A 57,671-nucleotide genomic window follows, 5' to 3' on the forward strand; every position below is an offset into this window, starting at 1 on the left:
GAAGGAAACGCATTTTATCGTCTTATTAAAACAATGCTATTAATTGGGAAAGCACCAAATGTGAAGTGGAAAGTTGATTTCACACCAATTGATTTTGCTAGTAAATCAATTGTATCGTATTTACAAGATGCGCAAATTGTAGGAGAGACGTTACATATTTGTCATCCACATCAAATTGAGTTTGAACAATTTATACAGCTAATTGGAGAGTGTGGATACAATCTTGAAATGGTTCCACTTTCAGAATATGTAAATACCGGACTTGCATTAGCGAAGGGAAATGAAGTAATAGCAGAGTTAATTGCTTCTCAAGTTGCAGGAGATGGAGCGCAGCAATCTGAAATTGTAATGGGTACGCGTAGAACGAATGAATGGATTAAGAAAAAAGAATTGATAGTACCAGCAATTAATAAAGAATTTATTCAGCAGTTATTAGCTCATGGTGAAAAAGTTGGTTATTTTCCAAAAATAATGAAATGATTATGCATGCTTTTGTTTGTTCAATAAAATAAATCATGCTACAATGAAAACGAATTAAGGACCGGGGAGCCAATTGGCTGAGAGGATGTAAGTAAACATCGACCCTCAACCTGATCTGGATAATGCCAGCGTAGGGAGTTACTTAAAGTGATGTAGCATATGTTATTCTGTAATAACTTGCATACAAGGCTTTCCTACGCAGTAGGAAAGCCTTTTCTTATTTTTGAAATTTAATTTTATAAGGGGGATTTTATTATGTCACAACAAGTTACAATGTCATTTTCAGTAGTACCACAAGCGAAAACGAAAGATGTATATTCTGTTGTCGATAAAGCAATTGAAGTTGTGCAACAATCGGGAGTTCGTTATGAAGTAGGGGCAATGGAAACAACTTTGGAAGGAGAATTAGATGTACTTCTTGATGTCGTTAAACGTGCGCAACAAGCTTGCGTCGACGCTGGAGCAGAAGAAGTGATTACTTCTATTAAAATCCATTATCGTCCAAGCACTGGTGTAACGATAGATGAAAAGGTTTGGAAGTACCGTGATGAATATGCAAAACCAGAAGCAATCTAAACTTATTACAACTATTTGGCTTATCCTTCTCATTGCGATATGGGAAGGATCTGTTTCATTATTTAAAATCGAACCGTGGATTTTACCAAAGCCTTCTGCCATTGTTCAAGAATTAATTGGGATGAAAGATTTACTATTACCAAATACGATGCAAACACTGCAGGAAGTTATAATTGGACTATTCTTTGCAATTTTATTGGGGACGAGCATCGCAATTATTATGGACGTTATACCGTTATTTCGTATTTTAATAAATCCATTGCTCGTTATTTCGCAAACAATTCCAATTGTTGTACTTGCACCGCTATTTATTATTTGGTTTGGATATGGGATGTTACCGAAAGTAATGGTCGTAATACTCGTTTGTTTCTTCCCAATTGCGCTTAGTATTTTAGAAGGTTTTCAAACAGTAGATAAAAACATGCTGAAACTGTTACAAACAATGAAGGCGACAAAATGGCAAGTTTACCAGAAAGTAAAATTTCCAGCAGTGCTTCCATACTTTTTCTCAGGTTTAAAAATTGCAGTTACATATAGCGTAATGGGGGCAATTATCGGAGAATGGCTCGGTGCAAGTGAAGGATTAGGCGTTATGCTTACGAGGGCTACAAAATCCTTTTTGACTGCCCGAGTATTTGGTGTTGCAGCAATCATCGTTATAGTGACATTATTCCTGTATTTTATCGTAGAGTTTATGGCAAGAATAACAGCACCATGGATATATAGAAAGGACGGCAGAAAATGAAAAAAGGTTTGAAAGTTATGTTAGCTGCCTTAGTAGCGGTAGGTGTGGCTGGATGTAATCCGGCGAAGAAAGAAGAAAGTGCAAGTAAAGATCAAAAAGTAAAAGTAGTATTAGATTGGTTTCCAAATACGAATCATACTGGCTTGTATGTAGCGCAAACGAAAGATTATTACAAAAAGCAAGGATTAGATGTAGAAATTATTCAACCAGGTGACAATGTAACAGCAGAGCAAATGATAGCATCAGGAAAAGCAGACTTCGCAATAAGCGCACAAGAAAATGTAACGTTAGCTCGTGTAGAAGGAATTCCTGTTGTATCTGTAGGAGCGATTATTCAGCATAACACTTCAGCGTTTGCATCGCTTAAGAAAGACAATATGACGTCCCCGAAAGATTTTGAAGGTAAACGTTACGGCGGCTGGGGAGGACCAGCAGAAGAAGCGACATTAAAGACGATTATGGATAAACATCAAGCTGATTTTAATAAAGTTGAAAAAATCATCTTAGGACAAACCGATTTCTTTAAATCAATTGGCCGTGATGCAGACTTTGAATGGATTTATTACGGATGGGATGGTATTGAAGCGAAGCGTCAAGGAAAAGAGTTAAATACGATTATGGTGAAGGACTTAGATCCAGCGCTTGATTTCTATAGTCCTGTTATTATTACGAGTGAAAAACATACGAAGCAAGATAAAGACTTTGTGAAAAAGTTTATGAGTGCAACGACAGAAGGTTATAATTTTGCAATTAAGGAACCGAAAGAGGCTGCTGATATTTTAATTAAAGCTGTTCCAGATGTGAATAAAGATTTAGTTCAAGAAAGCCAAAAATGGTTAAGTACGAAGTATCAAGATGATGCTAAAGCATGGGGAGTACAGAAGGAAGAAATTTGGACGAATTACATGAATTTCTTATATGACAACAAAGTTATTAAAAAGAAAATCGATGTAAAAGATGCTTTTACAAATGAATTCCTTCCAAGTGAAAAATGAGCGGATTACAAATAAAAAATATAGTGAAATCTTTCGACGGAAAGAATGTATTAGAGAATATTAGTGCCTCTATACAAGAGGGAGAGTTTGTTTCCTTTGTAGGACCGAGTGGTTGCGGGAAAAGCACATTATTAAACATGATTGCAAATGTTGAAAAACCAACAAGCGGGAACGTAACGTATAAAGATAAGCAAGTACAAGAGCAAGATGTTGTTAGTTATATGCCACAACAAGATTTATTACTACCGTGGCGATCAGCTTTGCAAAATATCGTTCTTCCGTTAGAAATTGAAGGAAAGCCGAAAAAGCAAAGGCTGACAGAAGGAATGGAAGCATTAAAGCAGTTCGAACTAGATGAATATGCAGACCATTATCCAGATGAATTGTCTGGTGGTATGCGTCAAAGAATTAGTTTTCTGCGCACATATTTATGTGAAAAGCCAATTATGCTGCTTGATGAGCCTTTTGGAAAGTTAGATGCATTTACAAAAATGGAAGTACATAGCTGGCTTTTAAACTCTTGGCATCAAGAGAAGCAAACAATCATTATGGTTACACATGACTTAGATGAGGCAATCTTGCTTTCAGATCGCGTATTTATTTTATCTCAAAGACCAGCGTCAATAGTTGGTGAGGTACAAGTGAAATTACCTAGACCGAGAACGATGGATATGTTAACATCACTCGAATTAAAAAAGGATAAAGAAGAGATTTTAAGTGTGTTAGCTCCTTATATGAAAAAATAGAAAAAGCTGATGTTTTAATTTTAGACGAACGGACTAATCATTTGGATGTAGAAACTAAGATGGCTTTACAGGAAGCGTTACAACAATACAAAGGAACGGTTTTAATTGTCTCACATGAACCTTCTTTCTATGAATCGTGGATAACAAAAGTATGAAATATAGAAGAATGGAATACTCAACAATATGAATAAAGAAAAGGCATTAGCTTTTATGAGCTAATGCCTTTTCTTTGTGATTAACATGATTTTCGAGAACTCTTACATGAGAATTGTATGAAGAAGCACTCTTATGGTGCGCTTATAAGCGTGCTTTTTCTTTTGTTATATTTATAATAATACGAAAGCCTTTCCCTAACAGGTGACTATCTTTCTTTATATATATAGATAGTTCAAAGTGGAATGAAAATAATTCCTATATGTAAAGAATAATATGGATATTATAGGAAGACAATAGAAATTAAAGGAAATTCATGTAAAATTCAAATGAACTTCATATAAACTTCATATTATAAAATGAATGTATAAACTTAATATAATTATAATAAGTTATTATTATAATTTGATTTTCCGTAAAATTAAAAGTTTGAATTTAGGAGGTATTACTCAAACCTAAATTCAAACTTTAGTGAAGTAATTAATGGATATTACGTCTAGTTTTCGCTAATGACGGCATTTAAAAGTTCGGCAGGATTACCTGTTCCTGCACCGCCAATTGTAATAGACCCACCAGGAGGAATTTCACCATTCCATCCTGCGTTCGTAATTACATAATGATTATTTGTTTTACTACTAATTTTAGAATCCCAAACTTGTGTTAAATTGCCGCTATAATCAAATTCTAATTTCCAATTTTTAATAGGAGTCGTTCCATTATTTTTAATTATAATCGAGAAGTTATAACCACTGCCCCAATTCGAAGTGACTGAAAATGTAGCAGTACCATTTCCATCAGGAGGTGTTGTATTAGCTTCATCTGTTTTGACAGTAAAAGCGGTAGGTTGTGATTTATTTCCAGCAGCATCTTTGGCAATTACTGAAAATGTGTATTCCGTATTAGGTTTTAAGTTTTTAATTGTAATGCTATTTGTTGTTGTACTCCATTTCTCTTCTCCAGCAGTAATTTCATATTCCGTAACTCCTACGTTATCAGTAGATGCAGTCCAGTTTAATTGAACTGAGTTTGAATTTTTATTCGTAACTACAATGTTTTTAACATTCGTTGGTGGCTCAGTATCTTTTTGACTAATAGGTCCACCAAGTAATTCTTTTACTAGCGTATCAAGTAATTTTGGACCACTACAACTATATTTTGGACTTGTGCGGCAATCTCCGCTTAGTTCCCAAAACATTGCTCCACTTAAACCTTTCGTCTTTATATAGTCTGTTTTGTATTTCATAGATTCATTGTCATCGTAGCTAATAAATGTGCCTGTAGTTGCATTATATAAATAAGGTACTTTAGCTGTGTCATTCCAGTAGCGTACAAAACCATTTTTATTAACGTAATTGGCTGCTAAATCACCGTAATCATACACACCCGTGTCACCGGTAGAATAATCATCCCAAGTACCTTTAGAAGCAAGTTTCCCATCACTACCTGGTTTGCAAGGTTGATATTGTCCGTTATTTTCTTTGCCACAACTTTTCCAGCCACGTCCGTAAAAGGGTACGCCTAATACTAGTTTATCGACTGGAACACCTTCATTTGTATAAACATTTATAGCACCATCTACGTAAAAATTCGTATTTGCTGCTGGGTCATTTGGATCCTTATATAGAGCTGCATTATGATTAGAAGTAGCTTCCCATCCGCCGTGGAAATCATATGTCATAATATTAATCCAATCGAGTATTTGAGAAATTCTCTTTAGCTCTGTATGATCAGCGTAGCGTTGGCTTGCGCCTGAAGCGATTGTTAGTAAATATTGTTTGCCATCTTCAGCACCTGCTTTATTCAAAGCATTTCGGACGTCTTGAAGAAGGAGAGTGAAATTTTGCTTATCTTCAGGACGGTAACTACCACCAGGAATCGTTTCAACGCCCGGATATTCCCAGTCTAAATCTACGCCATCAAACCCATATGCGCGAAGAAAAGCTACTGTAGAGTCAGCAAATACTTTTCTTGTTTTTTCATCAGCGGCCATATCAGAAAAGCGGTTAGACCAAGTCCAGCCACCAACGGAAATAATTGTTTTTAAGTGAGGATATTTAGCTTTTAATCGTTTTAGTTCACCGAAATTTCCGCAACGGGCATATTTATCGCAATCTTCCCAAGTTGTCCCTGAGCCAGGATACGATTTGGTAACATCAGCCCATGGTTCCCCGAGTACGAGAGTACCATTAGGAACCTCTTTATTTTGCAATGGTACACCAGATTCTTTACAGTTCCACGTTTGTTTATTTGGATTATCAGGATGAGTAGAAGGGTTTCCATGTTTTCCATTCCAACAAATATCCGCGAAAGCATAGTTAAGGTGAGTAAGTTTTGATGCATCAATGTCAGCAACTTGATAATTACGTCCGTAAACGCCCCACGAAGGAAAGTACCCAACAATTTTTTGACTTTGCTTTGGTGAATCTGCTAATGCGAGATTTGGAGTAATAAAATTTGTGAGAAAAAGAGGTAAGAAAAGTAGTAGGGATAGTAATAGCAGTGTGAATTTTTGAGACCTCATAGCCATTTCTCCTTTCAAAATAAAAGATATATTTAAAGGCATACGCCAATAAATCAAAATGAATCTAGACGTGTGAAACGTCTAGATAAAATGATCAGACATCACGAAGTCTATACAAGGGAGCTGGGGGTGATTAAATCGTAACAAATGTAAGATTTAGTGTAAACGCTTTATTAAGTTGAAAAAGACTTTCTCAATACAAAAAGGCTTGAATACAAACTATATATGAAAACGAAAAATCGGTATGGGAGGAAAAAGCTCATTATAAATAAATTTGAGAAAAAATTGTATGGAGCCAATTATTAAAGACGTAGAAAGATAAGGAAATATCATGTAAAATAATAGTAAAAATATGTAAAGGAGGGAATAGTGTGGATGTGTTTTTGAACATTGCTGAAGAGAAAATTCGACAAGCAATACGGAATGGTGATCTTGATTATATTCCGGGAAAAGGAAAACCACTACAATTAGAAGATCTTTCAATGGTACCTCCAGAACTTAGAATGAGTTATAAAATTTTAAAAAATGCGGGAATGATTCCACCAGAAATGGAACTACAAAAAGATATATTAAAAATAGAAGATCTAATTGCTTGCTGTTATGATGAAGAAGAGAGAAAGAAATTACGAGAAGAGTTAACAGCAAAAACTCTGCGTTTTCAGCAGGTAATGGAAAAGAGAAAGATTAAAGATAGTTCAGCTTTTCGTATGTATCAAGACAAAGTATTTCGTAAATTACGTTAAGAGGGATAAGATGAATACATTTAAAACGATAGAAGAATTAGCGACCTATATCGAAGAACAACAATTGGTACTTCTGTTTATTAAAACGGAAAATTGTGGTGTTTGTGATGTTATGCTAAGAAAAGTAAATTGCGTATTAGAGAATTATGATTACGTAGAGAAAATAGAGATATTACTACAAGACATGCAAGAGATTGCGGGGCGATATGGAGTATTTACAGGGCCAACAATTTTATTATTTCATAATGGAAAAGAAATTCTTCGTGAATCACGCTTCATTTCACTTGAAAATCTAGAGAGAACCATTCAATTATTCGAGGAATAAGGGAGGCTTTTAAATGGAATTTATTATTGTCATACTATTATTTGTTGTAGTTGGAACAATCGTAACAGCAGTTCGATCGAACAAGAAGAAGGTAAATCTTACAAAACAAAATAACATTCATAATTCATCTAACAGCTCATCACCATTATTTTTCTTTGCTGGATCTGATAATGATAGCTCGCATGATGGCGGCTCACATGATTGTGGAGGATCTTTTGGGGGAGATAGCGGAGGAAGCTGCGGTGGCGGTGGTGATTGATAAAAATGCGCCTTATATTAGGCGTATTTCTTTTTAAACAAACGTTTGATTAGTCGGCTTACATATGCATAAACACAGTTAAACAAACGTTTGTTTAATATTTTTAACATACTAAGGGGAATGGAAATGAAAAGGGAACCGAAAGTGAAAAATAAGGGGAAAGTAGTGTTATTTTTATTAGCTGCGGGAGGCGTATTTCTTGTTAAATTAGCATTTAAATTTGGAACCATACATATGATTCGAACTTGGTTTGAAAGTACGTTTTCTTAAATAAGGAATATAGCCTCTTGCGATAGAGGTTTTTGATTTGTTATTATTAGACTGAACGGTCGGTTTAAAGAGGTGTGAATATGAGAAGAAGCGCAGAAGAGATAAAGAAAGAAATTGCATATAAAGCAGAAAGTCTATTTTCACAGAAGGGCTACGCAGCTACATCTATGGAAGAGATTTGTGAAATTACAGAGCGAAGTAAAGGAAGTATTTATTATCACTTTAAAAGTAAAGAAGAATTATTTTTATTTGTAGTGAAACAGCATACGTATGATTGGATTGAAAAATGGAATGAAAAAGAGAAGTTGTATAGCACTAGTACTGAAAAACTATATGGTCTCGCAGAATATCATGTAGAGGACATACAGCAACCAATTTCAAATGCAATAGAGGAATTCTCTATGAGCCAAGTTGTAAGTAAAGAGATTCTGGATGAACTGTTAGCTTTAACTAGAGAATCATATGTTATGTTTGAGAAATTAATTGAAGTAGGTATACAGTCTGGAGAGTTCCGTGAAGATAATACTCGTGATCTTATGTATATTGTAAACGGATTATTATCAGGACTTGGAGTGCTTTACTACGAATTAGATTATAAAGAGCTGAAACGTATTTATAAAAAGGCAATAGATGTATTGTTAAAAGGAATGGCAGCTGAATAATAGGTCAGTTGCTTTTCTTACAAAATAAATTAGACCGAACGGTCGGTTTGTGAAAGGGGAATGAAAATGAACGCTTTATTTAAAAACCGAGTATTTATGCTCGTTATGGCGTCTGATATTTTACAACAATTTGCAATTTGGATCAGAAATATGGCTCTTTTGTATTTTATAATGGAGCGAACGAATAATGATCCAGTTTCTGTTTCGTTGTTATCAGTTATGGAATATGCACCTATTTTTATTTTCTCGTTTATCGGTGGTGCGCTAGCTGATCGCTGGAATCCGAAAAGAACAATGGTCGCTGGAGATGTATTAAGTGTACTGTCTATTATAGGAATTGTCTTGTTGTTAAAAATGGATTATTGGCAGGCTATATTTTTTGCAACACTCATTTCCGCGATTGTAGGTCAGTTTTCTCAGCCCTCATCTTCGCGTATATTTAAGCGCTATGTAAAAGAAGAAGAGGTAGCAAATGCGATTGCATTTAACCAAACATTACAGTCATTATTTCTGATTTTTGGACCAGTGGTAGGATCGCTTGTGTATACACAACTTGGTTTATTTATGTCACTATATAGCTTAATCATTTTATTTTTGTTATCAGCTATCGCCCTTTCATTCTTACCAAAATGGGTTGAAAAAGAGCAGGTGGCGAGAGACTCATTAAAAAATGATATAAAAGAAGGTTGGAAGTATGTTCTTCATACGAAAAATTTACGTATGATTACGATCACTTTTACAATTATGGGTTTAGCTGTTGGATTAACGAATCCATTAGAAGTATTCCTTGTAATTGAACGTTTAGGCATGGAAAAAGAAGCTGTTCAATATTTAGCGGCAGCTGACGGAATAGGTATGTTACTCGGTGGTATTGTTGCTGCAGTTTTCGCTTCAAAAGTGAATCCGAAAAAGATGTTTGTATTCGGTATGGGTATATTAGCGATGTCATTTTTAGTAGAAGGGCTATCTACATCATTTTGGATTACTAGTTTCATGAGATTTGGAACAGGTATTTGTTTAGCTTGTGTTAATATCGTTATCGGTACACTTATGATTCAACTTGTACCAGAAAATATGGTTGGAAGAGTAAATGGGACGATTTTACCACTGTTTATGGGGGCAATGCTAATTGGAACTTCACTAGCTGGAGGATTAAAGGAACTAACTTCACTAGTTACTGTGTTTTGTATAGCAATGGCACTTATTTTATTAGCGATAGGGCCAGTTCTACGCATGCAAATAAAAAAAGAAGATGTTGCTAATAAAGAGGCACTAACAAATTCGTTAGTTTCGAAATAACTATTGTAAGGGAGCAAAATTGCTCTCTTTTTCTTTGAGGAACTTTTGACAACTATATGAGCCAATTATATACTGATGTTGTAAAAATAATTTTACAGATTAGGAGCAATGGTGTGAAAAATCAAATCCATGAATTACGCACTGAAAATAATATTTCACAAGGCGCATTAGCTGATAAATGTAAGGTTTCTAGACAAACGATAAATGCAATTGAGAATAATAAATATGATCCAAGTTTAGCGTTAGCATTCCGTTTAGCTGAAGTATTAGGGACAACTGTTGATAAATTATTTTTGTACAAGCAGTAGAGTCGTTCGTTATAAGGCGCACCTTTAAAAATAAAAAAGATCCTCTTCTTATGAGAAGAGGATCTTTTCTTATAGCGTTTTAGTCTTTGGACTAGGTGGTGTAACGGATGTATTATTTTCTGGAACTCTAGTTAGTAAGAATCCTCCGATAATAAACAGAACAATAATACTAAGAACACCAGCGTTTGTTTTTCCTGTTAATTGCGTTGTAACACCGACTAATACCGGACCCATAATTGCGGCGAACTTACCAAATATATTATAAAATCCGAAGAATTCATTAGCAGATTCTTTTGGTACTAGTTTTGCAAAGTATGAACGACTTAGTGCTTGAATACCACCTTGAGATGTAGCAACTAGCATTGCTAAAATCCAAAAATCAAGTGTCGTTTTTAAGAAATAAGCATATGTGCAAATAATGATATAAATAATGATACCGACATATAACATTTTTTTGCCAGTAAATGTTTCAGATAATTTTCCGTATAGTAAAGCAAATGGACAAGCGACAATTTGTGTTACAAATAATATGATTAATAGATTCGTTGCACTAATACCGAGATCGGTTCCGTAAGCGGTAGACATAGTAATAATTGTATCGACTCCGTCAATATAGAAAAAGTAAGCGATTAGAAACATAAATACAGTTTTATATTCTTTAATATTTTTAAAAGTATCAGCAAGACGTTTGAAGCTCATTCTAATAGGTCTTGGATGACGCTCAATATAGTGTGTTTGCTCTACGTTTTTTAGCATTGGAATTGTAAATAACCCCCACCAAAGAGCTGTTATCGCAAAGGAAATTTGACTAGCAATGCCGACCGATAAGGGAATAGTTCCTTTTTGAGAAAGAATAATAAGAGCGATACAACCGATAAAAGGAATTGTACTCCCGATATAACCTAATGCAAATCCTCTTGTAGAAATTCGGTCCATTCTATCTTCAGAAGTGACGTCCACTAAAAATGCATCATAGAAAATGTTTGCTCCAGCAAAGCCGATTAAGGCGAGCATATAGCACCCTAGCAATAAGTACCACTGAGAGGTTGGAACAATTGCTAACATACTTGTAAATACGATACCAAGTCCAAAGAAGAATGTGAAAAATCGTTTTTTAAATCCTTTATAATCAGCAACTGTGCCGAGAATAGGGGCAAGTATAGAAATTAAAAGTGTTGCGAATGAGTTTGCATATCCCCAATATGCTGTTGAAGTTGCCCCAGATAGTCCAGCTTCTTTTGCAGCTGCTTTAAAGTAAATTGGAAATAATGCAGTTGTAATGACGAGCGAGTATACAGAGTTCGCCCAATCGTATAATATCCAGCTTTTTTCTTGTCTGGACATTTTTTTCATATAATGTTCCCCCTTAAATTTGTTTTACTAACAGTGTACAAAAATAAAAATTATAAAAAGAGAAACAGTGATGAATTTTACATAACTTTTACATATATACACAGTTCTTTACAATTGGAGTAAATCCTCTACAATTGCTCCGTCTGTTTCACCTAAGTGTAAACCTAGTAGTCTAGCGATAGTTGGACCTTCATCAATAAGTCTCATATATGGGATTGTCACACCAATTTTTATGCCTTTTCCGGCAGCGATAAAAATTGTTTCATAGTTAGGTTTTGTTGGAGAGTATCCATGCGTACCAAATGTATATTTTTTACTAGGCGTAACATCTTTTTCGGTAATTTCTTTTATGAAATCTCCTGTATAGTTTTCAGTGAAATAATACCCTTCTCGTGCTTCTAACATGAATAAACAATTACCGTCTGCACCGCAGTCTTTCGCAGCTTCATCATGAAGTATAAATTCAATTCCGTTTTGTTTATTTTGAAGTAGGTCTTCAAGGAGTAGTTGTACCTCCCGAATTGTATCCGTATCATTTTTGTCCTTTACATATACATAGGCAGAGCCGTCGCAACTTTGGCAATAGGCTTTCCAGTCTACTAATTTTCCTTTTTTATTAAGAGATATAAGTCCTCTTTGATGGAATAGCACATTTAATTGGATGGATTTGTTTTCACTTAAAGCGCTATGATCACCAAGGGCAATAATTGTACTTTCTTCGTATAGGTCACTTTCTTTTAGTGCTTGAATAATTTTCCCTAGACGTTCGTCATGTCTCTGGATAGCAGCTATTGTTTCGTTAGATTTAAAGCCGTGATAGTGTCTTTGGGTGTCTAGATCGGTGAAATGTACAAACATGACATTAGGCTTTTTCGTCTGGATTGTATGCACAGCAGAGGCGAGGACGAAATCATCCAGCTCTGGTTGTGATAAACCATTTCTTATATGGCCGAAACGACGATTTAAATCTAATTGGTATAGTGGGCTACCGCTAAATAAGGAAACTAACACTTGATTTTGCCAAGGTCTATTGGGGAAAATTTCTGGTAAATTGTAATCGATGTTCGCTCTTCCGGTAACAGGCCATAGAAGGGCGGCTGTCGTTAAATTTGCTTTGCGCGCTTCATCATACAATGTTGTTCCTTTTATTGATTTTCGGTACCAATGCCAATCAGGTGATTCACGCCCTGGTTGAAGTAACGTATTGCTAACAACACCGTGCTTGTTAGGGTAATTACCGGTTACGATTGTTGAGTGGCTTGGATATGTTACAGAAGGATAAATTGGTTCTACTTTTTCGACAACCGTGCCCTTTTTTATTAGAGATTGGAAATGAGGTAGTTTTTGTAGTATAGGAAAATCTAAAGCTGATAAACAGTCGAATGATAAAATAATGACATGGTTTGTTAATGCTTTATCCATAAAGTTCCCTCCTGATTATATAAAACCTATTCTTATATATTACTATTAATACCTAGTAATAAAAATATATTTTTAGGTGAAAATTTATTATTTATTTTCAGAAAAATTAAACATATAATTAAGTATAAGGGAATCTATGGAAGGAGGAAACACTATGGATTGGTTAGATGGATTTGGTATCTTTTACATCATTGGTGGAATCACGATTATCCTTGTATTTGCTATTTCATATTTACTAAAGAAACGGTTTCCAGACAAACAGTTCGATATTATATTTGCACTTAGTTTAATACTTCTTTGCTTAGCGTCCTTTCCCGTTACAATGATGGTTATTGGTGGGTGGGAAGGAATGGGATATGGATTTATTGGTTTCTTCGTCCTACTTGGTACACTTATCGGTATGATTGCACATCAACTTGTGAAAATTACGCGGAAAAGCTACGTATAAAACTGCAAAAAATGAAAAGAATATATAATAATAAGAAAATTAGCTATTGTTTTAAAAAAGAATTTGTATTATGATAATCAACAAATTTATTTCGTTATAACGATGAAAAAGGACTAGTACATGTTCAACCTTTTTAGCAGAGAGAGAATCCGCCAGGCTGAAAGATTCTTAAAAAGGCAATATGGAACCTGCCTTTGAGTTCTGCATATGCAGCGGGAATTTCCCGTTATCAAAAAGAGAGCATGCGCAATTTTTGTGCATGAATCAGGGTGGTAACGCCGGCAAAGCTCGGTCCCTATTTAGGGACGCGGGCTTTTTTGTATTTTCTAGAAGGAGGAAGACTGACTATGGCAAAAGAACAAGTGCAAGCCATTACGAAGATGGAAGAGGACTTTGCGCAGTGGTATACCGATATTGTAAAAAAAGCCGAACTTGTTGATTATTCAAGTGTAAAAGGGTGCATGATTTTACGTCCGTATGGTTATGCCTTATGGGAGAATATGCAGAAGGTGATGGATGAGAAGTTAAAAGAAACTGGCCATGAAAATGTATATATGCCAATGTTTATCCCAGAGAGTTTATTGCAAAAAGAGAAGGATCATGTTGAAGGATTTGCTCCTGAAGTAGCATGGGTCACGCATGGTGGAGATGAAAAGTTAGCGGAAAGACTTTGTGTACGTCCTACATCTGAAACTTTATTCTGTGAGCATTTTTCAAAAATTGTGCAATCCTATAATGATTTGCCAAAGTTATATAATCAGTGGTGTTCAGTAGTTCGTTGGGAGAAGACAACTAGGCCGTTCCTTCGTACGACTGAATTTTTATGGCAAGAGGGTCATACAATCCATGAAACGGCAGAAGAATCGCAGGCTGAAACATTAAATATTTTAAACTTATATGCTTCTTTCTGTGAGGATTATTTAGCAATACCAGTTATTAAAGGACAAAAAACAGAAAAAGAGAAGTTTGCTGGAGCAAAGGCAACTTATACAATTGAAAGTTTAATGCATGATGGAAAAGCACTTCAAACAGGAACCTCTCATAACTTTGGGACGAATTTCTCAGAAGCATTTGATATTAAGTTTTTAGATCGTAACGGTAAGTGGCAATATGTGCACCAAACATCTTGGGGTGTATCAACAAGAATGATAGGCGGGCTAATAATGGTTCATAGTGATAATAATGGACTTGTAATGCCACCAAAAGTCGCTCCAGTGCAAGTTGTTATTGTACCGATTGCTCAGCATAAAGAAGGAGTTTTAGCAAAAGCAACAGAGTTACAAGCACATATTCAAAAGGTTGCACGAGTAAAAATAGATGCTAGTAATAAAACACCAGGCTGGAAATTTAATGAGTATGAAATGAAGGGGATTCCAATTCGATTAGAAGTTGGCCCTAAAGATATTGAAAAGAATCAAGTTGTACTTGTAAGAAGAGATACGAAGGAAAAAGAGTTTGTACCAATGGATCAATTAGAAGAACGTATTCCAGCATTACTTGAAGAAATTCATATTGCTTTATTTAATAAAGCAAAAGCATTTCGCGATGAGAATACGTATGTTGCGACAAATTTCGAAGAGATGAAAAAAATAGCTGACGAAAAGCAAGGATTTATTAAAGCGATGTGGTGCGGGGAATTAGCTTGTGAAGAGAAACTAAAAGAAGAAGTTGGAGTATCTTCTCGCTGTATGCCTTTTGAGCAAGAGCATTTAGCTGAAGAATGTATTTGTTGTGGTAAAGAAGCTAAACAAATGGTGTATTGGGGAAAAGCGTATTAATACTTTTTCTGATAGGTGATAAAAAGGACTTTGGGCTGCATAATAAAGTGCAATCCAAAGTCCTTTTTAGTTTTATACAGTATTTCATGTATTCTTTAGATGGAAGTATGTTGCTCTTATTTTACGTTTTTACGACGAATAAACAGTAACATACCAATTAGGAATGTTGAAAGACCCATTAAAATAGATGCAGGATAATGTGTTGCTGTATTCGGTAATTTATCACCTTGTTTTTTCGTATTATCTTTTACGTTCCCCCCTTGAGAACTGCTATCACCTTTAACGCGATTGCTACCTTGAGAGCCATTCCCACCGTGTGAGCCACTGCCACCAGAACCGTTACCACCAGAGCCGTTGCTACCAGAACCGTTACCGCCAGAACCGCTGCCACCAGAACCGCTGCCACCAGAGCCGTTGCTACCAGAACCGTTACCGCCAGAACCACTGCCACCGGAACCGCTGCCACCAGAGTCATTGCCACCAGAACCGTTACCGCTAGAACCGTTACCGCCGGAACCATTGCCACCAGAGCCACTGCCACCAGAACCGTTACCGCCGGAACCATTGCCGTCAGAGCCACTGCCATCAGAACCGTTACCGCCGGAACCATTGTCACCAGAACCACTGCCGTCAGAGCTGCTACCACCAGAACCATTACCGCCGGAACCATTGCCGTCAGAGCTGCTACCACCAGAACCATTACCGCCGGAACCATTGCCGTCAGAGCCACTGTTACCAGAACCACTATCGTCCTGAGAACCGTTATTTCCTGGAGGTTTATTATTATCCTTTGAGTTTCCTTCTGCAAAATGATCGCTATTTTGTACAATAGCGTTTGTTAATGGTTGGAAGTTTTCAGTTGCAGCATTACCGATATTTAAACCGCTAAAAAAAGATAAAGAGAGTGTTGATGCTAAAATGAAGATTTTCGTCATGGTTTTCCTCCTAAGAAATTAATATTCCATCAATACATCCCTTTGTAATATTTCTTAGGAAAAAGAGTTTTATGCAAAAAAAACTATATATAGAAAAAGGTGGTGTATTTGTCAAAGCAGAAAAGAGTTAATGTAGATTTTCTACAAATAATAGAGGTGGAGAATTTACATTCATAACGGTAGAGGAAGTGGCAGTGGATGAAAGAGTATATAGCGTTTGATATTGGCGGTACGCAAATTAAGTATGGTATTGTTTCAGAAATAGGGAGAGTATTAAAGCGTAAAACAGTTGCAACAGAAATTCATTTAGGCGGAGAACAAATTATTCAAAAACTTATATATGTATCCCAAAAAATAATGAATGAACATACTATTGCAGGAATTGGTATTAGCACTACGGGAATTGTTGATATTAATAAAGGAATTGTGACAGGAGGTGCGGATCATATTCCGGGATATAGTACGATTCCTATTATTGATAGATTGCAAGAGATATTAAAAGTTCCAGTATCGATTGACAATGATGTGAATTGTGCAGCGTTTGGAGAAAAGTGGAATGGTAGTGGAAGAGAGAAAGATAACTTTATTATGCTCACCATTGGAACAGGGATTGGGGGAGCAATTTTTATAGATGGAGAATTGTACCGAGGACATTCATTTAGTGCTGGTGAATGGGGGAATATGCTAATAGAAGGAAAAACGTTTGAAGAGGTTGCTTCGATTTCAGGATTAATTCGGCTTGTAAGAAAATATAAAGGCAAAGGCGAGTGGAATGGGAAAAGAATTTTCGAGTTGTATGATAAAGGAGATAGAGAAGTTGCTCAAGCAGTTGGGATTTTTTTTAAACATTTGGCAATCGGAATTAGTAATCTTGCTTATATTTTTAATCCAGAAACGATTATTATTGGTGGAGGAATTACCGATAGAGGAAATGAGTTTTTAAAAGAAGTAAAAGAAGAGATCAGTAAATACTTAAATCAAGAGATTTATAATAATTGTGAGATTGAACTTGCGCAAAACGGTAATTGTGCAGGAATGATTGGTGCTATTTACCACTTCTTACATCATCATAAGTAAGTTATATGAATGTTTTCATATAACTGAGAATTTATCCTTTTTATCGCTAGGTAAATAATGCTACAATATAAGAGAAGAATACAATATTTTCCGATTTGGAAAATGCTTTGTAGAAAGGGAGAAACTTCATGCCTATTATTTTAGAAAAAGGTCAAAAGATCGATTTAACGAAAGGACAACCAAAAGTAGCAAAACTACAGGTTGGCTTAGGCTGGGATCCAATTGGGCAATCAGGTGGATTTCTGTCTTCATTATTTGGAAGTAAACCAAATGTAGATTGTGATGCATCTGTTGTTATGTTAGAAGGAGATCGTTTTTTAAACAAAAATGATTTAGTTTACTTCGGAAATAAACTTTCTACTTGTGGTAGTATTATTCATTCAGGAGATAATTTAACAGGTGAAGGCGCTGGTGATGACGAAACAATTTTCGTAGAATTACATAAAGTTCCGAGCCGTATTAATCGTTTAGTATTCGTTGTAAATATTTATGACTGTGTAAATCGTCGTCAAGATTTCGGGATGATTCGTAATGCATATATTCGTATTCAAAACCCGCAAACTGGTGAAGAATTAGCACGCTATAATTTATCGGATAATTATGCTGGCAAAACAACTCTAATTGCAGGTGAAATGTATCGTCACGGAAGTGAATGGAAGTTTTCAGCAGTTGGAGAAGGCACGCAAGATAAAAACTTAAGTGAGATTGTATCACGTTATCAATAAAATAACCGAGGAGGAATTGTATATGGCGTCAATTTCATTGAAAAAGGGACAAAAGGTAGACTTAACAAAAACGAATCCAGGTCTTTCGAAAGTTCTTGTAGGACTTGGTTGGGACACGAATCGTTATGATGGACAAAACGATTTCGATTTAGATGTTAGTATTTTCTTAGTAGGTGCTAACGGTAAAGTTTCAGGTGCAGAGGATTTCGTCTTCTATAATAATCCAAAAGGTGCGAATGGTGCTGTAGAGCATTTAGGAGATAACCGCACTGGTGAAGGTGAAGGCGATGACGAAGCGATTAAAGTAGATTTGAAAAATGTTCCTGCTCACATCGAACGTATTTGTTTCACAATTACAATTTATGATGGAGAAGGCCGTAGCCAAAACTTCGGACAAGTTTCTAATTCTTTCGTACGTATTTTAGATGAAGAAAAGAATGCAGAATTAATTCGTTACGATTTAGGAGAAGATTTCTCTATTGAAACAGCCGTAGTAGTAGGTGAATTATATCGTCATGCAGGTGACTGGAAATTCAATGCAATCGGAAGTGGATTCCAAGGTGGATTAGCGTCTCTATGTAATAACTTTGGTTTAGATGTAGAGTAATAGATTTGATTTATATATCCATTGGTGAAATGTATGTTTACTGATGGATATATTTTTAAAGATAAACATATAGAGGTGAATATAGATGGTTATTCAATTACAAAAAGGCCAGAAAATCGATTTAGGTAAGACAAGCCCTGGTTTAACAAAAGCAGTAATTGGTCTTGGATGGGATATTAAATCTTATGACGGTGGAGCTGATTTCGATTTAGATGCATCTGCCTTTTTATTAGATGCAAACGGAAAATGTACGAAGGAAACTGATTTTATCTTCTATAATAATTTACAGTCTCCTTGTGGATCTGTTTTACATACAGGAGATAACCGTACAGGTGAAGGTGAAGGTGACGATGAGCAACTTGTTGTGGACTTGAAGAAAGTTCCAGCAGATGTGCACAGAATTGCTATTACAGTTACGATTTATGATGCAGAAGGCCGTAGTCAAAACTTTGGGCAAGTAGGAAATGCGTTTGTTCGTTTAGCGAATGAAGAAACGAGTGAAGAAGTTCTTCGTTTTGACTTAGGGGAAGATTTCTCCATCGAAACAGCAGTTGTCTTTTGTGAATTATACCGTCATAATGGACAGTGGAAGTTTAATGCAGTAGGAAGTGGATTCCAAGGTGGTTTAGGTGCGCTTGTAAGAGCGTATGGCTTGGATGCATAGAAAGGAAACGATATTCGTTTCCTTTTTTTGACCTTTCTATAAATCTAGCAAAGAATAGGGGATAAAGGTAAGATGAGTATTTTGCAAGGAATCCTTGATACGTATGCTCAGTTTTTTGACTTGGACATGTGGATTAAAGTGTTGCAAGATCCAGTATCTTGGGGATTAATTGGTACACTTGTTGTACTTGAAGGGTTGTTATCTGCTGATAACGCACTTGTGTTAGCAGTAATGGTAAAACACCTTCCTGAAGAGAAACGTAAAAAAGCATTATTCTATGGACTTATTGGAGCTTATATATTCCGCTTTATTGCAATTGGAATTGGAATGTTCTTAATTAAATTATGGTGGGTAAAACTTCTTGGTGCACTTTACCTTGCTTGGTTATCAGTAAAATACTTTATTGATAAGCGTAAAGGTGCAGGTGAAGAAGAGGAAGCTCATGGTATGAACCAAAACAGTATTTTCTTCAGAATGTTCGGTGTCTTCTGGGGAACAGTTGCAATGGTCGAATTAATGGATATCGCATTCTCTGTAGATAGTGTACTTGCTGCATTTGGTGTATCTAATGAAGTTTGGATTTTATTATTAGGCGGAATGCTAGGTATTTTAATGATGCGTGGTATTGCCGGTGTATTCTTGAAATTGTTAGAGCGTATTCCAGAGCTTGAAACGACAGCATACATTTTAATCTTAATTATTGCATCGAAAATGTTACTATCTTTAATCGAGATTGAGATTAGTCATACACTATTCTTTATTATTTTAGTTGTAGCATTTGGAGCAACATTTATAATTCACTACATGAAGAATTCTGGACAAGCTAAAGAAGAAGTTGCAGCTACTAAAGAAGACAATAAATAATTGAAATGGGTTTGCTCGTTTTGTGAGCGCCCATTTTTTATAACCAAAAATAGTTTATAATAGAAGAAGGACTTAGAAAAAACGTAAATGTTTTTGGAGGTGAACTGTTGTGTTTTCACGTTTTACACTTCAACCATATGCATTAAAAGATGAATCAGATTTAAAGCAATTTGAAACGCTTTTAGAAAAACGTCCACAATATGAACTGACAGAGAATGAGATGAAATTTAGTTATATAGCATGTCGAATCCTTGGCGTTCCTAATGATGTAGATGAATATTTTAATGAACTGTTTGATTATAGTGAAGCGAAAGGAATCGAAGTTTTACACGAACAAAATTTAAACAAAGTGATTGATTCGGAAAAGCTTCGTCATATTCAAGAAGTGTTCGGATTACATCAAGAAGCACCAAATGGTCTGACAGTAAATAGGTTAGTTGCACACTTATCTGGGAAACAACTTTTACCGAAAGTAGACAATCCTGATTTACAGCATTACATACATACGACGTTTATTTCACTATTGAAATTATATGAGAAACAACATAATCAGTCATTAAAGACAGAAGGCTTCCGTCGTTTCTTAATCGACATAATTAAACTAAGCGAAAATTACGTAGCGAAGTGGTTCTCTACAATTAACTATAAGAAACAAATGCCGCGTATCGTTTGGTATGGTGATGCACAGGAAAGCCGTATATATTTCTTATACTTTCTTATTATGCTCGGTTGTGATGTGCTTTATTATCATCCAGAAGGAAAAGATGGATTTGAGAATGTCGATGAAGAGGGAAGGACCTTTATTGTGTCTCATCCAGGCCGTATTTCTCTTGAACCATTTCCAGATCGCCGCCGCGAGCGTGTGGCAACAGTAGCGTATCAAGCTTCAAAAGAAATTGAGCAAGTACTTCACCACGATAATTCACTGCTGTACAAGCCGTGGCAATTCCGTTCCTATACGCCTGTAGCTCGTACACTAAAAACAACATATGATGAACTCTTTTTAATTACGAAAGAAAAGGCGTTTGTACGTCCGACATTCTTTGTTGAAAATAAACACATTTATATTCCTTCTTTATTTGCGAAAATATCAGGTGTTTCAAAGAATGATAAAGAGTATTTTCAACGATTAAAGGCTGTTACATCATTTGATAATAGTTTATTAATTAATACATTCCCGTTTACGAAAGAACAAAAAGCAAATTTCCAATATCATTACCGAGATGCATTAGACCGTGGGGGGAAATTACATCCTGATCTAATTATGAATAGCCATTGGTGGCCGCATAAGCGTTTACCGGAAGGTTTACAACATGGGATTGCAGAAGCGATTATCCATACGTGTGAAAGTGAAATGTGCAAACCAATTGCGAAAGAGACGAAACAAGATGTAGCGCTATATGTTTTCGCGCAACTTTCTCAAATACCACCGAATATTTTAGAACAGCTTGAGAAATTTGATTATTCACAAGATGTACCGAAAATTGTTATATTTAATAATGAGAAGAGTGGAGAGTTAACTCGTTCTGATGCTGTTTTATTACTATTTTTAAATCAAATTGGAGTAGATGTATTCCATTTCAATCCAACGGGAAGAAACGATATTGAACCGTATATTGAAGCGGGGGCATTTGATTCCCATTGGCTTGAAGAGGTTAATTTCGATCTTGAGTTTCATGGTTCATCAGCTTATAAAAATTTATCACAAACAATAAAAGGACTATTTCGTCCATTTTTATAAGGAAAGGGAGAATACTATATGAATAACCCAGTCGTACTAGATCCGAAAACAGAATTAAATGAGCAAACAGCACAAGATGTTCGCTTACAACTTAGAAAAGATGCGGATGTACAACGTATTTATAATGCGGTAGATATTAAAGATCAATTAGAATTAATTGAACTTGGAAAAGAACCTTCTATGGAAATTTCACGTTTTGCTGATCAAATTTTACATACAATGTCATTATCAAAGATAGAAGATTCTGGTGAATTATTAAAACAGCTTGGTAAAATTATGGACAGATTTGATAGCAAAGACTTTGCGGAAGAGAAAAGTGGTTTCTTCTCACGTATGTTCAAAAAAGCGGATAAAATGATAGAACAAATTTTTAGCAAGTATCAAACGATGGGCCGTGAAATTGATAAAGTATATGTGGAAATTACGAAGTACCAAGATGAGATGAAAAAATCAATTGGTACGTTAGATGGCTTGTATGAGCAAAACTTAAAATATTATTTAGACTTAGAGAAGTACGTAGTAGCAGGAGAAATGCTATTAGAGCGTTTAAATACAGAATTAGTTCCGATGTATGAAGAGCGTGTGCGTAATAATGATCAATTAGCAGGTATTGAATTAGAGTCGCTTAAAAACTCTGTTGAAATTTTAGAACAACGTATTGATGATTTAGAAAAAGCACGTATGGTTGCGTTACTTACAGCACCACAAATTCGTATGATTCAACGTGGTAATAATAAATTAATTGGTAAAATTAATACAGCATTTATTACAACGATTCCTATTTTTAAAAATGGTATCATTCAAGCGGTAAATGCGAAGCGTCAAAAGCTTGTTGCAGATTCTATGGCTGAATTGGATCGCCGTACAAATGAATTACTTAAGAAAAATGCACAAAATATCGCAACGCAAAGTGTAGAAGTAGCAAGATTATCAGGTTCTTCTAGTATTAAGATGGAAACGCTTGAGGAAACTTGGAACATTATTTCAAGAGGTATGCAAGAAACACAACAAATTGAAGAGCAAAACAAACGTGAGCGTGAAGAAAGCCGCAAACGTATGGCTACATTAACTGAGAACATTAAAAAAGAATTACAAGGGTAAATGAAAAGGCAATGAGGACTATTCCTCATTGCCTTTTAGTTTCTCTTCACTAATTTAATAATCTCATTCACAACAAGTGGAATGATACTTAATAAGAGAACAAATTCCCAATCTCGCATCGTTAATGCATGTACACCGAATATATTTGCAAGAGGTGGGATAGAGATGATACAAACTTGCATTAAAATACCGATAAGAAGAGAGAAGACTAAATATTTATTTGTAAATACCCCAATTGAAAAAATGGATTTCGTTCTTGAACGCAAGTTAAATGAATGAACGAGCTGAGAAAAACTAAGAACGACAAATGCCATCGTTTGAGCGTGTAATAGAGCATCGTCATCAATTCGCTCTGGGAAAAGAGGGAATAAATTTGTATCTCCGGTATAGAATTTTGCTCCGGCGATAAAAGCTATTAGCGTTAAAAGTCCAATGATAACTCCATTGAAAATCAGGAAAGGAACGCTGCCACTAAATAAGCTTTCTTTCGCATGTCGTGGTTTTTCCTTCATCACATCTGGATCTTCAGGATCAACCCCAAGTGATAATGCAGGCAGTGTATCTGTAATTAAATTCACCCACAAAATATGAATAGGTCGTAGTGGTGTTGCCCAGCCGAGTAAAATTGCTAAAAATAAAGCGATAATTTCTCCGAAGTTACAAGAGAGTAGAAAGAGAATTGATTTTTTTATGTTACGATAAATATTTCTACCTTCTTCAACGGCTTTCACAATAGATGAGAAATTATCATCTGTTAACACGACATCTGCTGCCCCTTTTGCAACGTCTGTTCCTGTAATGCCCATCGCTACGCCAACATCAGCTTGCTTTAAAGATGGTGCATCATTGACACCATCACCAGTCATAGAAACGATATTTCCTTTCGCGCGTAATGCCTTTACAATTTTCACTTTATGCTCTGGAGAGACTCTAGCGAATACATTTAAATGATTAATTTTGCTAGCTAGTTCTGTATCAGAAATGTTATCTAATTCAGTTCCAATCATAATTTCCGATATTTCTTCAGCAATGCCAAGTTCTTTGGCAATTGCAAAGGCGGTATCTTTATGGTCACCAGTAATCATAACTGTGCGAATACCGGCTTTTTTACATTCTTTAATTGAATCTTTCACTTCAGTTCGCGGTGGATCAATCATACCGACAAGACCAATAAAGATAAGATTTTCTTCAAGATGATTTATATCCACATCGTTTGAATCGTATTGTTTAAATGCGAATGAAAGTACTCTTAAAGCTTCTTGAGACATTGATCCGGCAGCTTCTAATATTTGATTTTTATCAGAATCAGTTAAAATCTCGATTTTGCCGTTTTTAAAAATATGGGTACATCGAGGTAAGAGCTTATCGATAGCGCCTTTCGTCATGCTATAGTAGCTTTCATCGTATGTATGTACGGTTGACATCATTTTACGATCTGAATCGAAAGGTACTTCGTTAACACGTTCATGTATTTTTTCTAAATAATCTTTTTGCATGTTAAAAGTGGTTCCAGCAACGAGAAGTGCAATTTCAGTCGGGTCTCCCGTTTGTGATTCGTTATTATAAGACGCATCATTACATAGCACCATATTTTCTAACAATAGACGTTGCGCATCATTATTTACATTTAAACTTTCTAAGCGATCGTATGTGTTATCACTATAAAAGTGAGTAACGGTCATTTTATTTTGCGTTAACGTACCTGTTTTATCTGAACAAATAATTGTGACAGAACCGAGGGCTTCAACAGCTGGTAGTTTGCGAATGATAACGTTTTGTTTAATCATACGTTGCACACCAATTGCAAGAACGATGGAAACGATAGCTGGCAAGCCTTCTGGAATAGCTGCAACGGCTAAACTAATAGCAGTCATAAACATTTCTAACGTATCCCGGCCTTGTAAAAAACCGATGAGGAACATAATGATACAAATAGCTACAGCGACAAAGCCTAAATATTTTCCGACTTGTGCTAAGCTTTTTTGAAGTGGTGTCATATCATCATCTGCTTCATGTAAAAGGGTAGCAATCTTACCAATTTGTGAGTTCATTCCAGTTTCAACAGCAACACCGACGCCTCTTCCGTATGTTACAAGAGTAGACATAAAGGCCATGTTTTTTTGATCGCCGAGTGGTACTTGTTCATCACTTTGCATGGAAGGGTGGTAGATTGCATCTTTATCAACAGGGACAGATTCACCAGTTAGAGCAGATTCTTCAACTTTTAAATTTGCGGTTTCAATAAGGCGTAAATCGCAGGGGATATATCGTCCGGCATCGAGCATAACGATATCCCCTGGAACGACGTGTTCAGATGGAATTTCTTTTAGTTCACCATGTCTCTTGACGATAGCTTTAGGTGTTGCCATCTTTTTTAGTGCCTCTAAAGCTTGTTCTGCTTTAGATTCTTGGACAACACCGATAACAGCATTTAAAACTACAACAAGCGCGATAATACTGGCATCCGCCCATTCACCTACAAAGGCAGAAATAAGGGCAGCAATAATAAGGACATATACGAGGACGTCATTAATTTGGGCGAAAATACGCTGCCATAAAGTGCGTTTTTGTTTTGTAGCTAATTCATTAGAACCGTATTGCTTTAAACGTTCACTTACAATTTCATCTGTTAAACCGTGTTGTTCGTTTGTTTCTAGGTCAATTAATGTTTGATCTTTCGTCTTACTGTACCAATTGCTCATAAGTAAGCACCTCCAGTAAAAACAGTTAGCAATGGTAGTGTTGCTATTATTTGTGAGTAGTATGTATGGAGAAAAAATCTAAGATGAGGTTCTACTTCTATTGTACAATATTTTACAGTTGGTTGAGGGAAAGAGATGAGTTGTCATGAATTTGTTGGAAATAAAAAAGAGCCTCATATAAGAGAGGCTTTTTTACTTTTTAATTAATGTACCTAATTCTTCTGTAATAGCTTGCATTTCACTAATGCTGAATGTTTCACGTTTCATAACATGATCATAAATGTCACGTAAATCTTCGTACATTTCTTCGTTAAAACTAGCAGCTCTCATCGCTCCAGCATTAACCATACGTAATTTTTCTTTAATAGCTTCGACCATATATTCAACGTTTTCTTCTGACTTTACGGATAAATCCACCGAAGTGTCCCCCTTTAAAATAACATAAGGCTATCTTAACATTTTTTATCATTTTCGTTAATGAATCTTTTCAATCCCATTAAATTAGTAGGGATTTCCTTTATATTTAATAATTGGTTGTTTATACTATAAGTATATATTAAGAAATGCACCAAGAAGGGAAGAAACAAAAGTATGGTTCAAGTATTGTTTGTTTGTCTTGGGAACATTTGCCGTTCTCCGATGGCAGAAGCGATTTTTCGAAATCTTGTCGTAAAAGAGGGACTTGAAGAGAAAATTGTCATTGATTCTGCAGGAACTGGAGATTGGCATGTTGGCCATCCGCCACATAAAGGAACACAAAAAATTTTAAAAGAAAATGCAGTCACTTTTGAAGGAATTAAAGCAAGGCAAGTAGAAAAAGAAGACTTAACAAAGTTTGATTATATTATTGCCATGGACAACAAGAATATAGCAGATTTAAAAAGTTTAGGTAAAACTGGAGGCTATATTGGTAGGCTGTCCGACTTTGTTCCAGACGGTGGCTGGACAGACGTTCCTGACCCTTACTATACAGGGAATTTCCAAGAAGTATATGACCTTGTAACAGAAGGGTGTGCAAAGCTATTAGCTTTCATTCGAAATGAACAAGGAATATGAGGAAGCTTAGAAAGAAATACTTTCTAACATAAGAAATGAAAGGGTGAAGGAATATGGCAAAGAAAAATAATATTGCTCGAAACATTGCGATTGGTGTAGCGGCAGGTGTAGCTGTATCCATGTTAAAGAAAGAAAACCGTGAAAAAGTAAAAAATACAGCAGAAAAAGCAAAAACAAAGATGATTGAAATTGGTGAAAATGCAAAGATCAAAGAAAAAGTGCAAACTGTTACAGATAAAGGACGCGAACTTGCTGATTTCAATGTGGTAAAAGCGAAAGTAGCAGAAATTAAAAAATTAACACCATCTGTTGTAGAGACGTTAAAAGAAACGAAAGAAATTTTTAGTAAGAAAAAAGTTGAGCCAGAAGAAAAGCCAGAAACGATTGAAATTCAAGCTGTATCTCCAAAGGTAGATGAGCTGAAAGCAGAAGAAGAGCCAGTAGTTGCTGAAGATGGTGGTATGAAAGAAGCGCGTGAATTATTTATGAAAGACTCAAATGCAGTGGAAAAAAAAACTGAAGCGTACATTGAGTTAAAGCAAGATAAAGAAGAGAAGAAAAGCGTTTAAACATATATGAGAAAAATTTTAGAAAAGGTGAGAAGAAATCGTACTTATTCGTTTGGTAAAGATTTATATGACCGGACGATGCGCGATGATGTAGCGGGCTTGGCAGCACAGCTCGCTTATTTCTTCTTGCTTGCAATTTTTCCTGGGCTCGTTTTCTTAATTACGCTTCTTGGATTTATTCCCATTCAAACAGAGGATGTGCTTAGTTTATTAGAGGTTTATGTACCAGATGATGCAATGAACTTAATTGAGGTAAATGTAGATAAAGTTGTAAACCAGCAAAATGGTGGTTTATTATCATTTGGTTTATTATCCATGTTATGGTTTGCCTCAAATGGTGTTAATGCGGTTATGAATGCTTTTAACCGCGCTTATGACGTGAAGGAAACACGTTCTTTTATTACAACAAGAGCGTTATCAATTGTGTTTACATTAGCTATTATTTTTATGATTGTCTTTGCGTTAATTGTTCCGGTATTCGGACAAGTTATTGGAGCAGCAGTGTTTAAAGCACTCGGTTTATCAGATAGTTTTTCTTTCGTGTGGAGCATTACACGATTAGTAGCGAGTTTCTTCGTGCTATTTGCTTTGTTTAGTTTCTTATATACATTTGCCCCAGATCGAAAGTTAAAAAGAAGAGAAGTTATTTCAGGGGCGTTATTTGCTACTGTAGGATGGATTGTGGTATCGTACTCATTTGCTTATTATGTAGATAAGTTTGCGAATTACGCCAATACATATGGTGGTCTCGGTGGTATCATTATTTTAATGTTATGGTTTTACTTAACTGGATGGGTAATTTTACTTGGCGGTGAAATTAATGGTTTACTCCACCATTATAGAACCGGTGACAATAATTCCCGTAATGAATAATGAGCTCTTGTTCCATAATAAAAAGGAACAGGGGGGATATTTCATGAGTAATAATAAAAAGAACCATAACAATAAAAGTAATAATAAACAAAAGAGCAGTTCGCATCCAAAGCATAAAACGAGTAGCAGTGCGAACGGTCATAATAGCTATCATTAAAAAAACGGGTCCTCTATGAGGGACCCGTTTTATTTGCTGCCTTTTAATAATCGTAAGCCATTCAAAATGACAAGAATCGTACTTCCTTCATGGCCAATAACACCGAATGGAAGAGCTAAAAATTGCAAGAAGTTTGAACAAATTAGCATGGCAATAACGGCTAGCGAAAAGATTACGTTTTGCTTCACAATACGGTTCATTCGTTTTGATAAACGAATTGCTTGGGAAAGACGAGATAGTTCGTTCTTCATCAGTACAACATCCGCAGTTTCTAAAGCTACATCTGTTCCTTCTCCCATTGCGACACCAATGCTAGCAGTAGCTAGTGCAGGTGCATCATTTATACCGTCTCCGACCATTGCTACTGTACCGTATTTTTCTTTTAACTTTTTAATCGTTTCAACTTTTGTTTCTGGTAAACATGATGCGTAATATTCCTTTATATTACTTTCAGAGGCAATTGCTTTTGCCGTTTCTTCATTATCTCCAGTAATCATAATTGCTTCGACACCAATGCTTTGTAATTCACGAATAGCAGCTATTGTTTCTTGGCGAAGCGTATCTTTTAAAGCGATAAGTCCAAGAATGCCTCCCTCATCACTAATATAAACGACAGTTTTACCTTCCTTTTCAAGTGAGGCAGAAATACCATTATGAAATGTTTTTGTTTCTTCACCGATAAAATCAGCTTTACCTATTTTATAAGCAGTGTTTTCCAATATTCCTTTTAGCCCAAAACCAGTTACATCTTCAACCTTTTCAGGTTTTTTTAATGTAATGTCGTACGCATGTTGTGCATATTTAACAATAGATTCAGCCAAAGGATGTGTAGAGTGACTTTCAATGGATGCTGTAATAGAAAGTACTTCTTTTTCTGTCATATTTTCTCGAACATATACATCTGTTACGGTAGGTTTTCCTTCTGTTAATGTTCCTGTTTTATCAAAGGCGATTGCTTTTACTGAAGCGAGGCGTTCTAAATGTATGCCACCTTTAAAGAGAATTCCATTTCTTGCTCCGTTAGAAATTGCAGATAACGTTGCTGGTGTAATGGCAGCAACGAGTGCACAAGGAGATGCGACTACAAGTAAGATCATAGCGCGATAAAACGTTTCATTCCAGCTCCAGTCAAGTAAGAAATGAGGAACGAACATCATAAGCGCAACAACGAGTAGTACACCTTTTACGTATGTTCCTTCAAACTTTTCGATGAATAGTTGTGATGGTGATTTTTCACTTTGTGCACTTTGGACGAGACGGATAATCTTTTGGAATAATGTTTGATCGCTTGGCTTCGTAATTTTAACTTCGATAGCACCACGTAAATTTACAGTACCTGCAAATACTTCATCGCCATGTCTTTTCTCATTTGGAATAGGTTCTCCCGTGATTGCTGCTTCATCGATATTTGTTTCACCGTTATGAATCGTACCGTCAGCAGGAACACGTTCACCTGGTTTAATTAAAATAATGTCGTTAATTTGTAACCCTCCAACAGGAACACGTTCCTCAGTTCCGTTAGAAATACGTAATGCTTCTTCGGGTTGTAAGTCAAGAAGAGCAGAAATTTCTTTTTGGCTTTTACTTAGCGTATAAGATTCCATAGCACCGCTGAGCGCAAAGATAAAGATTAAGATAGCCCCTTCTGCCCAGTAGCCAATAATTGCAGCACCAATAGCTGCAAAGAGCATTAGCATTTCAACATTTAGCTCTTTTTCTTCAATCGTATCTTCAATGCCTTCTTTCGCTTTTGCATATCCACCAACTATATAAGCAAGGATATAGCAAGTAATACCTACATTCATTGCATCGTTCTTTGTGAATAACCAGCCAACTAAAATAAAAATACCAGATGCTACTGCAAATACAAGTTCATAATGTTTTTTTAATGTGTCCCATAAAGAGGGATGGGAAATTGTTTCTTTTGCCTGTAACGTTTTTACTTCTGAGTTCATTACTACCCGCTCCTTCCGAATTCTTATTGAGAAAAATAATCAAAATCGAAACCCCTATAAAACGACGAAAGCTGCCATCCATAATGGATAGCAGCATTTCTGTTGAATCTGTTTTTAATAGTTATTATGTTGTAATTATTCTATATTATATCATATGTTTTTATGAGATGGTACGGTTTTGTTTCAAGTATAAACGGAAAACTTGTGTTTTCGCAACTCCTCTGGTATATATGAATATTGTTCATAAAAAGGTCGGAAAGGAAGACAACAAGTGAGGACAGAGAAATTTTTTACCCATCCGATTGGCGTATTTATTGCTGCAATAGTAGCAACTTTTTTATGGGGAAGCGCATTTCCTTTTATTAAGTTAAGTTATGTTGAACTTGGAATTCAACCACAAGAAGTTGGAGAGCAAATATTATTTGCCGGTTATCGTTTCTTTTTATCTGGAGTCATGCTCTTATTATTCTTTAAAGTGTTAGGAAAAGATATGAGCTTCAAAAAAGGAACAGGGAAACAGTTAATACAAATTGGTTTATTCCAAACGTTTCTTCAATATATCTGTTTTTACATTGGAATGAGTTATAGTTCAGGAATTGAAGGAGCTATCATTTCAGGGACATCATCATTCTTTCAAATTTTACTCGCCCATTTTTTATATAAAGATGATGCTCTCAATATGAGAAAAATAATTGGGGTATCGATTGGTTTTTGTGGCGTCATTTTAGTAAATGTGCCGAGTGATGGTAGCTTATCATTTCATTTTGGGATCGGAAGCTTATTACTTCTTAGTGCAGCAATGCTGTATTCATATGGAAACATATTAGCAAAAGAAGGTAGTAAAACATTAGATGTTGGCTATATGACAGCATACCAAATGGTTTTTGGTTCTATAGGATTATTATGTATAGGGGCTTTACAAGTTGGAGTCATGCCATTTACATTTAGTCTACATGTAATACTTATGCTAATTTATTTATCTTTCTTATCTGCAGCTGGTTTTTGCATTTGGAATACAATTATGAAGTACAACAAGGTTGGAAAAGTATCTATGTACATGTTCTTTATACCCGTATTTGGTGTGTTATTATCGAGCATGATTTTAGGTGAAGCAATTCATTCATTTGTGCTACTCGGTTTAGCATGTGTAGCCGCGGGAATCATTGTGGTAAATAGGACACCAGCTAAGCAAAAAATGGAGCAAGAAAAACAAGTAGCATAGAGAGCAGAAAAGCGATTACAATGGAAGAACAGTACTGTTCTTCTTTTTTCATAGAAAAAGGATAATAGACTAAGTGTAACGAAAAAAGATACAAAAAGCATTTATTGAGGAGAAAATATTATGAATCTACTTTACGTGGTGTTAATTGGGCAAATATTTCTTTTTTTTATTGGTGCAATTTATGCAATGGGGCAGACAAAAAGAACGAAAGATAATATGCCGTTACCTTTAGCAATTCGTCTTATTCTTAGTTTTTCTTTAACAGGTAGTGCAATTTGCATATGGTTACAAGATCCATCTGTAGAGTATAGTACGTGGGTTGCACTTGGTATGACTTTATCGACTGTGGGAGATTTGTTTATGGCTGGGCTGATTCCAATTGGTCATCGATTAATTGGAGGGATGGTTACTTTCGCTCTTGCTCATTGCTTTTATGTAAAAGCATTTTTGCAAACAGGAATTTCATGGAATGGTTTTTGGATTGGCTTACTCGTATATGGGCTCTTTCTAATTGTAGGATGGTTCTTCTTTATCCGAAATGATAAACAGGATAAGTTGTTTACGATAGGAGCTCTAATTTACGGATTGTGGGTTGGAGGAATGGCTTGCTTTGCATTCGCCTTATATTATGAAAATACAGGGATATGGTGGATACCAGCGTTTGGTGGCTTACTGTTTGTAATTTCTGATTTCATTATTGGCGTGACAGATATCGGAGGGCGTAAATTGAAGTATGAGCCACTTTGGATTTGGCTTACATATGTAGCTGCTCAAATGTGTATTGTATATGTGGGATTATAAAAAGATACTCTCAAAAATAGTGGATAGACTATTTTGAGAGTATCTTTTTTGCTTGTTAATTTGATCAGTATTTTTATTTTAAAATTTCTGATATTATAATTTTACAATTCAGAATTTTGTAGAAAATCACCGGTCGTATTATTTATAATAAAAGTAAAAAGATGATGAGTTGGTGAAATGATGCAAAAGAAAAAACGTTGGCGTGAATTCTTTGGAACTATTGCAATTGCATGTTTATTGGTGTTTTTGGCGAAAATTTTTGTGTTTTTTCCGACGACTGTAAAAGGAGCATCTATGAGGCCAACGTTGCAAGATGGAGATAAGGTGATTGTTAATAAGTTAGCAAAACAATTTGAAAGCTATGGGAGAGAAGATATTATTGTTGTGAAAACAGATAATTTTTATGTCAAAAGAGTGATTGGATTGCCTGGAGATATAATTGAGATGAGAAATGATCAATTATATGTAAATTCTGAAGTGAAAGATGAAGAGTATTTGGATAGTAATAAAAAACAAGCAGAAAAAAAACTTATGAATTTAACAGAGGACTTTGGACCGATTACAGTTCCTAAAAATAAGATTTTTGTTATGGGAGATAATCGCTTAATAAGTAAAGATAGTAGAAATGGTTTAGGTTTTATTGATAGAGAAGATGTGTTAGGAAAGTTAGCAGGCATTTATTATCCGTTTGAACATATGAAAATAATAAAGTAAAAAAACCAAGCAAATTTTAGTTTGCTTGGTTTTTTTGTTAAACAGTAGGAGATTCGTTTGATACAGAGATATCTTCATGTTTCTTTGTAGTACTTAAAACAAATTTATGTTGTAGTAATTGTAGTTTAAATAACGCCAAAGGATCATGATATGTTTCTGGATTGCTTCTTAGCGTCGCTAATGTTTGCTCGTCTTCCTGTATCTCAAGTTGAGCTGCATCTACATTTTGTTTCAATATATTAAGTGGATCTTTGAAGAACATCATGATATCACGTTCTAATGCACCTTCAAATACTTCAAATTGAAGGAAGAATTGTTTGGAAATTGTGTGAGCAATTTCTGTATAGTCTTCTGTTTCAATATATTGTTTATATTTGTTGGCGAGCATAGATTGGTTTTTTTGCATATTACCAAATAATTTTCCGGCACTTTTTAAGAAAAACTGTGTCGGTGTAAAGCGTAATAAAATATTGATGTTCGTTACTGTAATTCGATTTGTCATTCGTGCAACATCTCGATTCCAATCATCTAATAATTTGAAATCGCAAGGAAGTTTCATACGTTCTTCTTTATATAATTTATTAAACGTTTCACTCATTTCATCTAAATAAGCTTGAGCTTGAATAAATTCATTATGTGCTGTTTCAATCCATTCTTGAATAGACCCAGTAAATTTAGGAAGAAGTACCTGTTGTACATGCTTTTGAACACGTTCATTCATTGCAGCATTTAATTCTTCATGAACTAGTTTGAAATCACTATCTTCTTGAACAAGATCAGAGCAACTCTGTAATAATTCAGGAATTTGAGAATGTATATCTCGTGTAATTTCTTCTTTCGTTAAAAGATAGGATTCGGTAATAGAGCGAATTTTATCTTTTTCAAGAGCAGTAAGGTTATTAATAAATCCAGTAAGTTTCACTGAGATGTGTTTATTCCAGCGTACGGATTTTACTAATGTATTTTCTAATTCCACACGTTCATTTATGAGATAAGCAATTGTCTTTTGTGTAAACCATATTAGCTTTTCTATACGTTCTTTTTCTATATCGCGTTTTGCAAGATTAGAGAGAATAGATTCTGTTACATCTCCAAGTTGCTGGCTACTCTCTTGCGAAGGAGAGTATGGGAAGAATTGTGCATCTGGAAAATGTACTTTAAGTTTACTAATTAGTTTTTCATTAGTAGTCGTATTATTTGTGTGTAATACGAAGTGAATTTGTAAGTTTGGTACTTGTTCACGTAAATAAATTAATGTATCAATTTCTTTACTATGCAATGGTGAAGAAGAATTTAATACGTAAACAAAACTATCTGCTGCTTGTAAGTATTCAAAGTATGCATTGTTTTTATCCAATTGCTCTTGAATGGATGGTGTAAGAAGAAATGTAAACTTATTTTTTCTTAAAAACCTACTTGGTAGCTTAATTTCTATACATTTTTTCTCAAGTTCTGACTGAGCAGATGTAGCCGTTATTTGATGGAATTCATCAAGGTTAGGGATATTTCGTATATCTAACTCGGTAAATTCTGTTATTTCAGTTTGACTAGCGTCTTTAAATAGAATAGGAGTTGTTAAAGTTTCAGTTAAGATGTTCTCTCCCAATATTGAATTAACAAATGATGTTTTATCATGGTCACTAGTTCCAGCTATTAGTAGTGGTGTGACATTTAAATCACATAGTTCATGGACTAGTAGCGTAAATTGATGACTTAAATCTACATCATTTTTCTCAGCCCATACAGCGATTGTTTCGAATAAATGAGAAACTGTTTCCATATTTACATCTGCTTCAGCTGATGTATTAGAAAGTAAGGATCCAGCACTTTTTACGAGTAATGATTCTAAAGTTGTAGGTGAGACTTCATTCCATGCTAACACTGCTGCAGAGACAACTAGAGAATCTTTTGCTTTCGTTAAACTAAACCAATTTGTTAATAAATTTGGTACAAGTCCGTTTAATTCATGCATAAAATGATTTCCGGTAATTAATGCAAAGTATGTTTCTTGATAGCGAGTAGAAATTTCATTCCAATCGTCATTATTGTCTGTTTCAATATGCAAGAATAAATGATTAATACTTTGAATCCAAGGAAGGTATAAGGATTCATGTTGATAGCTATTCCAAAGAGCAATAACAAGCTCTTTAAATTGAGCTTGATCAACAGCATATAGAGCTTTTAAAGACTCATAGAAATATTCAGGCTTAATATTTTTTGTAAATCCTTTGTTTATGTAATTTATTAACGTATCAAACCAGTGTAAAGATTGTGTTCGAATACCTTCTTGAACAGCTAGTTCGATAGCGTTGTTCCAATCTTCTTGTTTTTCATAGAAAGAACGTGCAATTGCAGTAATATTTGGATAATCCGGTTGGAATGCAACAGCTTCACTAATCGTCTTAAAAGCGAGTCCTAAACGATCTTGTTCGATATAAAGAGAAAGAAGTTGTAAGGAAACCTCCATCGTAAGAGTTGTATCTTCCGTTTGAATAGATTGATAAATTTCTTCTGCCTTTGGTAAGAATCCTAGTTCAAAATAAGCATCTGCAATATTTTTTGTCGCCCAAAGTGCAAGAGCATTATTTACTTTTTCCCATTTAAATATAGCTGCTTCAAAATCTTTATTTTGATAATAAAATTCACCTTGAGCAAATCGAATATTAGAAATGTTGGAGAATTCATTTTTAGATTCATTTATATATGCTTCACCGAGTACTTCCGATGCAGGAGTAGAAGTTTCTTCTGTTAAAAATGTTTTATAGTAAACTTTTTGAATAAATTGATTTTCAATGGTCATGTTCGTTCCCCCCTGTATAATTTAGAAAAATGATGTCGTATGTAAAAGGGTGTATGTTCTTTTAATAGGTAGAAGTTGCATTATATAGACCAAACTATGTTTTTGCTAGATATATCATTTTTCTTGAGAGTTAAACCGTTGCGAAAAGTAACTTTCCTTTATTGTAACAAAAAAACACGCATATGAATTTTTATTTTTTATCGGGTTATTTGCGGGCAGTAAGAATCTAATCTCAAAATTGTTGAATGTAAGTAAGTTATGTGGGAGTCGGGATGTCTGTAGAAGCAAGATTGGCATAGGTTAATAATTAGTAGAGGATGAACAAAACGCCCACTGATTAAAGTTTCACTTTATCTCTGTTAAAGGAAAGAATAGAAGTAGAGTTCATTATAAAAACAATGTATAGTGAATATGTATACCATGTTTGCCTTAAAGATAGAAAGGGTACAATGTGGAATAACGATCGTGCATAGGATGTGTCTTCCGAATGGAACAACATATTGGCGAGTTAATCGCGCATTATGGCTATTTTGGAATTGTTATAGCTTTGGCTGGTGGTATTGTCGGATTACCGATACCAGACGAGTTTTTATTGACCTTTGTTGGTTATAATGTTTCAAAAGGAGTTATGTCAGGAACTGCTGCTTTTTTAAGTGGGATGGCTGGTGCGATGTTAGGGATCACGTTAAGCTACATATTAGGTTTAAAACTTGGGCTCCCTGTTTTAAAGAAATATGGGCCGAAAATTAGAATTAAAGAACATCACATTGAAAAAACACATATTTTATTTGAAAAATATGGGCCATTTCTTTTAATGATTGGTTATTTTATACCGGGAGTACGTCATTTAACGGCATATTTTGCTGGGGTATCAAATTTGACACTTTGGCGTTTTTGTTTGTACGCTTACGGTGGTGCGCTCATTTGGATAAGTGTTTTTATTGGGCTTGGCTGGAAGTTAGGCGAGAAGTGGCGCTTCGTTGAGTATAGTTTACATCATTATGGAATATGGATTTTATTAATTTCAGCAGTTGTTACATGTGTTGTATGGTTGTACATAAAGAAAAAGAAAAACCGCTAATAGCGGTTTTTTTAGCTGAAAGCAATAAATAATACACCAGCTGTAATAAAGACTACACCAACACCGGTCATAAAGTTTAACTTTTCACCGAGGATAATCATAGCGAGAATGATAGAAAATACGACGCTTAATTTATCGACAGGAGCTACTTGTGAAACCTTTCCTGTTTTGAGGGCAAGAAAATAAAATAGCCATGACGAAGCACCTGCAACCCCACTTAATGTGATAAATAGCAGTGCTTTTTTATTTAGCAGTACGTCGCCGATATTTTGAAATTTACCTTGTATGATAATAACGCCTATCATAAATAATGCCATAATAATAGATCGAATTGTTGTTGCAACGTTTGCATCGATGCCGTCTAAACCAAACTTTCCAAAAATAGATACAAGGGCAGCAGCAATTGCTGATAATAGTGCAAATAAGAGCCACGAACTCATAGTAAAATTCCTCCAATCTTACAGTATTATACATGAAAATGATTCTCATGTATAAAGTTGAAGCAATTGAGCTTTATAGAAAGCGCGACTTCAACTTAACTTCTTGCTCCACCTGAATTTTAAGGTGGGAGTTTTACTGCCTGTAAATAGTGGGCTAAATAACGAAATAATCCCCACCTTATATTTTTAATAAGGTGGGGATTATTATACTACTCTGCAATTTCCTCATATAAAAAGTACGTTACATTATAAATATGTTCTACTTCATCGTCTGTCATAAACAGTAATTCGTCACGCTCAATCCCTTTTTTCTTTTCAATAAACTCAATCATATTTTTGCGTTCTTCTCTCTTCATCAATTTTATTTCTCCTCTCAATCTGTTTTAATACAGTTTATTTAAGTTACTGCTATTATATAACAGAATCTTTGGAAAGTTCCACCTATTTTATTATTTTTTTTAAAAGAACTTTTCGACAAAACAAGCCCACCTAAGGGGGGCTTGTTTTATTTTATAGTCGTAAAAACTCAGGCTCCGTCGTACCCGCACCATCAATGTAATAAATTGTGTCGGGATTGATTTTGATCAATACGTAATTAGGGTCTTCAGGACCGAGTAACCAACGTTTTAAGCTATTATTCCAAAACTTGTTTTTTAATGTTGAGTCTTCCTCGATTGAAGCTAACCCTTCAACTTCAATATAATCTTCATCTAATTTTTTTCCTTCTCGTCCGAGTAGTACATGGACATTAGGATTTTGTTCAATATCTGTTATTTTTTTTGATTGTCGATCTGTTGCAACATATAGTACAAAATCTTCATGGAAAAACATCATAAAGGCGCTATGAGGTTTCTCATTTCGTACTGTAGATAATACACCAGTACGTTGACCTTGAATAATAGTTGCGATTTTTTCTTTTAAGTGCATAATTTTAACCCCTTTTCACAATTTATAATTCTGTCTGTTTAAACAAGATAATTTAAATATCTTTCATACTGTTTTCTTCAATCCGATTTTTTAAACGTAATTGTGATGAAATCGGACAAGTTAGGAGAAGAATAATAATAATATTGAGGAGAAATACATACGATGGAAGGATGAAAAGCATGTTTAATAAAATATTTCTTATAGTAGCGCTTATAGGTGTACCACTATCTGTACTTGGAAAAACATTTCATTGGCCAGAAACAATTATGTTCGCTGTGTATTGTATTACGATTATCGCATTAGCTGGTTTTATGGGGAGAGCAACAGAGAGTTTAGCAATTGTTTCTGGTCCTAGAATAGGCGGATTATTAAATGCTACTTTCGGTAATGCTGTTGAACTTATCATTTCAATTTTTGCACTTCAAGCAGGGTTAATTGAAGTGGTGTTAGCTTCTTTAACCGGTTCTGTACTTGGAAATTTATTATTGGTAGGAGGGTTATCTTTCTTTGTTGGAGGTCTTAAATACAAAAGACAAAGTTTTAATGTATATGATGCAAGGCATAATTCAGCTTTATTAATATTTGCTGTTGTTGTGGCCTTTGTTATTCCAGAGATCTTTTCAATGAAGATGAACGCTGGCAAGACGTATCAATTAAGTATAGGTGTTTCTATTATTATGATTATCATGTACCTTGCTGCATTACTATTTAAGTTAGTTACGCACCGTGGTGTATATCAACATAAAAGTGACGAAGTAGCGCATGAAGAAGAGCCAGAGTGGTCAAAAGGGAAGGCGCTCCTTATTTTAGCGATAGCAACACTGGCAGTAGCTTATGTGTCAGAGGCACTCGTACATACTTTTGAAACTGTTGCAAAGTCATTTGGCTGGTCAGAGTTATTTATAGGGGTTATTATCGTTGCAATTGTTGGGAATGCAGCGGAACATGCGTCTGCAATTATTATGGCTTATAAAAATAAAGTAAATATTGCAGTCGAAATTGCAATAGGCTCTACATTACAAATCGCCATGTTTGTTGCTCCTGTATTAGTATTGCTATCTATGTTCTTCGCGCAAAGGATGCCTTTAGTATTTACCATACCAGAACTTGTGTCTATGATTACAGCTGTTTTCTTAACGATTGCGATTTCAAATGATGGAGATACAAACTGGTTTGAAGGTGGCACTTTACTAGCAGCGTATGTCATTATGGGAATTGGTTTTTATTTATTATGAAAAATAGGCATAACAATTGCGCTCAGAGAAAACAATAAACGAAGTAGTATATATACCTACATAGGAAGGAGCCAGACAGGTGAAACGAGTATACAGCATATGTCTTTCAACTATGGTCTCGTTTATTTTATTATTTCCTAACATGAGTTTTGCAAAGACAACAGTAGGAACAAAAATGCCTTCATCTGTTTTAAATATTTCTAAAGACAATACATTTCCAAATGATGCGCAAGATTTACCGCGTTTACAGCCGAGTAAGTTTGCTCAAGAATTATTAAAAACAGCAAATATTAAAATTGAAAATCCGGACTTAATTCGAATGTTTAATGAAACGACAATTTCGAATGCGCCGCTTGCGGTAGGGTACCGAGCAAAGATTTATTTAGGGCAATGGGCTTTACATTATGAATCGATTGATACATCGGTTAATTGGGAATATAAACAAGTAAATCGCAATGTTTACGATAATCGTGGAGGAGATCGCCTATATCCACTTCGCTATAAGCAAGAAACACAAAAGACGGTTGAAGGCGATTTAACAGCAGATATGAAAGATGCTGCAGATGTGAAAAAAATGATGCTTCTCAAAGCACTTGAAAAAGTACAATTCCCCCTTTCGTTTAAAACGACCATTGGTTATGGTACTGGACATGAGCGTGTGTATAATATTAGTCCGAGTCAACTCGGATATTTATACGCTTATACACCAGCAGTAAATGAAAAAGGAAAAGTAACATTTGGAGAAGTGTATCTTGTATTAAAGGGAAATCAAAAAAGACTTGTTGTGAAAAATATTACTTCTCAAGGAATTGGAGCTGCTATTCCAATTCATGATCATTTGTATTTTAAATTCATTTCTTCTTCCCACTCGCAATAACATGAAAAAACGTCAGCTTATAAGCTGACGTTTTTTTATAATGTAATGTTTGCTGTTTTTGATAAGAAATCTTCTGTCGGATAGTAGCTGTTTTTTACAAGAACATTTGGTCCAAGACATTTTACTGCAGGACAGTGACAGCTTAATGATTTTGCTGTTTTTGAAGCGCTCCATTTTTCATAAGCTTCTTGTAATGTGTTTGTTTGTATGTTTCCTAGAAGTGGAACATCACCAAAATCAGTAACGATAATATTGCCATCAAAAATATTTACATTTAAGCGTGAACGACCATCTGGATCGTTACGAACAGTTACATTTTTGCTCTCTTGTAACTTTTTAAATGTGGCAATGTCTCGCTCGTCATCGCTACAAGCATAGAAAGGTAAAGTTCCAAATAACATCCATACATTTTCATCGCGAATTTCTAGTAAATGCTCAATCGCATCACGAATTTCAGCTTTTGTTAAAATCTCTAGATTACTCGCGAAGTCACTTGGATACATTGGATGAACTTCATGACGTTTACAGCCCATCTCTTCGACGATTTGGCGGTGAATATGTTCAATATGTGGTAGAGTTCTTTTGTTTAACATTGTTTCGGCAGATACAAGTACACCTGCATCTGATAGAGCCTTACTATTTGTAATCATTCTTTCGAATAATTTTGCACGTTGTTCGTAAGTAGGTTTACGCTCCATCATTGCAAATCCGCCTTCAACGAAGTCATCGATTGTTCCCCAGTTATGAGAGATATGCAATACGTCTAAATAAGGAATAATTTGTTCGTAACGTGCTAAATCTATAGTTAAGTTAGAGTTGATTTGAGTGCGAACGCCTCGTTCATGGGCGTATTTTAAGAGTGGTGTTACATAGTTGTCGACGGATTTTTTTGAAAGCATAGGTTCTCCGCCAGTAATACTTAAAGAACGTAAATGAGGAATCTCATCTAATCGTTTTAATAAAAGATCCATCGGAAGCGGATTTGGGTCTTTCGGCTGTAACGTGTAACCAACAGCGCAATGCTCACAGCGCATATTGCATAACGTCGTCGTTGTAAATTCAACATTTGTTAATAGTAGTTTGCCGTACTCTTCAAGGTCCATATACGCTTCCCATGGATCGTAAGAAGGAGTAATCGGCTTCATTTTTTGTGATATCGTCATATGAAATACTCCTTTGACTATTGAAATAACAATTTGTCCATTCTCTATAATAGAAGAATATGTGCTTTTTATAAAGTGAAACTTTTTATCATGAAAAGAGAGAGGGCTTACATTATAGTGGATGACTGTGACAAAATTGATGAAATTTCATGCCCATAGCAATCGTTTTTGCGGTATAATAAAAGCAACTCGAATTAAAAGGAGAGTGCCTTCATGGGAAAAGCAATTCAAGATAAAGATACACAATTAGTATATTTAAAAGAACGTTTAAATATGTTCATTGAAGTAATTGATACAATTGAACCCGAAGAAGTAGAATTAGAAGATGTAGATCGTCTTCTTGCAATGTTAGATGAATTAGAATTAAAATGTGAGCAATTTAAAAAAGACGAATAATATATTAAAAAGGCTACCAATTCCGATTTGGTAGCCTTTTTCTGTTCGGGTAATAGAAGGACGATAGAAAAAGAGGTATAATCAAGTTGTGAAAAATTTCATTTATGCTCTAATAGCGTGAAATAAATAGCTAAAGAGCATAACAATTGAATTTTCAGCTCATAACGTTTTGGTAGCGTTCACAATTGAGGGGGAAGTAACAATGGAAAAGCTTCAAGAAAGCATGTATCAACTAATTGTTGAAACGTCAACGAACTTACCGAAAGATGTTCGTCGTGCGATTCAACAAGCGAAAGAGCGAGAAAATGCAGGGACTCGTTCTGCGATGGCACTTGGCACAATTACAAATAATATTAAAATGGCCGATGATAACATCTCGCCGATTTGCCAAGATACAGGGATGCCAACGTTTAAAATTTATACACCAGTTGGTGTGAATCAATTAAAGTTGAAGGAAGCTATCTATAATGCGCTTGAGCGGGCGACAAAAGATGGTAAACTTCGTCCCAATTCTGTTGATTCTCTTTTTGGAGACAATAGTGGAAATAATTTAGGACCAGGTACACCGGTGATTAAGTTTGAACAATGGGAAAAAGATTATATTGATGCACGTTTAATCCTAAAAGGTGGTGGCTGTGAGAATAAAAATATTCAATATAGCTTACCGTGTGAACTAGAAGGACTTGGACGAGCTGGCCGTGATTTAGAAGGGATTCGTAAATGCCTTCTTCATGCAGTATATCAAGCACAAGGGCAAGGATGTAGCGCTGGTGTAATTGGTGTTGGTATCGGGGGAGACCGCACATCAGGTTATGAATTAGCAAAAAATCAATTATTCCGTACATTAGATGATGTCAATCCAGTACCAGAGTTACAACATCTTGAAGAGTACGTATTAGAAAATGCGAACAAGCTTGGCATTGGTACGATGGGATTTGGCGGAGAAACAACTTTACTTGGTTGTAAAATTGGCGTCTATAATCGTTTGCCAGCTAGTTTCTATGTATCTGTTGCGTATAATTGCTGGGCATATCGTCGCCTTGGTGTGAAAATCCATCCTGAAACAGGAGACATTATGGATTGGCTATATCAAGAAGGGGAAGATACACTTCAGCATGAAGTACAAGAAAAAACAGAGCAACGTGAGATTGTATTACAAGCACCAATTACAGAAGAGCAAATTCGTGAACTTCGCGTTGGTGATGTTGTAACAATTAATGGCATGATGTATACAGGTCGTGACGCAATCCATAAGCATTTAATGGATAATGATTGTCCAGTAGATTTAAATGGACAAATTATTTACCACTGTGGTCCAGTTGTTGTGAAAGATGAAAATGACAATTGGCAAATTAAAGCGGCAGGTCCAACGACAAGTATTCGTGAAGAACCGTACCAAGGCGATATTATGAAGAAATTCGGTATTCGCGCTGTCATTGGAAAAGGCGGTATGGGTGCGAAAACATTAGCGGCTTTAGAAGAACATGGCGGTGTATATTTAAACGCAATCGGTGGTGCAGCGCAATATTATGCTGAATGTATTAAAGAAGTGAAAGATGTTGATTTCTTACAATTTGGTATTCCAGAAGCAATGTGGCATTTACGTATCGACGGGTTTAAAGCAGTTGTAACGATGGACTCTCATGGTAATAGCTTACATGCAGATGTTGATAAAACATCACTTGAAAAATTAGCTAGCTTTAAAGAGCCAGTATTTAAGTAAATAAAAAATGCATCTCGAATGATTCGAGATGCATTTTTTTGGTATATATAGAAAAACATGTTCAGCATGAAAGAATGCGTTGCAACAGAAACTACAAGTACGATTATATATGGAAAGGAGACTATTTATGAAATATAAATGGTTATATATCGGTCTCATTTTTTCAATTATGATGGCACTTGTTCCAGTTTCAGCACTGGCTTATACAAATACTCCACATAACTGGGGAATCCCGCGTCCTAAAAATGAAACAGTACCAGATGCAGGAAAGTTATATACAGATTTACTACAAAAAAATGGCGGGTTTTATTTAGGAGATACGAAGAAAAAAGATATTTATTTAACATTTGATAATGGATATGAGAATGGATACACAGGGAAAATATTAGATGTATTAAAAGAGAAAAAAGTACCAGCAACTTTCTTTGTAACGGGACATTACATTAAAACACAAAAAGATTTATTGTTAAGAATGAAGGATGAAGGACACATTATTGGAAACCATTCTTGGAGTCATCCTGATTTTACAGCGGTAAATGATGAGAAACTTCGTGAAGAATTAACGAGTGTAACAGAAGAAATTAAAAAAGTAACTGGGCAAAAAGAAGTGAAATATGTACGTCCTCCGCGCGGTGTATTTAGTGAAAGAACGTTAGCTCTTACGAAAGAAATGGGCTATTATAATGTATTTTGGTCACTTGCATTTTTGGATTGGAAAGTGGATCAGCAAAGAGGATGGCAATATGCGCATAATAATGTTATGACGATGATTCATCCAGGATCTATTTTATTACTTCATGCAATATCAAAAGATAATGCAGAAGCACTTGCAAAAATCATTGATGATTTGCGCGAGAAAGGGTATCATTTTAAAAGTCTAGATGACTTAGTAAAAGGCAATCAACCGTAAGCATGTATGCTTACGGTTTTCTCATGCTATAATGATGTGTAAAAAGGATGGGGAAACGTATGTGGAGCGAGCATGTTACGTTAGAGTATCCGTATCATTTTGAAGAGGTATTAAAACGTTTATCTTTTGATCCTCTTAACGTCATTCAATTAGATGAGAAAGTTATTTATATCCCGCTTTGTATCGACGAGGAACAGGTTGTTGTTCGCTTACAAGGGATTGGTACTGTTCAAAATCCACAGTTTTGGATTTCTAGTCAGACAGGAGATCCAGAGAAAGTCATGAAACGAATGAGAGCCATTTTTCATTGGAATGAACCGTTTCAAGATATACAAAATCATTTTTTAAACACATCATTACGTCCACTATTTGAAACATATGCTTATACTCCAATTATTTTAGAATTTGATTATTTTGCTTGTCTGCTTCGCTGTATCATTCACCAACAAATAAATTTGAAATTTGCTACTGTGTTAACAGAACAATTTGTGAAACGGTATGGAACAGAGAAGAACGGTGTATTCTTTTTCCCCACTCCGGAAATAGTAGCAAATATTTCAATAGAAGAATTGAGAGAGCAGAAGTTTAGTCAGCGAAAGGCTGAATATATAGTAGGATTAGGTCGAAGTATTGTCAGTGGTACATTAAATTTAGCGAGTATAGAAAATGGGACGGAAGAAGACATTTCAGCACAATTGTTGCCAATTAGGGGAATTGGTGCATGGACAGTGCAAAACTTTTTAATGTTTGGGCTTGGACGGAAAAATATGTTCCCGAAAGCGGACATTGGGATTCAGCGTGCAGTGCAAGGTATATTTCAATTAGATGATAAACCTGATGATGCATTTTTAGAAAAATTGAAACAAGAGTGTGAACCATACTGCAGTTATGCAGCGTTATATTTATGGAAAAGTATAGAGTAGAGGTGTAATAATGATACAAAAGCAACATGAGAGTAAGTTGGAAGTTGGTCAAACGTTTCCTGTGACAATTAAACGTCTTGGGATTAACGGAGAAGGCGTTGGTTATTTTAAGAGACAAGTTGTTTTCATTCCAGGGGCATTACCAGGAGAAGAAGTTGTTGCAGAAACAACGAAAATTCAGCGTGGCTTCGCTGAAGCGAAAGTGAAAAAAGTTCGTAAAGCTTCACCGCATCGTGTGAAAGCACCGTGTCCAGTATATGAGGAGTGTGGCGGTTGTCAGCTGCAACATTTAGATTATAAAGAACAATTGAATCAAAAGCGTGATATCGTTGTACAAGCATTTGAGAAGTACATGAAAAATAGTATGGAAGAGAAAATTCGTCCAACGCTTGGCATGGAAAATCCATGGCATTATCGTAATAAGAGTCAATTACAAGTGGGGCGTAAAGACGAAAAGGTTATTACAGGGCTATATAAACAAAACTCACATCAGTTAATTGATATCGCTCACTGTATGATTCAACATAAAGCAACGAATGAAGCGACAAAAGTTGTAAGACGTATTTTAGAAAAATTAAATGTTTCTATTTACAATGAGAAAAAACAAAAAGGTTTAGTACGCACAATTGTAACACGTACTGCAGTTCAAACAGGTGAAGTACAAGTTACACTTATTACAACAAAAGAAGAATTACCAAATAAAGAACAATTTATTGCAGAAGTACAAAAACAGATGCCAGCGGTTAAATCAATTATGCAAAATGTAAACTGGCGTAAAACATCTGTTATTTTTGGCGACAAAACATTTAAATTAGCTGGAAAAGAAGTAATTCAAGAAACACTTGGTGATTTATCATTTGAATTATCAGCACGTGCGTTCTTCCAGTTGAATCCAGAGCAAACCGTTGTTTTATATAATGAAGCAAAAAAAGCCGCTGCGTTAACAGGCGATGAGAAAATTGTAGATGCGTATTGTGGCGTTGGTACAATCGGTCTTTGGCTTGCAAATGATGCAGCGGAAGTACGTGGTATGGATGTAATTCCAGAAGCGATTGCAGATGCAAGAAAAAATGCGAAGCGTCACGGATTTACAAATACGAAATATGAAGCAGGTAAAGCTGAACAATGGTTACCGAAATGGGTAAAAGAAGGATGGCGTCCAGATGTAATTGTTGTCGATCCACCACGTACAGGTTGCGATGATAAATTACTGGAAACAATTTTAAAGGTGAAGCCGAAACAAGTTGTGTATGTGTCTTGTAATCCTTCTTCATTAGCACGTGATGTACAAGCATTAATGAAGAGCTATGAAGTGGAGTATGTGCAACCAGTTGATATGTTCCCGCATACTGCGCATGTAGAAAATGTAGTGAAGCTTGTTAGAAAGTAAAGTTTATTAATATTCCCTCATGGTATGAGGGAATATTTTCTATGAAGGAGAATATTATGCATAATTATAAATTAACGATTCAGTACGATGGTGCACGTTTTAAAGGATGGCAACGTCTTGGTAATAACGATAATACAATTCAAGGAAAAATCGAAAGTGTCATATCTGAAATGATCGGAAAAGAAATTGAAATTATCGGTTGTAGTAGAACAGACGCTGGTGTACATGCTTTGAATCAAGTTGCTAACTTTCAAAGTGATGAGAAGTTAGTGGAACATAAAGTGAAAAAATATTTAAATCAATATTTACCTAATGATATTAGCATTACGAATGTGGAAGAAGTACATGATCGTTTCCATGCTCGTTACAATTCTAAAGCAAAAACATATCTGTATAAAATTTGGAATGAAGAGCATACAAATCCATTTATGCGTAAATACAGCATGCATGTGAATAAAAAATTAAATGTGAAAAGCATGAAAGCAGCTGCAAAACATTTAGTTGGTTCACATGACTTTACTGCTTTTTCAAATGCGAAATCAAAGAAAAAATCTATGGTTCGAGAAGTATATACACTTGATGTGATGGAAGAGGCAGGGTTTGTACAAATTAGAGTAAGTGGTAACGGCTTCCTTCATAATATGGTAAGAAAAATTGTTGGGGCATTAATTGAAGTTGGATTAGGACAATTAGATGCTGAAGCAATTCCAAACATTTTAGAAGAAAAGCAGCGCAATCAAATTAATTGTCTTGCTGAGGCAAGTGGGTTGTATTTAGAGAATGTTGAGTTTTAATGGCAAATAAAAAAATCGGGCTAAGTAGCTCGATTTTTTTAGTATTACGAAGATTTTTCATTTTTTATACGTAGCTTTAAATTCCAAAAAGCAGCAAGCATAATAGCTGCAAAGGAGCCAAAAATTGTTCCTAATAGCTTTGCATAAGGAGAGCTGCTTACATCGGCATTAATGAATAACATCATACAGAGCATGGCAGGGAAAAAGTATAAGTATTGTAATAACTTTAATTTTTTATCATTACTCATATATATAGCCCCTTTCTAGCATGTTATATGTTTATTGTAACATATTTTACCAAGTTGTTTTTGCACTTGGAGACATGTTCATTTCATATGTGTAAATGCAGTTTTTTAATTCGATATTGTAAGTTTTGCCTACTTAATCCTAAAAATTTTGCAGCTTGTGAAATGTTGCCATGATTCTCTTTAAGAATTTGATTAATGTAGTTCTTTTCCATTTTTTCTATTGTGTGTTTTAAAGTTTTAGGTGCATCAGTATTGTGATTAGTTAGTGCATGCTGCATATTGAATTCTGTTTTTATTCGTTCACGAAAGCGAGTAGGCATATGAAACGCTGTAATGATGGTTTCATCTTCTATCAAGTTCATGGAACCTTCAATTATATGTTCCAACTCCCGTACGTTTCCAGGCCAATCGTATGCATAGAAAAATTCTCTTACATTTACATCTACATCGGTTACATTGAGCCCAAATTGAGTATTATATTTTTCAATAAAGTGCTGAACAAGATCTGGAATATCTTCTTTTCTTTCACGTAAAGGCGGAAGACATAAAGTAACGACGCTTAATCGGTAATATAAGTCTTCTCTTAATCGATTATGTGCGATGGCTTCGAAAGGATCTTCATTGATAGTTGCTATAATACGAACATCAATTTCTTTTTCATGTGTGCCTCCGATTCTTCGTATTGTTTTTTCTTGTATAGCTCGTAGTAACTTCGCTTGAAGTGCTGGACTTAATGAGTTGATTTCATCTAATAACAAAGTTCCTCCGTTCGCTTCTTCAAATAAACCAGCTTTATCGATAGCTCCTGTAAATGCACCTCGGTTTGTACCGAATAATAAGCTTTCCATGAGTGTATCAGGTATAGCGGCACAGTTCTGTGAAATAAAGGGTTTTGTTGAACGCTGACTTTCATTATGGATGCTTTGTGCAAATAGTTCTTTCCCAGTGCCTGTTTCTCCTACTAGAAGTATGGAGGAAGATGTACGAATTACTCTTTTTCCTTCAGTAATGATTGATTGAATAGCTTCAGAATCACCAATTATGTGATCAAAGGTAAATTTAGTACTTTGTTTTCGAGAAGGGCCCATTCTTATTGTTTGCTTTAAGTTACTAATTTCTTTTGATATTTCAATAGCGCCTTTAATTTTTCCATTTTCTATTATAGGAAAAGTATCGTTAATCGTTGTAATTTCTTGTCCTTTATTGTTAAAATACGTTTGTTTTATATTTTTCTTTGTTTTTCCAAATTTTAATGCCTCTATAAGAGTACTATTTTTATTTTCTTCAAATGCAAATACCTCTAAAGGACTTTTATATAGCACATCTAAGCGATCCATTGATTCAATTTCCATCATTTTGCGGTTATAGACAATCGTTTTACTTTCCTCATTAATAATATGAATCCCGATATCGAGTTCATTGAGTAAAGTTTCATATAGCATATTCATTTCAATAATTTGTTTGAAATTAATTTCTTCTGTATGCATGTAACATCTTCTCCTCATTTCACCCTATGAAGACTGACTTTTTATAATTTTATTAAAATTCTTATAAAATCGCAAAAAATTTTTGCTATTTTTCGTTTAAAACTTTTTAAATGATCGAAAAATTTTGCGGTTGTGCACATTTTTTTGTATGAAACTCTCATTTAATACATGAATTAGAGACTTGGTACGTATTTTGCATAAATAATATTTGAAATCTCTAGAGGGGAGAATATGAATTTTTACAGGATATACAACGTTTCGGTGTCAATTAATAAGAGGGAGGGATTTATAAAGTGAAGACAGTTATAGAAGGTGTGTATAGTCCTTGTTATGGAAAAGTAGAGAAGTTATTTGTTACGGAAAGTTCTTACGTATACGAGTGGGAGAAATTAGCGTTAATTGAAACGATAGATAAACAGAAAGTAGAAATTAAGATAGGAATCAGTGGTTATATTGAATCATTAGAAGTAGTAGAAGGACAAGCTATTGCTGATCAAAAGTTATTAATAACAGTAAGGGATGACCTTTTAGTAACAGGCAGTGATTAATGTAAGTGATGTGTATTTTTGCTCTTTTAAATCATTATTTTTACGGTGAAGAATTTTAAAAACGCTTACATTAAATGGATTGGCAAAGTGAAAAGGGGGGATTTATATGATGGATCAAAACCAAGGGTTAAAAAGGGAATTGAAAAGCAGGCACATCTTTATGATTGCACTTGGAGGAGTTATTGGTACCGGTCTTTTTTTAGGATCTGGGTATACAATTCATGAAGCTGGACCTGGAGGAGCAATTGTAGCGTATCTTGTCGGTGGATTTGTAATGTATTTAACGATGCTCTGTCTTGGAGAATTAGCTGTTGCGATGCCTGACGCAGGGTCTTATCAAACGTATGCGACAAAGCATATTTCCCCTGCAGCAGGTTATGTAGTGGGATGGATGTCATGGTTAAACTGGTCTGCTACGATAGGTATTGAATTAATTGCAGTTAGTATTTTGATGAAACGTTGGTTTCCTGATGTACCGTCATGGATTTGGTGTGTAGTGTTCGCGGTACTGCTCTTTGCTATTAATGCGTTATCTTCAAGAAGTTTTGCGGAAGTGGAATTTTGGTTTGCAAGTATTAAAGTAATTACAATTATTGCATTTATTATTTTAGGCGGGGCGGCAATGTTTGGTTTTCTAGATATGAAAGGAAATGAACCAGCACCGATGTTCTCTAGCTTTACTGATTACGGGGGACTGTTTCCGAATGGATTATCAGCCATTTTAATTACGATGATTGCAGTTAATTTTTCTTTCCAAGGAACAGAACTAGTTGGTATTGCAGCAGGTGAGAGTGAAAATCCAGAGAAAACGATCCCGAAGGCAATTAACAATACAGTTTGGCGTATACTTGTTTTCTTTGTACTATCTATTTTTATTCTTGCTGGACTATTCCCTTGGCAGCAAGCAGGAGTAATAGAAAGTCCATTCGTAGTTGTATTTGATAAAATTGGTATTCCTTATGCAGCAGATATTATAAATTTCGTTATTATTACAGCAGTACTATCCGTTGCGAATTCAGGATTATATGCAACTTCGCGTATGCTATGGTCTATGTCTAATCAAGGAATGATTAGTCCGATTTTTGGTAAGTTATCTAAAAACGGTGTTCCTATTTATGCATTGATTGTAAGCACAATTGTAGGTTGTCTCTCATTATTATCAGGTATTTATGCGGAAGATACAGTTTATTTATGGCTGCTTTCTATCGCTGGATTTGGAGCGATACTAGTTTGGGCATCTATTGCTCTATCTAACTTATTAGCTAGAAGGTCATACATAAAGCAGGGCGGGGATGTCAAAGACCTGAAATTTAAAACACCGCTGTATCCATTCGTACCACTGCTTGCGCTATTATTAAATGTAACAGTAATCGTTGGCATGGCCTTTATTCCAGAACAAAGAATGGCATTGTATTGTGGTATTCCATTTATGATTGTTTGTTTACTGTTTTATCGTGCTACAAGAAATAAGGGAAGTAATGTAGAGCATATTGAAAAGACAAATACAACGGAAGTAGAGAGTTTATAATAGTGATTAATTAGGAGACTGTAAAATTGTAAACAGTCTCTTTTTTTGTGAAAATAAAGCTGGAAACATACTATGTATGCAAAGGGGAATTAGCGATGAATCGAGAAATTTCGCAGTTGTTAAAACAAATAGATTCAAGGAAAGAGGAATTGTTAGAACTTACAAAAACATTAATTCGTTTTGAAACACCAGCACCGCCAGCGAGAAATACAAATGAAGCGCAAGAATTTGTTGCAGAGTTTTTAAGAAAACGAAATTTTAGTATTAATAAATGGGATGTATATCCGAATGATTCGAACGTTGTTGGGGTAAAAAAAGGAATAAAAAGTGACTCATATAAAAGTCTTATTATTAATGGTCATATGGATGTAGCTGAAGTGTCAGCAGATGAGGCGTGGGAAACTGATCCATTTGATCCATTTATAAAAGATGGCTGGTTAGTTGGACGTGGCGCAGCAGATATGAAAGGTGGGCTGGCTGGAGCGCTATTTGCCATTCAACTTTTACAAGAAGCTGGTATTGAATTACCTGGAGATTTAATCTTTCAATCAGTAATAGGGGAAGAAGTTGGAGAGGCAGGAACACTTCAATGCTGCAGGCGAGGTTACGATGCTGATTTTGCAGTCGTAGTGGATACGAGTGATTTACATATGCAAGGGCAAGGTGGTGTCATTACTGGATGGATTACAGTGAAAAGTCCGCAAACGTTTCATGATGCAACGCGCAGACAAATGATCCATGCTGGAGGACGTTTATTTGGAGCGAGTGCGATTGAAAAAATGATGAAAATTGTGCAGAGCTTACAAGAATTAGAGCGTCACTGGGCAGTCATGAAAACATATGAAGGCTATCCATCTGGAACAACAACAATTAATCCAGCTGTTATTGAGGGGGGAAGGCATGCGGCGTTTATTGCGGATGAGTGCCAGTTATGGATAACAGTGCACTTCTATCCGAACGAAACACATGAACAAATAATAAAAGAAATTGAAGAATATATTGGAAAGGTAGCAGCTGCCGATCCATGGTTAAGTGAAAATCCGCCACAATTTAAGTGGGGCGGAGAATCAATGATTGTAGATCGTGGTGAAATTTTCCCTTCATTAGAAGTAGATAGGGAACATGCAGCTGTAAAAAAACTTAGCTCAGTACACGAGTCTATTTTATCAAAAAATGCAATTTTAGATATGTCTGCAACGGTAACTGATGGCGGTTGGTTTAGTGAGTTTCATATTCCAGCGATTATATATGGACCAGGTACATTAGAAGAAGCACATTCTGTAAATGAGAAAGTTGAAATTGAACAGTTAATTGAATTTACAAAAGTAATAACAGCATTTATATATGAATGGTGCCACACGAAAAAATAGATTTGTATAGTAAAATCGTACGAGTATGTATACTTGTACGATTTTTTAGTGAACTATTTCAGAGGTGAAAATAAACAACTGAAATAGTTCTTTATTTTGCTATGTCTTTCGTTTTATTTCAAGTAATTTCTCTTTTGCTAATTCAACGGCGATCGCATCATCTAAATAGCCAATTGGAAAGAGATAGTCGGGAATAATATCTGTCGATAAAATGAAATACAGTAATGCGCTCCCAAGAACTGCACGTTCTTCTTTTGAAATGGTTTCATTGCAAAATTGTTGATACATATCTGTTAATTGTTCAATAAAAGGACCAGCACTATCAATTTGCTCTAATTTGCTTGCGAAACTGTCATGAATACGTTTTTCGCCTTCTGTTGTCTGGGCATAGCGTTCGTAATTTTCGAGTTCTTGTTTTACGCGAGTTGTAGTGTAATCGAAATCGAATAAGTTAGAGGATTGCAGCGTTTGCTGAATGGTATCAAGAGATGTGTACATATCTGTTTTTTCTTTATTTATGTGAGGAGAATCAGGGTACATTTCATCAAATAACAATTGGGGTGGAACTTGAAGACATTCTGCAAATTTTTGTAGATGTTTTTGTTTTGGCGGTTGTTTTCCATTAATAATTCTTGAGACTGTTGCAGGATCAATATTTGTAAGTATTCCTAGTTGGCGCATAGATAAGGCGCGTTCTTTTAAAAGTTTTTTTATTAATTTGCCAAGCCGATCATTCGGGTTTTCATTAGCCATAGTGTAGGCACTCCTTTTTTAGTATTGAAAAAATATTGAGCATTTATTACAAGTATATGAAACAGACAGGCACAGTTGCTCAACATTTTCATAATATGCATTGAAAAGTGAGAAAAAGGGGTGACTATTTATGAGTACAGTAGGCTTATTTTCAATTTTTTTAATCGGGATCGCTTCTAATTTAGATAATGCAGGTGTTGGAATTGCATATGGCATTCGTAAAATTCGTATTTCGTGGTTTAACAATTTTATCATCGCATTCTTTGGATTTTTATTTACTTTACTAGCTGGATTTTTTGGAAACTGGATTGCGTTATTTATTTCAGAGTTTACAGCAAATCTGATTGGAGCAATCGTTTTAGGGATAATCGGTGTGTTTATTTTGTGCCAGCCTTTCTTGGGTCAAAAAAATACTGCAGGTTCTAAAGATGATAATGTACTTATGGGCATTTTACGTAATCCGGAAAAAGCAGATTTTGATGGTTCTAAAACAATTAGTTTCTCAGAAGCAATTGTTTTAGGAGTTGCGTTGTCTATTAATAATATTGCAGGTGGATTTGATGCAGGGGTAACAAATTTAAATCTTTGGCTTACAGCGACTATTTCTGGGGTGTTTAGTTTTATTTGTATTAGTGGTTTTGCGTATGTAGGAAAACGATTTTTAGCAGAATACTTAGGGAAATGGGCGACAGTTATCGCAGGACTATTATTAATTCTTATTGGGATCGATCAGTTGTTGTAAGGAGAGTAGAAAACAAGGTTCGAGTATTTCCTTGGAAATACAGCAAGAGATTGCATATATCGACGTACTTTTCTCCATACTAATACGGATTTCTTTTAAGAAAGGGGGATTTGTATGGGACGCGGGAAAGCATTTGATCATAAGAAAAAAGGGCATGATCATCAACCACCTAAAGGTGCGTTCATTCATAAAGATGTAAATGAACATACTTTGGAAGAGGAAGAGCTACCAGTAAATATTGAGGCGTATAAAAATAGTTTGAAAAAACATTAAAAGCACCTACATAGGTGCTTTTTTACCGTATATCTTCAATTAATTGTTCGGATTCTTCATGCATACTGTACTCACTTAATACTTGAATGCAAAGCCACTTTAATTCCTCAATCGTATGCTCAAGTTCTTCAGGAAGCACATGATAAATGTCTTCAAGTCCCATCCCGAAATGAATAATTTCAAGTACTTGATCATCGATGTTCCGATCCATTAATAATTCAAGTACTTCTAAATTGAATATGTATCGGTGAGCTTCGTCGAGTGAAACAACTTTTAACTTCAAGCTTTCTACAATACTCAATATAAAAAGAAGGATTGTTTTTTCAAGAACAGGTTGTTTTCCCATTTGAAATATTAGTTTCATCTTTCACACCTCCACATATAGCGCTAGGTTGTACTATATTATTCAGGAGGGGGGAACAAATATGCATGATATAGAGAAACTTTCAGCACTGTTTTTGTAAGAGGATTGATAACTGACAAAAGTGAGGTTTTGGCGAAATAAAAAATCCTGCTAGTATAGCAGGATAACTCACGATTAAAAAATGCTCCAACCTTCTTGAGCAGAAAGAAGTTCAAGAATTTTAAAACCGGCAATACTATTTCCGTTTGCATCTAAAGCTGGTCCGAAAATACCGATTCCCATGTCTCCTTTTACGCAGCCAAAAATACCACCGGCTACACCACTTTTTGCAGGAATACCAACACGAATTGCAAATTCACCAGATTCGTTATACATACCACATGTGACCATAAATGTTTTGCAAATTTTTGTAATATGCTTAGGGATAATTTGTTTTTTCTTATATGGATCATATCCATCCATTGCAAAAATTAAGCCGATACGTGCTAAATCGATGCAGTTTACTTCAACTGCGCATTGACGAGTATATAAATCCATAAGTTCTTCAATATCACAATCGATAATTCCGTTTTGTTTCATATAATAACAAAGTGAACGGTTTAGGTAAGCTGTCTCTAGTTCTGAATCGGCAACTTTAGAGGAATAATTAATAGTAGGATTATCTGTTATTTCACGTACAAAATGAAGAATACGTTCCATTTTTTCCTCGTTATCTTTTCCTGCTAGCATGCTTGTAATAGCTAAAGCCCCTGCATTTATCATTGGATTAAGGGGTTTGGATGGACTTGTCGTTTCTAACTTAATAATAGAATTAAATGGGTCACCCGTTGGTTCCATTCCAACTTTAGAAAATACATATTCTTCACCACGGTCTAAAAGGGCAAGGGCAAGTGTAATTACTTTGGAAATACTTTGAAGAGTAAATAGTGTTTGTGAGTTGCCTGCATGGATATATTCTGTTTCTTTATGGAAAATGGCAATCCCTAAATCGTCTGGATTTGCATTTCCTAGTTCGGGGATATAAGTAGCAAGTTTTCCTTTTTTCGTATATGGTTTTACTTGTTCTAACAACTGTTGTAAGTTGTTTGTTTCAATGCACTGCATAGTACCAACGCTCCTATTTTGAATTAACTAAGTTTACTTTTCCCGATATGCTCGGAAATAAATAATAACATGAAAAAGTGGAATGATAAAACGAAAGTTCAATGTGCTATAATAGGTCTTTCGTTTCGAGTATTCTGTATTTTAAAAAGGAGAATTTTCCTTTTATATAACAGTTTGGAAATAGGAGATTTATCCATAAAAAGTTCAGAAATAAAAACTACACATCTATACAACTATATGTTATTATGGTTATGTAATAGAAAGCGTTTTCTAAAGCGTACTAATAATGATAACGATTTCATAAATTTGATTAGGGGGAATTAAAATGTTGCAGTTTTTACAACGTATTGGTAAAGCTTTAATGCTTCCGATCGCAGTACTACCAGCAGCAGGATTATTGCTTCGTTTAGGGCAACCAGATGTATTTGATATTCCTGTTATGGCACAGGCCGGCGCAGCAGTTTTTGATAACTTAGCACTTATTTTTGCAATTGGTATTGCAATCGGTCTTTCAGTGGATGGTAGTGGTGCAGCAGGTCTTGCAGGTGCAATTGGTTATCTTGTTATGAAAAATAGTATTGATGCACTTAGCAAAGGGTATTCAACTGCTGAATTACAAGATAAATTAGGTAAAGTCCAAGATTTAATAGGTAATAGCGCAAATGTAGATCCATCTAAGCTTGCGGATACAATGACACAAGTATCTAAGGCTGCTGAATTATCGACTAAAGTAGATATGAAAGTCTTAGGTGGTATTATTGTTGGTGTTATAGCAGGACTTCTTTATAATAAATTCCATAAGATTAAACTTCCAGAATGGTTAGGTTTCTTTGCTGGAAAACGTTTCGTTCCAATTGTTACATCAGTCGTGATGCTGATATTAGGAATTCTATTTGCACAAATTTGGCCAACAATTCAAAATGGTATTGATGCATTAGCTCATGGAATTGTTAATTTAGGTGCAATTGGTTCAGGATTATTTGGTTTATTAAACCGTTTATTAATCCCAATTGGTTTACACCACGTAATGAACACATACTTCTGGTTTGTATTTGGGGACTTTACAAATGCAGCAGGTAATGTTGTTAATGGTGATATTGCTCGTTTCCTTGCAGGTGACAAAACAGCAGGTATGTTTATGACTGGTTTCTTCCCAGTTATGATGTTCGGTTTACCAGCAGCATGTTTCGCAATGATTGCAGCTGCTAAACCAGAAAAGCGTAAAGCAGTTACTGGTATGTTAGCTGGTCTAGCATTAACTTCATTCTTAACTGGTATTACAGAGCCTATTGAATTCTCATTCATGTTCTTATCACCAGTATTATATGGTATTCATGCTGTACTAACAGGTCTTTCTTTATTCATTACAACATCGCTTGGCATTCATGATGGTTTCTCATTTAGTGCCGGTGCAATCGATTACGCTTTAAACTTCGGTATTGCAACAAAACCAGTCTTACTAGCAGGTATCGGTTTAATTTACGCAGCAATTTATTTCATAGTATTCTACTTCTTAATTAAGAAGTTCGATTTAAAAACTCCTGGTCGTGAAGATGACGATGAGTTAGTTGAAGATGGTGAGGCACCAGTTGCAGGTTCAATTGGTGAAACTTACGTAGCAGCTTTAGGCGGAAAAGAAAACTTAACAGTTATTGATAACTGTGCAACACGTCTACGCTTACAAGTAAAAGATGCTGGTCAAGTAAATGAAGCAGCATTAAAACGTGCTGGTGCAAAAGGTGTTATGAA

59 protein-coding genes, 2 pseudogenes, 1 riboswitch and 1 other annotated feature (2 of these 63 running past the window's edge) are annotated in these 57,671 nt (G+C 35.3%); of the genes and pseudogenes, 44 read left to right on the top strand and 17 right to left on the bottom strand.

Annotated elements, in window-relative coordinates:
- From MKY21_RS02160 to MKY21_RS02185, 6 genes and pseudogenes are all read left to right on the top strand, one after another.
- Positions 1 to 480 carry the end of a non-ribosomal peptide synthetase family protein gene (locus MKY21_RS02160; protein ID WP_341075335.1) on the top strand. It extends 3,102 nt beyond the left edge of the window, so the window shows 480 of its 3,582 coding nt (coding positions 3,103–3,582); the start codon falls outside the window, past its left edge; the stop codon is at positions 478 to 480.
- A 52-nt stretch (positions 481 to 532) separates the two neighbouring features.
- Positions 533 to 634: riboswitch (TPP riboswitch) on the top strand.
- Positions 635 to 735: 101 nt separating this feature from the next.
- Positions 736 to 1,056 carry an MTH1187 family thiamine-binding protein gene (locus MKY21_RS02165; RefSeq protein ID WP_000082906.1) on the top strand — a complete coding sequence of 107 codons (321 nt, stop codon included), beginning with the start codon at positions 736 to 738 and terminating at the stop codon, positions 1,054 to 1,056.
- Entirely contained in the window at positions 1,028 to 1,801 is a 774-nt protein-coding gene (locus MKY21_RS02170) for an ABC transporter permease (protein ID WP_001057165.1), read from the top strand. Before MKY21_RS02165 ends, MKY21_RS02170 begins: the two co-directional genes overlap by 29 nt.
- On the top strand, positions 1,798 to 2,796 hold the full coding sequence (locus MKY21_RS02175) for an ABC transporter substrate-binding protein (protein ID WP_000715573.1): 999 nt from the start codon (positions 1,798 to 1,800) through the stop codon (positions 2,794 to 2,796). The genes MKY21_RS02170 and MKY21_RS02175 overlap by 4 nt, the downstream gene beginning before the upstream one ends.
- Complete coding sequence (locus MKY21_RS02180; protein WP_000016081.1) at positions 2,793 to 3,542, top strand: ABC transporter ATP-binding protein; 750 nt, start codon at positions 2,793 to 2,795, stop codon at positions 3,540 to 3,542. Before MKY21_RS02175 ends, MKY21_RS02180 begins: the two co-directional genes overlap by 4 nt.
- Positions 3,539 to 3,697, top strand: a pseudogene (locus MKY21_RS02185) (ABC transporter ATP-binding protein); the annotation flags it as partial. The gene MKY21_RS02180 and the pseudogene MKY21_RS02185, both read left to right, overlap by 4 nt.
- 494 nt (positions 3,698 to 4,191) lie before the next feature.
- On the opposite strand, the gene MKY21_RS02190 reads toward MKY21_RS02185, so the two are convergent.
- The gene (locus MKY21_RS02190) at positions 4,192 to 6,216 is read right to left on the bottom strand and encodes a glycosyl hydrolase family 18 protein (RefSeq protein ID WP_001257479.1); all 2,025 of its coding nucleotides are present in this window, start codon (positions 6,214 to 6,216) and stop codon (positions 4,192 to 4,194) included.
- A 371-nt stretch (positions 6,217 to 6,587) separates the two neighbouring features.
- On the opposite strand from MKY21_RS02190, the gene MKY21_RS02195 reads away from it, so the two are divergent.
- The 7 genes from MKY21_RS02195 (at position 6,588) to MKY21_RS02225 (ending at position 10,082) form a co-directional block, all read left to right on the top strand.
- Positions 6,588 to 6,959, top strand: a complete 372-nt coding sequence (locus MKY21_RS02195; protein ID WP_000382367.1) for a DnaJ family domain-containing protein — start codon at positions 6,588 to 6,590, stop codon at positions 6,957 to 6,959.
- Positions 6,960 to 6,969: 10 nt separating this feature from the next.
- On the top strand, positions 6,970 to 7,284 hold the full coding sequence (locus MKY21_RS02200; RefSeq protein WP_001091336.1) for a thioredoxin family protein: 315 nt from the start codon (positions 6,970 to 6,972) through the stop codon (positions 7,282 to 7,284).
- Between the two features lie 13 nt (positions 7,285 to 7,297).
- A complete protein-coding gene (locus tag MKY21_RS02205) occupies positions 7,298 to 7,543 on the top strand; it encodes a hypothetical protein (RefSeq protein ID WP_000394369.1) in 246 nt (81 codons plus the stop codon).
- Between the two features lie 126 nt (positions 7,544 to 7,669).
- A complete protein-coding gene (locus MKY21_RS02210; protein ID WP_000817981.1) occupies positions 7,670 to 7,813 on the top strand; it encodes a hypothetical protein in 144 nt (47 codons plus the stop codon).
- An 80-nt stretch (positions 7,814 to 7,893) separates the two neighbouring features.
- Positions 7,894 to 8,475 (top strand): TetR/AcrR family transcriptional regulator, encoded by a 582-nt coding sequence (locus tag MKY21_RS02215; RefSeq protein WP_001254434.1) that lies wholly within the window; start codon positions 7,894 to 7,896, stop codon positions 8,473 to 8,475.
- A 66-nt stretch (positions 8,476 to 8,541) separates the two neighbouring features.
- Complete coding sequence (locus MKY21_RS02220) at positions 8,542 to 9,774, top strand: MFS transporter (RefSeq protein WP_086392086.1); 1,233 nt, start codon at positions 8,542 to 8,544, stop codon at positions 9,772 to 9,774.
- Between the two features lie 56 nt (positions 9,775 to 9,830).
- Complete coding sequence (locus MKY21_RS02225; RefSeq protein WP_080119155.1) at positions 9,831 to 10,082, top strand: helix-turn-helix transcriptional regulator; 252 nt, start codon at positions 9,831 to 9,833, stop codon at positions 10,080 to 10,082.
- Positions 10,083 to 10,151: 69 nt separating this feature from the next.
- Here MKY21_RS02225 and MKY21_RS02230 read toward each other — a convergent pair whose 3' ends face one another.
- Positions 10,152 to 11,435 carry an MFS transporter gene (locus tag MKY21_RS02230; RefSeq protein WP_044795638.1) on the bottom strand — a complete coding sequence of 428 codons (1,284 nt, stop codon included), beginning with the start codon at positions 11,433 to 11,435 and terminating at the stop codon, positions 10,152 to 10,154.
- Between the two features lie 108 nt (positions 11,436 to 11,543).
- Positions 11,544 to 12,857: an alkaline phosphatase family protein gene (locus MKY21_RS02235; protein WP_306702437.1), complete on the bottom strand. Its 1,314-nt coding sequence runs from the start codon at positions 12,855 to 12,857 to the stop codon at positions 11,544 to 11,546.
- 154 nt (positions 12,858 to 13,011) lie between these two features.
- Here MKY21_RS02235 and MKY21_RS02240 point away from each other — a divergent pair, with 154 nt between their 5' ends.
- Both MKY21_RS02240 and proS read left to right on the top strand, forming a co-directional pair.
- Positions 13,012 to 13,305, top strand: coding sequence for a YesK-like family protein (locus MKY21_RS02240; protein WP_000383853.1), 294 nt, complete (start codon positions 13,012 to 13,014; stop codon positions 13,303 to 13,305).
- A gap of 93 nt (positions 13,306 to 13,398) precedes the next feature.
- Positions 13,399 to 13,605 (top strand) — a binding site (T-box leader).
- A 47-nt stretch (positions 13,606 to 13,652) separates the two neighbouring features.
- Positions 13,653 to 15,083: a proline--tRNA ligase gene (gene proS, locus MKY21_RS02245; RefSeq protein WP_001040977.1), complete on the top strand. Its 1,431-nt coding sequence runs from the start codon at positions 13,653 to 13,655 to the stop codon at positions 15,081 to 15,083.
- Positions 15,084 to 15,199: 116 nt separating this feature from the next.
- On the opposite strand, the gene MKY21_RS02250 is transcribed toward proS, so the two are convergent.
- Entirely contained in the window at positions 15,200 to 16,018 is an 819-nt protein-coding gene (locus MKY21_RS02250) for an LPXTG cell wall anchor domain-containing protein (RefSeq protein WP_341075343.1), read from the bottom strand.
- 198 nt (positions 16,019 to 16,216) lie between these two features.
- On the opposite strand from MKY21_RS02250, the gene MKY21_RS02255 reads away from it, so the two are divergent.
- The 7 genes from MKY21_RS02255 to MKY21_RS02285 all read left to right on the top strand — a co-directional run bounded on the left by MKY21_RS02255 (position 16,217) and on the right by MKY21_RS02285 (position 22,797).
- Complete coding sequence (locus MKY21_RS02255; RefSeq protein ID WP_000666112.1) at positions 16,217 to 17,095, top strand: ROK family protein; 879 nt, start codon at positions 16,217 to 16,219, stop codon at positions 17,093 to 17,095.
- Between the two features lie 128 nt (positions 17,096 to 17,223).
- A complete protein-coding gene (locus MKY21_RS02260) occupies positions 17,224 to 17,820 on the top strand; it encodes a TerD family protein (RefSeq protein ID WP_001121586.1) in 597 nt (198 codons plus the stop codon).
- A 22-nt stretch (positions 17,821 to 17,842) separates the two neighbouring features.
- Positions 17,843 to 18,427, top strand: a complete 585-nt coding sequence (locus tag MKY21_RS02265) for a TerD family protein (RefSeq protein ID WP_000146726.1) — start codon at positions 17,843 to 17,845, stop codon at positions 18,425 to 18,427.
- 85 nt (positions 18,428 to 18,512) lie between these two features.
- Complete coding sequence (locus MKY21_RS02270; protein ID WP_000236643.1) at positions 18,513 to 19,091, top strand: TerD family protein; 579 nt, start codon at positions 18,513 to 18,515, stop codon at positions 19,089 to 19,091.
- 72 nt (positions 19,092 to 19,163) lie between these two features.
- Positions 19,164 to 19,955: a TerC family protein gene (locus MKY21_RS02275; protein ID WP_000025688.1), complete on the top strand. Its 792-nt coding sequence runs from the start codon at positions 19,164 to 19,166 to the stop codon at positions 19,953 to 19,955.
- A 109-nt stretch (positions 19,956 to 20,064) separates the two neighbouring features.
- Complete coding sequence (locus MKY21_RS02280; RefSeq protein ID WP_000492867.1) at positions 20,065 to 21,696, top strand: YceG family protein; 1,632 nt, start codon at positions 20,065 to 20,067, stop codon at positions 21,694 to 21,696.
- Positions 21,697 to 21,714: 18 nt separating this feature from the next.
- Complete coding sequence (locus MKY21_RS02285) at positions 21,715 to 22,797, top strand: toxic anion resistance protein (RefSeq protein WP_001064405.1); 1,083 nt, start codon at positions 21,715 to 21,717, stop codon at positions 22,795 to 22,797.
- 35 nt (positions 22,798 to 22,832) lie between these two features.
- Here the strand turns inward: MKY21_RS02285 and MKY21_RS02290 are convergent, their stop codons facing one another.
- Together MKY21_RS02290 and MKY21_RS02295 are read right to left on the bottom strand one after the other, a co-directional pair.
- The gene (locus MKY21_RS02290; RefSeq protein ID WP_341075345.1) at positions 22,833 to 25,499 is read right to left on the bottom strand and encodes a cation-translocating P-type ATPase; all 2,667 of its coding nucleotides are present in this window, start codon (positions 25,497 to 25,499) and stop codon (positions 22,833 to 22,835) included.
- A gap of 192 nt (positions 25,500 to 25,691) precedes the next feature.
- A complete protein-coding gene (locus MKY21_RS02295) occupies positions 25,692 to 25,916 on the bottom strand; it encodes a DUF1128 domain-containing protein (RefSeq protein WP_000366196.1) in 225 nt (74 codons plus the stop codon).
- 174 nt (positions 25,917 to 26,090) lie between these two features.
- On the opposite strand from MKY21_RS02295, the gene MKY21_RS02300 reads away from it, so the two are divergent.
- The 3 genes from MKY21_RS02300 to MKY21_RS02310 are packed head-to-tail and all read left to right on the top strand — an operon-like array spanning position 26,091 to position 27,997.
- On the top strand, positions 26,091 to 26,555 hold the full coding sequence (locus tag MKY21_RS02300; RefSeq protein ID WP_000250916.1) for a low molecular weight protein-tyrosine-phosphatase: 465 nt from the start codon (positions 26,091 to 26,093) through the stop codon (positions 26,553 to 26,555).
- Positions 26,556 to 26,608: 53 nt separating this feature from the next.
- Positions 26,609 to 27,124, top strand: a complete 516-nt coding sequence (locus tag MKY21_RS02305; protein ID WP_001085388.1) for a DUF4075 domain-containing protein — start codon at positions 26,609 to 26,611, stop codon at positions 27,122 to 27,124.
- Positions 27,125 to 27,130: 6 nt separating this feature from the next.
- On the top strand, positions 27,131 to 27,997 hold the full coding sequence (locus tag MKY21_RS02310) for a YihY/virulence factor BrkB family protein (RefSeq protein ID WP_001226536.1): 867 nt from the start codon (positions 27,131 to 27,133) through the stop codon (positions 27,995 to 27,997).
- Positions 27,998 to 28,183: 186 nt separating this feature from the next.
- Here MKY21_RS02310 and MKY21_RS02315 read toward each other — a convergent pair whose 3' ends face one another.
- On the bottom strand, positions 28,184 to 30,109 hold the full coding sequence (locus MKY21_RS02315) for a heavy metal translocating P-type ATPase (protein ID WP_001083770.1): 1,926 nt from the start codon (positions 30,107 to 30,109) through the stop codon (positions 28,184 to 28,186).
- 271 nt (positions 30,110 to 30,380) lie between these two features.
- Here MKY21_RS02315 and MKY21_RS02320 point away from each other — a divergent pair, with 271 nt between their 5' ends.
- The 3 genes from MKY21_RS02320 (at position 30,381) to lepB (ending at position 32,846) form a co-directional block, all read left to right on the top strand.
- On the top strand, positions 30,381 to 31,331 hold the full coding sequence (locus MKY21_RS02320) for a DMT family transporter (RefSeq protein WP_341075348.1): 951 nt from the start codon (positions 30,381 to 30,383) through the stop codon (positions 31,329 to 31,331).
- A 120-nt stretch (positions 31,332 to 31,451) separates the two neighbouring features.
- Positions 31,452 to 32,132, top strand: coding sequence for a lysoplasmalogenase (locus MKY21_RS02325; protein WP_001051071.1), 681 nt, complete (start codon positions 31,452 to 31,454; stop codon positions 32,130 to 32,132).
- 177 nt (positions 32,133 to 32,309) lie between these two features.
- Positions 32,310 to 32,846, top strand: coding sequence for a signal peptidase I (gene lepB / locus MKY21_RS02330; protein ID WP_000983308.1), 537 nt, complete (start codon positions 32,310 to 32,312; stop codon positions 32,844 to 32,846).
- A gap of 37 nt (positions 32,847 to 32,883) precedes the next feature.
- Here the strand turns inward: lepB and MKY21_RS02335 are convergent, their stop codons facing one another.
- Positions 32,884 to 35,646: a tetratricopeptide repeat protein gene (locus MKY21_RS02335; RefSeq protein ID WP_341075350.1), complete on the bottom strand. Its 2,763-nt coding sequence runs from the start codon at positions 35,644 to 35,646 to the stop codon at positions 32,884 to 32,886.
- 487 nt (positions 35,647 to 36,133) lie between these two features.
- Between MKY21_RS02335 and MKY21_RS02340 the strand changes: the two genes are divergently transcribed.
- On the top strand, positions 36,134 to 36,727 hold the full coding sequence (locus MKY21_RS02340) for a DedA family protein (protein ID WP_000434878.1): 594 nt from the start codon (positions 36,134 to 36,136) through the stop codon (positions 36,725 to 36,727).
- 11 nt (positions 36,728 to 36,738) lie between these two features.
- Here MKY21_RS02340 and MKY21_RS02345 read toward each other — a convergent pair whose 3' ends face one another.
- The 3 genes from MKY21_RS02345 to MKY21_RS02355 all read right to left on the bottom strand — a co-directional run bounded on the left by MKY21_RS02345 (position 36,739) and on the right by MKY21_RS02355 (position 38,094).
- Positions 36,739 to 37,167 carry an EamA family transporter gene (locus MKY21_RS02345; RefSeq protein ID WP_000100296.1) on the bottom strand — a complete coding sequence of 143 codons (429 nt, stop codon included), beginning with the start codon at positions 37,165 to 37,167 and terminating at the stop codon, positions 36,739 to 36,741.
- A 209-nt stretch (positions 37,168 to 37,376) separates the two neighbouring features.
- Entirely contained in the window at positions 37,377 to 37,523 is a 147-nt protein-coding gene (locus tag MKY21_RS02350) for a BH0509 family protein (protein WP_000817786.1), read from the bottom strand.
- A 154-nt stretch (positions 37,524 to 37,677) separates the two neighbouring features.
- Entirely contained in the window at positions 37,678 to 38,094 is a 417-nt protein-coding gene (locus tag MKY21_RS02355; RefSeq protein WP_000550220.1) for a pyridoxamine 5'-phosphate oxidase family protein, read from the bottom strand.
- 179 nt (positions 38,095 to 38,273) lie between these two features.
- Here MKY21_RS02355 and cax point away from each other — a divergent pair, with 179 nt between their 5' ends.
- Both cax and MKY21_RS02365 read left to right on the top strand, forming a co-directional pair.
- Positions 38,274 to 39,329 (top strand): calcium/proton exchanger, encoded by a 1,056-nt coding sequence (gene cax / locus MKY21_RS02360; RefSeq protein WP_341075352.1) that lies wholly within the window; start codon positions 38,274 to 38,276, stop codon positions 39,327 to 39,329.
- A 79-nt stretch (positions 39,330 to 39,408) separates the two neighbouring features.
- Positions 39,409 to 40,206, top strand: coding sequence for a YfkD famly protein (locus MKY21_RS02365; RefSeq protein WP_001986305.1), 798 nt, complete (start codon positions 39,409 to 39,411; stop codon positions 40,204 to 40,206).
- Positions 40,207 to 40,241: 35 nt separating this feature from the next.
- Here MKY21_RS02365 and yfkAB read toward each other — a convergent pair whose 3' ends face one another.
- Positions 40,242 to 41,369: a radical SAM/CxCxxxxC motif protein YfkAB gene (gene yfkAB / locus MKY21_RS02370; protein WP_000156023.1), complete on the bottom strand. Its 1,128-nt coding sequence runs from the start codon at positions 41,367 to 41,369 to the stop codon at positions 40,242 to 40,244.
- 213 nt (positions 41,370 to 41,582) lie between these two features.
- Here yfkAB and MKY21_RS02375 point away from each other — a divergent pair, with 213 nt between their 5' ends.
- The 6 genes from MKY21_RS02375 to truA all read left to right on the top strand — a co-directional run bounded on the left by MKY21_RS02375 (position 41,583) and on the right by truA (position 47,505).
- Positions 41,583 to 41,765, top strand: a complete 183-nt coding sequence (locus MKY21_RS02375) for an SE1561 family protein (RefSeq protein WP_000513558.1) — start codon at positions 41,583 to 41,585, stop codon at positions 41,763 to 41,765.
- A 202-nt stretch (positions 41,766 to 41,967) separates the two neighbouring features.
- Positions 41,968 to 43,488 carry a class I fumarate hydratase gene (gene fumA, locus MKY21_RS02380; RefSeq protein ID WP_000413523.1) on the top strand — a complete coding sequence of 507 codons (1,521 nt, stop codon included), beginning with the start codon at positions 41,968 to 41,970 and terminating at the stop codon, positions 43,486 to 43,488.
- 127 nt (positions 43,489 to 43,615) lie between these two features.
- Positions 43,616 to 44,398: a delta-lactam-biosynthetic de-N-acetylase gene (pdaA, locus tag MKY21_RS02385; protein ID WP_000875956.1), complete on the top strand. Its 783-nt coding sequence runs from the start codon at positions 43,616 to 43,618 to the stop codon at positions 44,396 to 44,398.
- Between the two features lie 59 nt (positions 44,399 to 44,457).
- A complete protein-coding gene (locus MKY21_RS02390) occupies positions 44,458 to 45,321 on the top strand; it encodes a DNA-3-methyladenine glycosylase family protein (RefSeq protein ID WP_000269421.1) in 864 nt (287 codons plus the stop codon).
- Between the two features lie 10 nt (positions 45,322 to 45,331).
- Positions 45,332 to 46,711, top strand: coding sequence for a 23S rRNA (uracil(1939)-C(5))-methyltransferase RlmD (rlmD, locus tag MKY21_RS02395; RefSeq protein WP_000615200.1), 1,380 nt, complete (start codon positions 45,332 to 45,334; stop codon positions 46,709 to 46,711).
- Between the two features lie 56 nt (positions 46,712 to 46,767).
- On the top strand, positions 46,768 to 47,505 hold the full coding sequence (gene truA, locus MKY21_RS02400; RefSeq protein ID WP_000553114.1) for a tRNA pseudouridine(38-40) synthase TruA: 738 nt from the start codon (positions 46,768 to 46,770) through the stop codon (positions 47,503 to 47,505).
- Between the two features lie 44 nt (positions 47,506 to 47,549).
- Here the strand turns inward: truA and MKY21_RS02405 are convergent, their stop codons facing one another.
- Both MKY21_RS02405 and MKY21_RS02410 read right to left on the bottom strand, forming a co-directional pair.
- Positions 47,550 to 47,753: a hypothetical protein gene (locus MKY21_RS02405; protein WP_000063861.1), complete on the bottom strand. Its 204-nt coding sequence runs from the start codon at positions 47,751 to 47,753 to the stop codon at positions 47,550 to 47,552.
- 83 nt (positions 47,754 to 47,836) lie between these two features.
- A complete protein-coding gene (locus tag MKY21_RS02410) occupies positions 47,837 to 49,240 on the bottom strand; it encodes a sigma-54 interaction domain-containing protein (protein ID WP_341075354.1) in 1,404 nt (467 codons plus the stop codon).
- Between the two features lie 293 nt (positions 49,241 to 49,533).
- On the opposite strand from MKY21_RS02410, the gene MKY21_RS02415 reads away from it, so the two are divergent.
- The 3 genes from MKY21_RS02415 (at position 49,534) to MKY21_RS02425 (ending at position 52,686) form a co-directional block, all read left to right on the top strand.
- Positions 49,534 to 49,788 (top strand): biotin/lipoyl-containing protein, encoded by a 255-nt coding sequence (locus tag MKY21_RS02415; protein ID WP_000859489.1) that lies wholly within the window; start codon positions 49,534 to 49,536, stop codon positions 49,786 to 49,788.
- Positions 49,789 to 49,894: 106 nt separating this feature from the next.
- On the top strand, positions 49,895 to 51,316 hold the full coding sequence (locus MKY21_RS02420; RefSeq protein ID WP_000969247.1) for an amino acid permease: 1,422 nt from the start codon (positions 49,895 to 49,897) through the stop codon (positions 51,314 to 51,316).
- A gap of 95 nt (positions 51,317 to 51,411) precedes the next feature.
- Positions 51,412 to 52,686 (top strand): acetylornithine deacetylase, encoded by a 1,275-nt coding sequence (locus MKY21_RS02425; protein ID WP_001078358.1) that lies wholly within the window; start codon positions 51,412 to 51,414, stop codon positions 52,684 to 52,686.
- A gap of 99 nt (positions 52,687 to 52,785) precedes the next feature.
- Here the strand turns inward: MKY21_RS02425 and MKY21_RS02430 are convergent, their stop codons facing one another.
- Positions 52,786 to 53,439 (bottom strand): DUF1232 domain-containing protein, encoded by a 654-nt coding sequence (locus tag MKY21_RS02430; RefSeq protein ID WP_001262772.1) that lies wholly within the window; start codon positions 53,437 to 53,439, stop codon positions 52,786 to 52,788.
- A gap of 130 nt (positions 53,440 to 53,569) precedes the next feature.
- Here MKY21_RS02430 and ytaF point away from each other — a divergent pair, with 130 nt between their 5' ends.
- Together ytaF and MKY21_RS02440 are read left to right on the top strand one after the other, a co-directional pair.
- A complete protein-coding gene (gene ytaF / locus MKY21_RS02435; protein ID WP_000108729.1) occupies positions 53,570 to 54,181 on the top strand; it encodes a sporulation membrane protein YtaF in 612 nt (203 codons plus the stop codon).
- 114 nt (positions 54,182 to 54,295) lie between these two features.
- Positions 54,296 to 54,454 (top strand): hypothetical protein, encoded by a 159-nt coding sequence (locus tag MKY21_RS02440; protein WP_000532409.1) that lies wholly within the window; start codon positions 54,296 to 54,298, stop codon positions 54,452 to 54,454.
- A 22-nt stretch (positions 54,455 to 54,476) separates the two neighbouring features.
- Here MKY21_RS02440 and MKY21_RS02445 read toward each other — a convergent pair whose 3' ends face one another.
- Positions 54,477 to 54,818 carry a DUF3969 family protein gene (locus MKY21_RS02445; protein ID WP_341075358.1) on the bottom strand — a complete coding sequence of 114 codons (342 nt, stop codon included), beginning with the start codon at positions 54,816 to 54,818 and terminating at the stop codon, positions 54,477 to 54,479.
- A gap of 174 nt (positions 54,819 to 54,992) precedes the next feature.
- Complete coding sequence (gene glsA, locus MKY21_RS02450; protein ID WP_001149850.1) at positions 54,993 to 55,922, bottom strand: glutaminase A; 930 nt, start codon at positions 55,920 to 55,922, stop codon at positions 54,993 to 54,995.
- Positions 55,923 to 55,991: 69 nt separating this feature from the next.
- Here glsA and MKY21_RS02455 point away from each other — a divergent pair.
- Positions 55,992 to 56,106: pseudogene (locus MKY21_RS02455) on the top strand (transcriptional regulator).
- A gap of 141 nt (positions 56,107 to 56,247) precedes the next feature.
- Positions 56,248 to 57,671: the 5' portion of an N-acetylglucosamine-specific PTS transporter subunit IIBC gene (gene nagE / locus MKY21_RS02460; protein WP_000938893.1), read on the top strand. 79 nt of this gene lie beyond the right edge of the window; 1,424 of the gene's 1,503 nt are visible here — the first part of the coding sequence; the start codon lies at positions 56,248 to 56,250; its stop codon lies off the right edge, out of view.

Origin of the sequence: Bacillus sp. FSL R9-9497, assembly GCF_038005805.1 — a bacterium.
Classification (GTDB): Bacteria; Bacillota; Bacilli; order Bacillales; family Bacillaceae_G; genus Bacillus_A; species Bacillus_A cereus.

Bases quoted from the DNA above. Each gene is read 5' to 3' on its own strand.
- MKY21_RS02220 (WP_086392086.1), top strand. From the start codon at position 8,542: ATGAACGCTTTATTTAAAAACCGAGTATTTATGCTCGTTATGGCGTCT.
- glsA (WP_001149850.1), bottom strand. From the start codon at position 55,922: ATGCAGTGCATTGAAACAAACAACTTACAACAGTTGTTAGAACAAGTA.
- MKY21_RS02300 (WP_000250916.1), top strand. From the start codon at position 26,091: ATGGTTCAAGTATTGTTTGTTTGTCTTGGGAACATTTGCCGTTCTCCG.
- MKY21_RS02175 (WP_000715573.1), top strand. From the start codon at position 1,798: ATGAAAAAAGGTTTGAAAGTTATGTTAGCTGCCTTAGTAGCGGTAGGT.
- MKY21_RS02240 (WP_000383853.1), top strand. From the start codon at position 13,012: ATGGATTGGTTAGATGGATTTGGTATCTTTTACATCATTGGTGGAATC.
- MKY21_RS02205 (WP_000394369.1), top strand. From the start codon at position 7,298: ATGGAATTTATTATTGTCATACTATTATTTGTTGTAGTTGGAACAATC.
- MKY21_RS02260 (WP_001121586.1), top strand. From the start codon at position 17,224: ATGCCTATTATTTTAGAAAAAGGTCAAAAGATCGATTTAACGAAAGGA.
- pdaA (WP_000875956.1), top strand. From the start codon at position 43,616: ATGAAATATAAATGGTTATATATCGGTCTCATTTTTTCAATTATGATG.
- yfkAB (WP_000156023.1), bottom strand. From the start codon at position 41,369: ATGACGATATCACAAAAAATGAAGCCGATTACTCCTTCTTACGATCCA.
- MKY21_RS02375 (WP_000513558.1), top strand. From the start codon at position 41,583: ATGGGAAAAGCAATTCAAGATAAAGATACACAATTAGTATATTTAAAA.
- MKY21_RS02340 (WP_000434878.1), top strand. From the start codon at position 36,134: ATGGAACAACATATTGGCGAGTTAATCGCGCATTATGGCTATTTTGGA.
- rlmD (WP_000615200.1), top strand. From the start codon at position 45,332: ATGATACAAAAGCAACATGAGAGTAAGTTGGAAGTTGGTCAAACGTTT.
- MKY21_RS02445 (WP_341075358.1), bottom strand. From the start codon at position 54,818: ATGAAACTAATATTTCAAATGGGAAAACAACCTGTTCTTGAAAAAACA.
- lepB (WP_000983308.1), top strand. From the start codon at position 32,310: ATGATGCAAAAGAAAAAACGTTGGCGTGAATTCTTTGGAACTATTGCA.
- MKY21_RS02440 (WP_000532409.1), top strand. From the start codon at position 54,296: ATGGGACGCGGGAAAGCATTTGATCATAAGAAAAAAGGGCATGATCAT.
- MKY21_RS02420 (WP_000969247.1), top strand. From the start codon at position 49,895: ATGATGGATCAAAACCAAGGGTTAAAAAGGGAATTGAAAAGCAGGCAC.
- cax (WP_341075352.1), top strand. From the start codon at position 38,274: ATGTTTAATAAAATATTTCTTATAGTAGCGCTTATAGGTGTACCACTA.
- MKY21_RS02335 (WP_341075350.1), bottom strand. From the start codon at position 35,646: ATGACCATTGAAAATCAATTTATTCAAAAAGTTTACTATAAAACATTT.
- MKY21_RS02325 (WP_001051071.1), top strand. From the start codon at position 31,452: ATGAATCTACTTTACGTGGTGTTAATTGGGCAAATATTTCTTTTTTTT.
- MKY21_RS02410 (WP_341075354.1), bottom strand. From the start codon at position 49,240: ATGCATACAGAAGAAATTAATTTCAAACAAATTATTGAAATGAATATG.
- MKY21_RS02285 (WP_001064405.1), top strand. From the start codon at position 21,715: ATGAATAACCCAGTCGTACTAGATCCGAAAACAGAATTAAATGAGCAA.
- MKY21_RS02230 (WP_044795638.1), bottom strand. From the start codon at position 11,435: ATGAAAAAAATGTCCAGACAAGAAAAAAGCTGGATATTATACGATTGG.
- truA (WP_000553114.1), top strand. From the start codon at position 46,768: ATGCATAATTATAAATTAACGATTCAGTACGATGGTGCACGTTTTAAA.
- MKY21_RS02405 (WP_000063861.1), bottom strand. From the start codon at position 47,753: ATGAGTAATGATAAAAAATTAAAGTTATTACAATACTTATACTTTTTC.
- proS (WP_001040977.1), top strand. From the start codon at position 13,653: ATGGCAAAAGAACAAGTGCAAGCCATTACGAAGATGGAAGAGGACTTT.
- MKY21_RS02305 (WP_001085388.1), top strand. From the start codon at position 26,609: ATGGCAAAGAAAAATAATATTGCTCGAAACATTGCGATTGGTGTAGCG.
- MKY21_RS02350 (WP_000817786.1), bottom strand. From the start codon at position 37,523: ATGAAGAGAGAAGAACGCAAAAATATGATTGAGTTTATTGAAAAGAAA.
- MKY21_RS02250 (WP_341075343.1), bottom strand. From the start codon at position 16,018: ATGACGAAAATCTTCATTTTAGCATCAACACTCTCTTTATCTTTTTTT.
- MKY21_RS02310 (WP_001226536.1), top strand. From the start codon at position 27,131: ATGAGAAAAATTTTAGAAAAGGTGAGAAGAAATCGTACTTATTCGTTT.
- MKY21_RS02345 (WP_000100296.1), bottom strand. From the start codon at position 37,167: ATGAGTTCGTGGCTCTTATTTGCACTATTATCAGCAATTGCTGCTGCC.
- MKY21_RS02225 (WP_080119155.1), top strand. From the start codon at position 9,831: ATGAGCCAATTATATACTGATGTTGTAAAAATAATTTTACAGATTAGG.
- MKY21_RS02235 (WP_306702437.1), bottom strand. From the start codon at position 12,857: ATGGATAAAGCATTAACAAACCATGTCATTATTTTATCATTCGACTGT.
- MKY21_RS02215 (WP_001254434.1), top strand. From the start codon at position 7,894: ATGAGAAGAAGCGCAGAAGAGATAAAGAAAGAAATTGCATATAAAGCA.
- MKY21_RS02270 (WP_000236643.1), top strand. From the start codon at position 18,513: ATGGTTATTCAATTACAAAAAGGCCAGAAAATCGATTTAGGTAAGACA.
- MKY21_RS02275 (WP_000025688.1), top strand. From the start codon at position 19,164: ATGAGTATTTTGCAAGGAATCCTTGATACGTATGCTCAGTTTTTTGAC.
- MKY21_RS02210 (WP_000817981.1), top strand. From the start codon at position 7,670: ATGAAAAGGGAACCGAAAGTGAAAAATAAGGGGAAAGTAGTGTTATTT.
- MKY21_RS02265 (WP_000146726.1), top strand. From the start codon at position 17,843: ATGGCGTCAATTTCATTGAAAAAGGGACAAAAGGTAGACTTAACAAAA.
- MKY21_RS02180 (WP_000016081.1), top strand. From the start codon at position 2,793: ATGAGCGGATTACAAATAAAAAATATAGTGAAATCTTTCGACGGAAAG.
- MKY21_RS02390 (WP_000269421.1), top strand. From the start codon at position 44,458: ATGTGGAGCGAGCATGTTACGTTAGAGTATCCGTATCATTTTGAAGAG.
- ytaF (WP_000108729.1), top strand. From the start codon at position 53,570: ATGAGTACAGTAGGCTTATTTTCAATTTTTTTAATCGGGATCGCTTCT.
- MKY21_RS02170 (WP_001057165.1), top strand. From the start codon at position 1,028: ATGAATATGCAAAACCAGAAGCAATCTAAACTTATTACAACTATTTGG.
- MKY21_RS02425 (WP_001078358.1), top strand. From the start codon at position 51,412: ATGAATCGAGAAATTTCGCAGTTGTTAAAACAAATAGATTCAAGGAAA.
- MKY21_RS02290 (WP_341075345.1), bottom strand. From the start codon at position 25,499: ATGAGCAATTGGTACAGTAAGACGAAAGATCAAACATTAATTGACCTA.
- MKY21_RS02190 (WP_001257479.1), bottom strand. From the start codon at position 6,216: ATGAGGTCTCAAAAATTCACACTGCTATTACTATCCCTACTACTTTTC.
- MKY21_RS02255 (WP_000666112.1), top strand. From the start codon at position 16,217: ATGAAAGAGTATATAGCGTTTGATATTGGCGGTACGCAAATTAAGTAT.
- MKY21_RS02315 (WP_001083770.1), bottom strand. From the start codon at position 30,109: ATGAACTCAGAAGTAAAAACGTTACAGGCAAAAGAAACAATTTCCCAT.
- fumA (WP_000413523.1), top strand. From the start codon at position 41,968: ATGGAAAAGCTTCAAGAAAGCATGTATCAACTAATTGTTGAAACGTCA.
- MKY21_RS02200 (WP_001091336.1), top strand. From the start codon at position 6,970: ATGAATACATTTAAAACGATAGAAGAATTAGCGACCTATATCGAAGAA.
- MKY21_RS02430 (WP_001262772.1), bottom strand. From the start codon at position 53,439: ATGGCTAATGAAAACCCGAATGATCGGCTTGGCAAATTAATAAAAAAA.
- MKY21_RS02165 (WP_000082906.1), top strand. From the start codon at position 736: ATGTCACAACAAGTTACAATGTCATTTTCAGTAGTACCACAAGCGAAA.
- MKY21_RS02355 (WP_000550220.1), bottom strand. From the start codon at position 38,094: ATGCACTTAAAAGAAAAAATCGCAACTATTATTCAAGGTCAACGTACT.